Raw genomic sequence first — 56,782 nt, forward strand, 5'->3', positions numbered from 1 at the left:
CAACACAGCACCCCCAACACCACCCCACCGCGCGGCACCACCCCACCACCAGCACAAACACCACCACCGCACCACCCGGCCACAAACCGGCCCCCTCCCGGAGCGGGAGCCCCGCACAGGCCCCGGCACGGCGGAGCGGGCACGCGGTGGCCGGTCGGCCGCGAGGTGGAGACCGCGGTGGCAGGTCGGCCGCGGAAGCGTGCGGGGGGGGCATGGACGTCCGGCCCACCGCCGGGGCCCCTTCCGAAGGGGCCCCGGCGGTCCCGGTTCCCGGGGACGGCGGGGCAGCGGGAACGGCGGGGACGGCACCCGCCCCCGGGGACGTCCGGCCGCGCCACCGGGGACACGGGCGAGAGCCCCCCGGCCGCGATGGCGTCCCCTGGGGGCGAACCCTGACGAACTGCGCGTTCGGTGCGGGTCCGGCACCCTGGACGGATGGGCGTGTGGGACCTCATGCTGTCCGGCCTGGTGATCCTGCTCGGGCTGTGCGGTGTGCTGCTGCCCGGCGTCCCCGGGTCGTGGCTGGTGTGGGCGGGAGTGCTGTGGTGGGCCCTCAAGGAGCCGCGCACCCTGTCGTGGCTGGTCCTGGTGGGCGCCACGGTCGTCCTGCTGCTGGCCCGCGCGGTGCGCTGGGCGCTGCCGCCGCGCAGACGGCGTGTGGACGCGGCCGGCCGGCGGCTCGCGGCGTACGGGGGCGGCGGCGCGCTGGCCGGATTCGTCCTGCTGCCGGTGCTGGGCGCGATCCCCGGCTACCTCGGCGGCGTCTACCTGGCCGAACGGCTGCGTCTCGGCCGCCACGGCGAGGCCGTGGCGGCCGTGCGGACGGCGATGCGCTCGGGCGGTTCCAGCGTGCTGACGGAGCTGTTCGCCTGCCTGCTGGTCGCCGGGGCGTGGCTGGGCGCCGTCCTCGCCGGCTAGGGCCTCTCGTTGGGATCATGCCGGGCTCGCGGGCCCTGGCACCGCACCGCGCCGCGCCGTCGTCGGTCGCCGGGGCCCCGCCCCTACTCCCTCCCCCGCCTCGCGACGCACGGCGCCGGACCCCGCTCCCCGATCCGGCCCGATCCGAACGAAAGACCCCAGGACGGGCACGCCGACGAGGGGGTACCCCGAGGCACCCCCTCGTCGGCGTGCCCCGTGTCGGCGTGCCCGTGCGGCGGAACCGGGACCCCGGCACCCTGCGCCGGAAGGGACCCGCACCCTGCCCCCGGAAGGAACCCGCACCGTGCCACCCGGAACGGGGTCCGGGCCGTACCCGACCGGTACGGCCCGGACCCCGGCCATGAGCCGGCGCCCGCGGGTCAGCCGACGCGCGGGGCGTCGGGTCCGGCGCCCTCCAGGGCGAGCAGCCGCGTCTTGCGCTCCAGACCGCCCGCGTACCCCGTCATGGAGCCGTCGGCGCCGATCACTCGGTGGCAGGGCCGGAGGATGAGCAGCGGGTTGGCGCCGACCGCGCCGCCGACGGCCCGGACCGCGGCCCGGGAGGCCCCGATGCGCGCGGCGATGGCGCCGTACGTCGTGGTCGACCCGTAGGGGACCGCGTCCAGGGCCTCCCACACGCGCTCCCGGAAGGCGGTGCCCCGGGCGCGCAGCGGAAGCCGGAACTCCGTCAGCTCCCCCGCGAAGTACGCGGCGAGCTGCGCCTCGGCCTCCCGGAAGGGTCCGGGGTCGCGCCGCCACCCGTCCTCGACATCGCGCCCGCCCTTCTGCCCGGGCACGGACAGCGAGGTGATCGACCCGTCGGGGTCCGCGGTGAGGAGGAGCCGGCCGACGGGGCTGTCGGTCCCGGTCCAGTAGGTGGGGGCCCCGCCGCCGGTGATGCCGTCGGTGGTGGTCCCGCCGGTGGCGGCCGTGCCGGTGGCGGCGGCCTCGGTGCCGGTCTCGGTCGTGTTCATGAGTACTGCTCCCGCTCTCCTGCTGCGCGCAGGTGGTTCATGGCGTACGTGCGCCAGGGGCGCCAGTCGTCGGACAGGGTCTCGTCGGGGGGTGCCACGTCGGGGTCGCCGAGGGCGCGGGCGCGCACGGCGGCGGCGGTGCGCGCGTCCACGCCGGGCACGGCGCGCAGCGCACGTTCGGCCTCGTCGCGGTCGGCGCCCGGGTCGAGGCGCACGGTGCCGTCCGCGAGGGCGGCGGCCAGCGCGCCCACGGGGGTGCCGGGCTCTGCCCCGGCGAGGACGGCGGGCTCGGGGAAGAGGTGGGTCAGGCTGCCGCAGGGGGCGTCCAGGGGCGTGCCGTACCGCTGGACGAGCCGCGCGGCCTCCGCGGGCCCGGCGAGCAGCCGCAGGGCCAGTTCGCCGGGGTCGGCGGCGCCGGGCGAGCGCAGCCCGGGGCGGGCGGCGACCAGCGGGGCGAGCCGGGGGTCGGCGCCGAGGCGCTCGTCGACGGCGTACGGGTCGGCGTCCAGGTCGAACAGGCGCCGCAGCCGCTGGACGGCGGTGGTGAGGTCGCGCGGGTCGCCGAGGCGGAGCAGGGCGTCGAGCCAGCCGCCCCGGGCCGGTCCGCCGCGCGGGGCGCCGGGGCGCTCGTCGACGGCGACGACGGCGGTGCCGTACGGCAGCCGCAGGGTCCGGCGGTAGCGGCGGCGGCCGGGGGTGCCGCGCACCTCCTCGACGCCGGGGACGGCCTCGCGCCGGAGCAGGTCGAAGACGGGTCCGGCGCGGTACGGGCCCCGGTGGGCGAGCCGCAGGGGGATGCCGGTGGCGGGGGTGGCCGGGTCGCGGGCGGGCCGGGCGGCGGCGCGCAGCTCGCTCGGGGTGGCCGCGTAGACGGCCCGGACGGTGTCGTTGAACTGCCGCACGCTGGCGAACCCGGCGGCGAAGGCGATCTCGGTGACGGGCAGCCCGGTGGTCTGGAGCAGCACCCGGGCGGTGTGGGCGCGCTGGGCGCGGGCGAGGGCGACGGGGCCCGCGCCGAGTTCGGCGGTGAGCTGGCGCTGGACCTGGCGGGCGCTGTAGCCGAGCCGTCCGGCGAGTCCGGCGACGCCCTCGCGGTCGACGACCCCGTCGCCGATCAGCCGCACGGCCCGGCCGACGACGTCGGCGCGGACGTTCCACTCGGCGGAGCCGGGCACCGCGTCGGGACGGCAGCGGCGGCAGGCGCGGAAGCCCGAGCGCTGCGCGGCGGCGGCGGTCGGGAAGAACCGCACGTTGCGGCGGTGCGGGGTGACCGCGGGGCAGCTCGGGCGGCAGTAGATGCCGGTGGTCTCGACGGCGAAGAAGAACACGCCGTCGAAGCGTCCGTCGCGACTGCGCACGGCTTCGTAGCGGATGTCCTCGGGGTCCTTCGGCGTTCGTTCTCCCACAGGCCCAGTCTGCGGCACGGGGGGTGCGGGGGCTGGCGGATTTCGGACACCGCGTCCCGGGGCCCGGGGACGGTGTCCGGTGGTGGCGAGCGCCCGCCGCCCGGTCGGTGACCGGGCGGCGGGCGGCGGGCCGGGCGGGCGACGGGCCGGGTGCGCGCGGGGACGCGGGACGCGCCGGGGCCCGGGGCGTCAGCGGGGGCGCGCGCCCCGCTTGATCTCCATCGCGGCCCTCCCCTCCGCGCCCCGGCGCTTCCACTCCCTGCGCAGTTCGGCACGGACCCGGGCGTCGGTCCTGGCGACGATCCGCTGGTTCTCGCGGACCAGCTTGCGGTAGCTCTCCAGCCGCCGGTGCGGCAGCTCGCCCGCGTCGAGGGCGGCGAGCACCGCGCAGCCGGGCTCGCTCTCGTGGGCGCAGTCGTGGAACCGGCAGTCCCGTGCCAGCTCCTCGATCTCGGAGAAGACCTGCCCGACCCCCTCGCCCGCGTCCCACAGTCCGACGCCGCGCAGCCCCGGGGTGTCGATCAGGGTGCCCCCGCCGGGCAGGGTGAGCAGGTTGCGGGTGGTCGTGGTGTGCCGTCCCTTGCCGTCGACGTCGCGGATGGCCCGGACCTCCATCACGTCCCGGCCGGCGAGCGCGTTGGCGAGGGTGGACTTGCCCGCGCCGGACGGGCCGAGCAGCACGGCTGTCGCGCCGCCGATGACCGCGGTGAGGGTGTCGATCCCCTCCCCCCGCTCCGCGCTGACGGCCAGCACGGGCACGCCGGGCGCACTCGTCTCCACGTCCTGGACGGCATGGGCGAGGGTGGCGGGGTCGGGCACGAGGTCGGCCTTGGTGAGGACGACGACGGGCCGCGCCCCGGACTCCCAGGCGAGCGCGAGGAACCGTTCGACCCGGGCGAGGTCGAGATCGGCGGAGAGCGGTACGGCGACGACGGCGTGGTCGACGTTGGCCGCGAGGATCTGCGCCTCGGACCGCTTGGACGAGGTGGACCGCACGAAGGCGGTGCGGCGGGGCAGCAGCGCCCGCACGTACAGGGGGTCGGCGCCGCCGGGGTCGACGGCGGCCCAGTCCCCGGTGCACACGACCTTCATGGGGTCGCGGGGGACGACGAACTCGGTGTCGGCGCGGACGGCGCCGGAGGGGGTGACGACGTCGCACAGCCCCCGGTCGACCCGGACGACCCGGCCCGGGACCAGGCCCTGGGCGGCGTACGGGGCGAAGGCGGCCTCCCAGCCCGCGTCCCAGCCGTACGGGGTGAGCGGGTGCGAGGAGGACGGAAGAGAGGAGTGGTTCAAGGGAAACCCTTCGAAGGGCGGCCCCGGCAAGGCGCGTTCATCGACGCGCGGGGAAGGAGTGAGGTCAGCCGGAGGCCACGGAGGTGAACGGTACGGACAGCTGGAAGCGGGCAGGACCCGTCACGGAGACAGCCATCGGTCACACCTCCCAAAATCCTCGACTCGAACGGACGGCGCTCACCGAGCGCCCTCACCAACGCGGCACAGCCTAGGGTCCCCCGCGGCCCCGCGCCACCGCATTTTCCACGGGCCGCCTGCTGTCCGCATCGGCGCGGTGGGCGCCCCGTCCCCGCACGGCCACGGCCACGGCCCGCGATCGGCCGTCGTCCGGCACCGGGCCGCCCACGGCATCGGCGCCGCTCGCCCCCGCCCGGCCCGAGGCGACGCCTGAGGCCGACGGTGCCGCCCTCGCACCGGGCCGCACCCGGGTTCCGCCCCGGGTGAACACGCCCCGTGTCCCCGCGACGGTGCGCGGTACCGGCGGGCGGGTCAACTCCACTCGGAGAAGCCGCTGTTGGGCAGCAGTGGCGACCCGAGCGCCCCGGCCGACGGGATCCCGTTCCGGACTCCCCACCGGAGACGTGACCATAAGATGCCGTGATCATGGACGGTATCGCGGGGAACGAGATGGTCGCCATCCCGTCGGGACGTGTGACGCTCACGGACCGGCGGACGAGCCGGAGTTGGTCGATCGGGCTCGCGCCCTACCGGCTCGCGGCCTTCCCCGTCACCCAGGAACTGTACGCGCGGGTCACGGGACAGCGGCCGAGTGCCGCCCGGGGGGAGCGCCTCCCCGTCGAGTCCGTCTCCTGGTGGGACGCGGTGCGGTTCTGCAACGCCCTGTCCCGGCAGGAGGGGTTCACCCCGGCCTATCACTTCCGCTCCGACGGCGAGGGGGTCGAGTGGGACGGCTCCGCCGACGGGTACCGGCTGCCGACGGAGGCCGAGTGGGAGCACGCCTGCCGCGCGGGCACGACCGGGCCGCACTACGCGCCGCTCGACGAGATCGCCTGGTACCGCGACAACTCGCGGGAGAGCATCCACCCCGTGGGCGGCAAGCGGCCCAACCCCTGGGGCCTCCACGACATGCTCGGCAACGCCTGGGACTGGTGCTGGGACGTCTACGACGCCGAGGTCTACGGCTCCTACCGGGTGCTCCGGGGCGGCGGCTGGTTCGACGAGCACTGGAGCTGCCGGGCCTCGGCGCGACGCCGCAGCCATCCGACGTTCCAGGTCGACGACGTGGGCTTCCGCCTCGCCCGCTCCTACGGGTGACGGGCGGTCCCCATGGGATTCCCGCGCGAGGCGCCCCGGTGAACACGCCTCGTCCGCACCCCGGTTGGCCGTCGCCCGCCCGCCACGCCGTACTCCGTCACCGGGCCGACGGGCCCCAGGGCCGGGATGCCCGCCACGCGCGAAAGGCCGGGCTCAAGGGAAGCGGACGAAATCCGCCCTCCACCGGATCAAAACCCCGGCCCCCGCCCTGTGGTCCCCGCGCACGCGGGGGTGGTCCCGTGTCCGCGATGTCGTCGGCCCGGGGGCCGAGGTGGTCCCCGCGCAGGCGGGGGTGGTCCTTACGAGGAAGTCGAGACCGCGGGCACGGACCTGTAGTCCCCGCACGTGGGGGTGGCCCCGGAGAGGACCCGGCGGGCCTGTCCCTCCGGACGTAGCACCCGCGCAGGCGGGACCGATCCCCGTAGGCCACCACGGAGATCCTCCGGGCCGAGTGACCCCCACGCGCAGGACCGGCCCCCCTGTTCGAATAGCGATGCGTGCGGGAATCACGTACCCCCGCACGCGGGGGCCAGGCTTCCCGAGCGCCCCGTCGGCCCCGGGTGCCCCCGGCGGGAACCCCCGACCTGGCCGCATCCCCCGAATCCCCCGAATCCCCCGCGAGACGGGGCTCCGGACCCCAGCACCCGCATTCGCACTGACGTTCCAAAACGGGGTGGTGAACGGGCCCGCGCGCGCCCCCGGGCGGCTCCGTCGTGCGCGTGGCGCACCACCATCCGCCGTCGTCCATGACTTGCCGCCTCACCGGTGTGGCCGCAGCATGGACTTCATTCCGGCGAGAGACGGCCGGTGGCGAGCGTCCCACCCACTCGGCGGCCTTCGACCACGGAGGACCCGGACATGGCCCGGTATTTCGAGAACAGCAGTGACGCACTGGTGTCCGACGCCCTTGAGGGCTTCGCTCTCGTCCATGACGACCTGATCACGTTCGATCCGCGGCACGGTTACCTCCTCGCCCGTGACACCGCACCCACTCGGCGGGTCGCGCTCGTCTCCGGCGGTGGCGCCGGGCACGAGCCCATGCACACCGGCTACGTGGGGCGCGGCATGCTCGACGCCGCCTGTCCCGGCCGGGTCTTCGCCTCACCGCACAACCGGCAGGTCTACGAGGGCTCCCGGGCGGCGGCCCGGCCCGGCGGCGTGCTGCACATCGTGAAGAACTACACCGGCGACCGCATCAACTTCGGCATCGCCGCCGAACGCCTGGCCCGCGACGGCATCCCCTGCGCCCGCGTCCTGGTCAACGACGACCTGGCCTCGGACGCGGACGGCATCGCGGCCGGCCGGCGCGGCACGGGCGGCACCGTCCTGATCGAGAAACTGCTCGGCGCCGCCGCCGACTCCGGACTCGGCCTGGACGAGCTGCGGGAACTGGGCGAACGCCTCTCCGCCCGCTGCCGCACCCTCGCCGTCGCCTCCGCCGCCCACACCGCTCCCACCCTGGGCGAACCCGCCTTCCGGCTCGGCGCCGACGAGATCGAGTACGGCGTCGGCATCCACGGCGAACGCGCCCGCGCGACCGCCCGGCAGGGCCCTCTCGACGCACTGGTCGACCGCATGTCGACCGAACTGGTCGCCGCGCTCGAACCGGAGCCCGGCAGCACCCTCCTCACCCTCGTCAACGGACTCGGCGCCGTGACGCCGCTGGAGCTGTACGCCATCCACCGCGAGCTCCACCGGGCGCTCGGCCGGCACGGCCTCTCCCCCGCCCGCACCCTCGTCGGCGACTACGTGACCGCCCTCGACATGCGCGGCTTCTCCCTCACCCTGCTCGTCGCCGACCCGTCGGACCTCCCCTACTACGACGCGCCCGTGCACACCGCCGCGCTGCGCTGGTGAGCCGCCCCCCGACAGCGGGGCGGCCCCGGCCACCGACCTCCGGGAGCCCTGATGACCAGCACCCTCCCCGACGCCTTCTCCGGCGAACTGTGGATACGCCGCTTCGCCGACTCGGCCCGCGCCACCGAGCCGCAGCTCACCTCACTGGACCAGCAGGTCGGTGACGGCGACTTCGGCACCAACCTGGTCCTCGGCACCTCGGCGGCCCTCGCCCGCCTGGGCGCCCTCACCGAACCGGACGACTCCGCCGCCCTGGACGCCGCCGCCACCGCCTTCCTCGACGAGGTCGGCGGCACCAGCGGCCCCCTGTTCGGGCTGCTTCTCCAGTCACTGGCCACCGCGGTGGCACCCTCCGGCGCGACCGCGACGGCGCTCGCCGTCGGCGTCAGCGACGGACTGGCCGCCATACGGCGGGTCGGGGACGCCTCCCCGGGTGACAAGACCCTGGTCGACGCCCTCACCCCGGCCGCCGAAGCGCTCCGCACCGCCTCCGGCACCTCCGGGACCGGCCCGGCCCTCGCCGACGCGGCCCGCGCGGCCTGGCGGGGCGTGCGCGAGACGGCACGGCTGCGGGCGAGCATGGGCCGCTCCAGCTACCTGGGGGAACGCGCCGAGGGCATCCCCGACCCCGGCGCGGTCGGTGTCGCGCTGCTCTTCGCCTCCGCCTCGGACGTGGTCCGGGACATAGGGCCCCACCTGGACGGCGACCGCCCCGGGGAGAGCCCCGTCCACGCCGCGCGGTGAGCGTACGGCGCCGTCCCCGGGCGGCTACGGAGCAGGGGGCGGCACCCGGTCCCTGACCCACGTCAGGAGCTGCTCGGCGTGCAGCGCGGTCACCCACAGATCGGCCCGCCCGGCGTCGTTCTCGTCGGCGAGCGGGCCGACACCGAGCACCTTCAGCCCCGCCCGCCGCGCCGACTCCACTCCGGTGAGGGAGTCCTCGACGGCGAGCGCCGCCTCGGGGCGCACCCCGCAGAGCCGGGCCGCCGTCGCGTAGACGTCCGGCCACGGTTTGGGCCGGACGGTGCCCGCGCCGTCCTCCTCCCCGGGGCTTCCGCCCGCGCCGCCACCGGGCGCCCCGTCGGCGCCGTCGGCACCCTCGGGCCTCCCGTCGGCACCCTCTGCGGCCCCGGGGACCTCCGCCGCGTCCGGGCTCCCGGCGGCGTCCCCGGGGACCTCGGAGGGCACCACGACGTGCTCGAAATGGCCGCGCAGCCCGGCCCTGCCGAGGCTCTCCTCGACCACCACCAGCGGACAGTTGCTGGCCACCGCGAGCGGCAGCCGGCCGGAGAGGGCGCGGACGAACTCCACCGCGCCCGGCATGGTCAGCGGCTCCTCGGCGACGAGCGCCAGGAAGTGGCGCAGCAGCGCCTCCGCCAGGTCGGGGGCCAGATCGGGCTTGTTCGTCTCCTGCGCCATCATGCGCCCGCAGTCGAGGTAGTGGACGCCCTTGGCCCGGTCGGCGAAACCCCGGGGCGGCCGGAGGCCGAACTCACGGAACGCCCGGTTGCGCGCGTCCTGCCAGTGCCGCTCGCTGTCCATCAGGGTGCCGTCGCAGTCGAAGACGACGGCCTCGGGCGACCAGTCGAGAAGTGGGTGTGCCGTTGCGGACACGGTGACCTCCTGGGGGAACGGGCGGTCGCGCCCATGGCGGGACCGCGGTTCGAGGGGCTGCGGCTACTCGTGCCGGACACGCCGGGACCGTCACCGTCCCCGCCGGCGCCCGATAGGCACAACTGCCTGCATTTCGGGCTTTAGCCGCAAATGGAATGCGCTGTGCCAGCCACGGTATTTCCGTTGCGCAGCGTGAGGCAATCACTACTTAGAGCGCTCGACCGCGAGAAGGGGCGGGTGTATGGGCGCGCGGTGGCGGCGTGGACACGTGTCAACTGACACACAGTCAGAGAGGCACCCATACCGACAAGTTGGGGCATATTCACCAGGCACACCACACGGTCCTGTGCGTGAGTCGCATCCGGCGGCCGGACGGGAGGACGCCCCCGAATGGAGCCCACGGCCACCCGGACGCGCCCACACTCGAAAGGAATGCGCAATTGCGACACGCCGGGGCGGGGGCGGCGGCAGGGCACCGGGGGGCGGCCGATCACCGACGTCGGGTGGCGGAAGGGGTGGCGGAGCACGATGGACGAGCGGCGGACGGCGGACAGTCGGCGGCGGAGCGCGATGGCGGGTGACCATCGGCGGAAGGCGGGTGGCGATCGGCGGGCGAGGCGCGGGGTCCGCGTCGCGCCCCTCCGACCGGCCCGACGGTCCCCTCCGCACCCCGGCGACGGGCGGGCAGGACGTCACACCCGCCCCGTTCCCTCTCCCGCCCCCTTTCCCGCCCCCGGCCGGACCGCCCTCCTCCTCCCTCCCCTCCCCGCCCGGCGCCATGGCGACCCGGTGCCGCGAGCCCCCGTCACCCGGCCACCCGGGCACCCGTCCGCCCCGCGGCCCTCCACCCAGCCGCCCGGCCCTTCGGGCGGCCCGCGCGTCACCCGCGCGGGATCACGACGCCCTACCCGCCGGCCCGGGTCGCCCGCCCGGCCACCGCACCACGGTCGACGGGGACGAAGCACCGCGTCCGACCGGCGTCCGTCCCCTCCGTCCGCCTCCCCGACGACGACCGCGGGGCCCCGGAGCCGGCCCGGGGAGCGGCGGAACCGGGGGCCGGGCATGACCCCCACCGCCCCCGGGGAAGGCTCGGCACGACCGGGGACCGCCCGGCCCGGGCGGTGAACCGGTCGCGTTCCGTCCGGGAACCGGGCGTACTCCGGTCGCGTCCCGTCCCCGGGGTGCCGACTCGGGTCAACCGCCCCTGTCCCGTGGCGGAAAGGGGCATCATGACGGCGGGGCATTCGGGAGGGGATGCGGATGACGGACACCTCGCGGAACACGCCGCCGGATCGGGCCCGTGCGGTTCTCGACCGGATCGCGGACTGCACCGTTCCGCCCGGCTCGGCGCAGTACACGGGTCCGCGCGGCGCCGAGTTGGACGAGCTGGTCGAGGAACTCCGTTCCCTGGCGGACGGGTTCGCCGGTGACGACGCGCAGGCGCCCCTCCGGGAGCTGCTGGGGGCCCGGCTCGGGGTGCTGCTGGGCATCCGGTACGTCCTCAATCCGGACGGCAAGGAGCCCTACGGCGGCGGTGAGCACGAGGACCCCGATCTCGGCCGGGCGCGCGAACTCCTCGACCGCGCACGGCAGTCGGTGCTGCTCGGCCCCGAGGACCGGGCCACCGCGCGCCGCAACCTCCTCAACCTGCTGGCCTCACGGCTGGTGTGGCTCCAGGAGCGGATGCGGACGCTGGGCATGGCGGACGCGCAAGGGGTGCGGCTGCGCGACGTCGAGTGGGCCGGGGAGGTCGGCAGGCCCAGGGACCAGGGCGGCACGGGCCTGATGGAGGACACCGGCTTCCTCGTGCGACTGCTCCAGGAGGATCCCAAGGACGAACTGACCACCGCCAACCGGGAGATGCTGGACCTCCTCGCCGCCACCATGCACGCGGCCGAACGCAACGACATGCGGACCCTGCTGACCCTGGCGCGGCAGATCCTGCGGAACAACCCCGGCGCCCCCTCCCTGCTGGGTCATCTGGTCGGCTCCGTCGCCCCCGCGCTGGCCTCCTCGCTTCCCGGTGGCGTCCTCCCCTCCGGCCCGGAGGCCGGGAACGCGGCCACCGACGGCACCGGCCCGAACGGCACGGCCACCGGAGCCGGAGTCGGCACCGCCACCGGCGCCGGTCTGGACGCCCTCTGGGAACTCCTGGCCTTCACCGAGGCGATGACCCCCGGCACCCTCGAACCCGGCGAGGTCCCCCGTCTCATCAGCACCCTGACCGGCCGCCCCGATCCGGCCTCGCCGGACCCGGTCCCCGGACCGCCCCCGCTGTCCGGCCGCATGGTCGCCGCCCTGACCCATCTGAACCAGGCCACCCGCACCGGCGACCTGACGGGGATGAACAGCGCCCTGACGCTCCTCCACGAGGCCTTCGGCGCCGGGGAGTTCGACCAGCGGCAGTCGGCCGAGTGGCTGCTGCCCGTGGTGGCGGGCACCCTCATCGCCGCGTCCATGACCGGAGGCAGCCTCCAGGACGTGGAACTCGCCGAGTCCGTCCTGGGCGACCTCGACCGGGCCCTCCTCTCCGACGGCTCCCCGAACAGGGTCTCGCTCCAGGTCAACACCCATGTCGTGCGGCTGCTGATCGCCCTCCAGCGGGCCATGGACGACCGGGACCCGGACGGCATCGAGTCCGTCCTGCTGGACCTCCACGACCTGGACGACGCGGTCCCCGACGGCGAGCCCTGGCTGCGGGTGCTGATCTCGTACGCGCTGGGCACCGCCTCGCTGGCGCTGGCCCTGCACACCGAGGCGCTGCTGGACCTGCGCACCGCCATGCACCACTTCGAGCAGGTCCTCGACACCGAAGTGGAGATCCCCGCCCTGCAGACCATGATGGACGCGTCCTGGGCACCGCTGCTGTCGATGATCGCCCTGGTGGAGCAGGACCCGGCCCGCATCACGGCCGGCATCGCGCGCAGCCGGACCGCCCTCGGACGGCCGGGCGCCACCTTCGACTTCGAGGCGCGGGTACGCCTGGGCATCGCCCACGCCCTGGACACGCTGCACGGACTGACCGGAGACCCCGGCGCGCTGGACCAGGCCGTGGAGGAACTGGTGCGGGCGCGGTCCGCCCTGCCCGCCGACTCCCCCGGCGAGGCGTCCGTTCACGCCACCCTGGCCCGGCGGCTGGCCGCGCGCGCCGGGACCGCGCCGGGCACCCCGGCGGGCGCGGCCGACCTGCGGGACGCGGTGGCCGCCGCCCGGGACGCGCTGCGGGCCACGACGGACGACGTGCTGCTCCAGTCGGGCGTCCGGCACGGGCTGCGGATGGCCCGGCAGGAGGCGGACCTGGGCTGTACGGCCGCCCTGTGGGCGCTGGAGGCCGGTGACGCCGGGGAGGCGGTCGGCTGCGTGGAGGCCGGGCGCTCCCTGGTGCTGCGGGCGGCGGCGGTGTCCCTCGGGGTGGCGGAGCGGCTGGAGGCGCTGGACGCGCACGACCTGGCGGAGCGGTGGCGCGCCGCCGCCCGCTCCACCGCCGGACGCTCCACCGCCGGACGCGCCGACGCCGAGTACCACTCCCCCGGCGGGCAGGCGGCCCCCGGGGGGCCCGACGGGGCGGGCGGACCGCGCACCTCCGCACTGGCAGAGCTGCTCTCCGACGCCTCCGGGGGCGGACCCGCCCTGCCGGGCGACGTACGGCGGCGGTCGCTGGCGCTGCTGCGCGGCCGGGACCGCCCGGCCGACGAACCGGCGGACCGCACCGTGTCGGCGCTGCGCGCCGGGCTGGTGCGGTCCCGGGCGGACGCGCTGATCCATCTGGTGCCGGGGTCCGGCACCCGGGACGGCGCGCTGCTGGTCGTCACCCCCGAGGGGCCGGTGCGGGCCCTGGTCTCGCCGCTGCTCTCCGAGGCGGGCCGGGGTCCGGTCGCGGAGTACCTGGCGGCGGGCGCGGCCTGGCAGCGGCTGGAGGCCGCGGGCGCCGGGGCGTCCGACCGGGAACGGCACGGCGCCGAGCGGGCCTGGTCCGACGCGCTCGACGCGCTGTGCGACTGGGCGGGCGGTGTCCTCGCCCCCGCGCTCGGCGAACTGGGCCTGTGGGACAGGGCGTTGTGCGAGTCCGGGCTCCGCCCCTGCCCGGACGGTCCCGGCCGTCCCGCCGACGGGGAACCGGACGCGGGCACCGCCGCCGCGCCCCTGCCCCCCGGTGCGCGGCCCTCCCCGGACCTCCGTCCCGCCCCGCGCCCCGGCGCCGGACCCGCCGCCCCTCACGGGGCCGCCACTCCCCCCGCTCACGGCGGGCCCGGCTGCGCCCCCGTACGGCTCGTCCTCGTGCCCTGCGGCGAGCTGGGCGTCGTCCCCTGGCAGGCCGCCGAGGTCGGGCCGCTGGTGCCGTCCGACGGGGGCGAGCCCGTGCGGCTCTGCGAGGTGGCCGTCGTCACCCACGCGGCGTCGGGGCGGGAGTTCCTCCGGGCGGCGGCGCGGCGGCGGATGCCCCCGGCCGGGCGGCCGGTCCTCGTCTTCCACGGGTACGACCTCACCTGGGCGGAGGAGGAGGTCGAGATCCTGCGGGACACGCACTACCCGGACGCCGAGGTGCTCACCGAGGACGAGGGGACGCCGCCCACTCCGGAGGCGGTGCTGGCCCTGCTCGACGGCGGGGACGGGCCCGCGGCCTCCCTGGTGCACCTGGCCTGCCACGGACTGGCCGGACCCGACCCGGCCGCCTCCGCGCTGCGGCTGGCCGACCCCGGGCCGGACGGGGCCGACGGGGCCGATCTGACGCTCAGCGCGCTGCTGGACCGTCCGTCGGCCGGGGCGGACCGCGTCGCCGGGCCGCTGGTGGTGTGCAGCGCGTGCGAGACCGACCTCACCACCCGCGACCACGACGAGGCGCTCACCGTCACCTCGGTCCTGGTCCACCGGCTGGCCGCCGACGCCATCGGCTCCCGCTGGCGGGTGCCGGACCGGGGCTCGGAGATCCTGATGGTGGTGCTGCACGACCGGCTCGCCGCCGGGCTCGCCCCGCCGGACGCGCTGCGGGCCGCGCAGCGCTGGATGCTCGCGCCGCCGGAGCGGCGGGGACCGGTGGCCGGACTGCGGGCCCTGTCCGGCCGCCCGCCCGCCCAGCACTTCCGGGACCGGCCCGAGGCATGGGCCGCCTTCGTCCACCAGGGCAACCCGGCCCCGGCCGGACCGCTTCCCACCGCATTGGAGGCAACCCCGTGAACCCCGACGACCTGATCACCTCCCTGAGGGAGAACGCCGAGCTGCTGCGCGGCGAACTCGACGACGGCACCCGGGAGGAGGTCGTCTCGGTCCTGCGCCTGCTGCACGGCGAGGCCGCCGCCGGCCGGGCCCAGGGCGTCGCCCGGGCCCTGCGCCGGCTGACCCGTACGCTGTCCGTCCTGCCCCCCGGGCACCCCGTATGCGCCCACCTGGGCACCCGGCGGTACGCGATCGGGGGGCCGACGCTGCCGTCGGCCGAGGAGATGGCCGGGGCGGCGCGGGTCACGGAGCTGATCGACATTCTCCGCGAACCCCCGCCGGAACCGGGCGAGTTGCGACGGCGGGCGCGGGAACGGCTGCTCGCCGTGCCGTCGCTGTCCGGGGAGGAGCACGACCGTCTCCTCGCCCGGGACCCCGACGGCGGCACACCGGCGGACGGGCCACCGGCCGACGGCACACCGGCCGACGGGACGGCACCCGGCGACGGCGCCCCCGACGCGCCCTCCGCCGACGGTGCCGCGCCCCCCGCCGGCACAGCCCCCGCCGACGGTCCCGCCTCCGCGCCCGGCGCCCCGCCGCCCGGCGTGCTGCGCCTCGACGACCCCGGCGGCGGCCCCCGTTACCCCCGCTTCCAGTTCCGTCCCGGCACCGCCGAGCCGCTCCCCGTCGTCCGGCGCATCAACGAACTGCTCCGCGCCGACCGCGACCCGTGGGGCGCCGCCGACTGGTGGCTGGGCGGCAACGCCTGGCTGGCCGGGGTCCCCGCCGACCTCCTCGGGAGGCTGCCGGACGACGAACTGGTGCGCGCCGCGGCGGAACTGGTGGAGGCGGGCTGATGGGCGGCTACGTTCCTCCCCGGGGCGCTCCCATGGAGCCGCTGTTCACCGGCCTGCCCGCCGGGTCGCTGCTCTGGCGGTGCCATGTCGACCAGTACGCCGTGGGCGAGTTCAACCCGGTCCCGGCGCACGAGTTCTTCAAGGGCAGCCGCTTCGACTCCACCGAGAAGGACCCGTACCCGTACCTGTACGCGGCCCTGGACCCGGTGACCGCCCTCGCCGAGGTGCTGCTGCGGTCGGTCGAGTACGGCGCGCGGCCGGGCGGTGGCGGCGAACCGGTGATCGTGCGCCAGATCCCGTGGGCTCAGGCGTCCCGCTACGTCCTCTCGGCGGTGCGCACGGTCGAGGAGGTGCGTCTGGTGGACCTCACCACCGCCGAGGGGCTCGCCGCGGTGTGGCAGGACGACTGGCTGGTCACCAGCATGGACTACGCGCAGACCCGCTACTGGGTCCGGCTGATAAGGGAGCACAGTCCCTCGGCACAGGGACTGTGCTGGGGGTCGAAGCGCTGCCTTCCGCGCAGGGCGCTCCAGTTGTTCGGCGACCGCGCCGGAGGGGTCCTGGACCCCCGGCCGCAGGAGTGCCACCGGCTGGACTCGGCCGCCGGTCTGCGAGAGGTCAACCGGCTGCTGGCGCCGCTGCACGCGGTGGTGTCCGAGCCCGAGGGCTGAACCGCCGCCCCGCCCCGTCCCGCGCCCGTCGGCGGCCGGGGCGGGGCGGTCCACCGGGCGCGGGCCACGCGGCGGCTGGTACTACTGGGTGCATGCAGGAAGAGATCGCACGCTCCGCCGTCGACACGTTCGTCTCGGCGTTCAACGCCTCGGACGACGGCTACGTCCCCTCGCTGCTCGCGCAGGCGCTGACCTCGGACGTGGTCCTCTGGGGGCCGCTGGGCCGCAGTGAGGGGATCGAGGCGGTGGAACGGTTCGTGGTGGACATCCGGCACCATCCGGCGGGCGCCGGGACGATGGTGCGCTGCTCGGCGGTGGACGTGCCGGGTGAATGGGCTCGCTACCAGTGGGTGTTCACCACGCCGGACGGCGGCCCGCGCCTGGCCGGAACGGATGTCGTGCATCTGCGGCGGAACCTCATCGACCAGATCATCGTCTTCGCGGGCGGGATCGGACTGTCGGGCACCTGAGCCGCCGGACCCCGGCCCCTCCGGCCCCGGAGCCCGCGGCCACGCCGTCGGCCGTCCCGTGTCCCCCCGGCACGCGGCCCGGCACGCGGTCTCCGTCCGGAGCCCCGCCGCGTGTCCGCGCGGCGGGGCGCCCGGGCCCGGCACCGCCGACGCGGTGCCGGGCGGCGGGCCTATCCGTTCCGCCCCCGGGCCGGGAGCAGCGGCCACCGGTCGGTCAGCTTCATGGCCGCCTCGGTCATGGCCGGGTCCCGCGACTCCTCGGCCAGGCTGTTCAGATAGGCCGCCGCTGCCTCGTCGTACAGGGCCTGGACGGCGCGCACGCGTTCCTCCGTGGCGTGCCGGCGGTCCTCGCGCCGCGCGTCGGCGGTGCTCTGCACGGCGCGGGCCCGTTCGGTCGCGGCGACGCTCAGGTTCCGCTGCCGGACGAGGCGCTCCCGCCCCTCCACGGCCGTCCGGTAGGAGTCGAGGTAGGGGTGCTCCCGGAACAGGCCGAGCAGGAAGCCGATCCCGCCGGAGAGGATCAGCAGGGCGCAGAACATCGCGGTGACCGTGTGCGCCGTCAGGTCCAGCCGGTCCAGGAGGGTGGTGGCCGGGCCGGAGTCCGCTCCGGCGAAGCCGTCGCCGCCGCCCTCGGAGACCTCCTCGCCCTGGGTGACGAACTTGGTGCGCAGGACGCCGAACAGGACCGTCAGCACCACCCAGACCCCGAGCAGGGTGAGGGCGGGCAGCCAGGCGAGCCGGATGGCGCCGGTCCCGGCCCGCCAGCGCAGCAGCCGTCCGGCGAGGTGGGGCAGGAACACCATGACGACGGCGGCGGCCCCGGCCAGGGTGACGGTCTGGGCGTCGGCGCTCATGGTGCCGACCCCGTGGAAGGGCTGGAACGCGGCCCAGTAGATGGGTGCTTCGACCAGGATGAGCACCGCCAGCATGGCCCAGGACATCCAGGAGGGGATGCCCGGCCGCTTGGTCAGTCCCTCCCAGGCGCCGCTGCCGGAGGGCGGGTCCTGCCCGGCCGCCGTGTGCGGGTCGGTGCCGGGGGTCCGCCCGGGGGCGGCCGGCCCGGCGCCGGGCCCGTCGGCCGAGCGGGGGGCCTCGCCGGTGCGGGGCACCGCCTGGAGGCCGTCGGCCTCCTCCTCGTCGGGGACGGTGCGCGGCACCTGGGCGGGGACGGCGGGCGGCCCGCCGCCGGGTCCGGCGTCGCCGCGCGCCCCGGCCGGTCCCGTGGCCGGCCCCGTGGCCGCGGGGAAGGTCAGCCGCGCCCACTGGGACTCCAGCCGGACGCGGATCACGTCCCGGAAGCGGTTCCAGCGGTTGGTGCGGCGGGCGAGGATGTCCAGTTGCCGCCGGGCGGTGAGGATCTGCTCGTCCGTCTCCCGCAGCCGCTCGCTAAGGACGGCGGTCTCCGCCTCGTGCGTGGTGATCTCCACCCCCGCCCGGTCGTCGGCGAGCCGCTCGCGGGCCTCGATCTGGAGGGCCCGCGCGTTGATGCCGCCGACGACGCTGTCGCGTTCGGCGGCGAGCTGGGCGAGGTAGGGCGGGCGGTCCCCGTTCTGGAGCGTCCAGGGATCGAAGGCGCGCCGTTTGGCGGCCCGCTTCCCCGTCCGGCGCGCGGTCCTGATCAGTTCGGCCCGGTTCCGGTCCGCCGTCGCCGGTGCGGGCGGGGCGGCGGGCGGGACGACGGGGCGCGGTGCCCCCTGGCCCCGGTCGCCGCGCCGGGGGGACGGCAGGTTCAGCCGGTTCCGCCGCTGGCGGCGGGGCTCATTCGTACCGGTTGTCGACATCGGCCTTGGCCCTCCCTTCGAGCGCGTCGGTCCAGAACGCCTTGAAGTCCCGGTAGGCGCTGGGCCGGTCGCCGTACTTCATGCCGAAGCCGACGGTGTAGACGGTCATGCCCTTGATGGCGGGCAGTCCGCGGCCCTCCACCAGGGAGTCGATGGCCTCCTTCCGGGTGGCCTCGCCGGTCAGGTCCGTCCGGCCGAGCCGGAACTCGGGGTCGGACTGGTCGAAGTCGCTGATGACGAGGAGCTTGGCGGCGGGGCCGTCGGAGGGCATGGCGGAGCCGATGCGGTCCAGGGCGCCCCACACGTCGGAGCCGGGGCGTTCCTTGCGGGCGCACCGGAGCTCCTTCATCGCCTCTTCGGAGGCCCGCAGCCGGGCCCTGCGCCGTTGGGCCTCCTGGTCCGTGGTCGCGTCGTGCGAGGGGTCCAGGTCGATCCGGCCCACCTTGCAGGAGGAGATCTGGGATGTGTAGGTGATGGGCGCGAAGTCGACGGTGGAGCACTCCTGTTCCTTGAGGAACGGCAGCAGTTCGCTCTTGAGCTTGGCCTCGGCGTTGAAGCCGTCCTTCGTCGCGTCGCCCGATCCCGAGCCGTCGATGACGACTCCGCACGGGGTGTCGAACGCCTTCGGCTGTTCGGAGCAGGCGGCCAGTCCGGCGAGTACGGCGGCCGTGGATATGAGGGCGAGCAGCCGCCCCGCGCGTGGGCCGCGGGGGCCGGGAAATGCCGAGGTGCGCACAGTGACCTTCCTTGGGTGCACGGAATGGGGGGAGTTCATCCCCGGCCGCCCGTCGTCCGTCCCGCGCCGCCGCGGGTGTGCTGGCTGTCGAGGATGGCGAGGGCCTGGGCGACGGCCGCCGGGTCCGGTGCGCCGGCCGGGCCGCGGCCCGCGTACCAGCGGTCGGAGAGCAGGCCGTCGTCGACGCGGTGCCAGGTGGTGTCGAGCCGGGTGCGGCCCGGCAGCCAGCCCGTGGGGCGCCGTTCGGGCAGCTCGTGGGAGCGCCGGGCCTCGGTCCAGACGGCGTCCCAGTAGCAGGTGAGCAGGTGGTTGGCGGCGTCGACGACGCCCTGGGCGCGCGAGCGGCAGACGGCGGCGGCGTTGCGCCAGTCGGCGACCGTCCCGGCGTAGCGGGCGAGCGCGGCCGGGGCCGGCTCCCCGCGCACGGTGTACTGGGTGACGACCCGTACGGATTCGGCGTGGATGCGGACGGTCAGCGCGCGGTTGCCGTGCAGCATCCGGGCGCGCAGCCGGGTGGTGTCGTGCTCGGCGCGGGCCCGTATCCCCAGCACGTACGGGGGCAGCCCGGCCGTGCCGGAGGGGTCCCCCGCGTCCAGGGCCTCGCCCAGTACGTCGAGGAGTCCCGCGGCGTCCCTTCTGCCGTGGGCGCGGGCCAGTCGCGTGGAGACGAAGCCGGTCCGTAATCGGCGGACGGAACCGCCCGTACGGCTTGAGGTGATCATCGGAGTCAACCCCCATTCCACCGCGCTGCTCCGCGTGTATCACGGCGCGGTGACGGAGAGAGTAGCGGAAAGGGAAGGGCGCGGAGTGGGTGAATCGTGAGGGGATTTACTCCTTCCGAAGGGTCTCCGGAAGACAACCGGATTCCGCCCGGTATCCGCCCGGGAATTGCGTCCGAAGCGATTGCGGACGGCATCCGCGGGCCGACATACTCCCCGTCAGCGCCGAAAGGGGGGAGCCGTCATGGAGGTCCGGATCAGCGGGACGCACTACCCGCTGGAGACGCTCGGGCCGGGCCCGCGCCTCGGTGTCTGGTTCCAGGGCTGCACGCTGGCCTGCCCGGGGTGCATGTCCCGTCACACCTGGGACGGGCGGGGCGGCGGAGCCCGGTCCGTCGCCGATGTGCTGGAGTCGTGGAACGACGCGCTGGCGGCGGGCGCGCGGGGGCTGACGGTCAGCGGCGGTGAGCCGCTCCAGCAGCCCGAGGCGCTCGCGGCCCTGCTCTCCGGCGCGGCCGGGCTGCGCGACGCGTGGGCCCGCGGGACGGGCGGCACGGGGCGGGGTGCCGGACCGCAAGCCGTTCTGCGGGAAGGGGAGTTGGCGGCGGACCGGGCGGCGGAGCCGGACGGCGCGGGCGATCCCGTCACGGCCCGGGGGCCGGGGCCGGGGTCCACGACGGCACCGACACCACCGGCGTCACCGACCCGGTCATCGGCGTCCGCGTCCGCCCCGGACCCCTCACCGGAGGCGGCCGGGACCCCGGAAGAAGCCGGGAGCGCGGAGGAGCGCGGGACACCGGAAGAGGGCGGGACACCGGCGGGGAACGGGCGGTCGCGGGCGGTGTCCGGGCCGGGCGGTACCGGCTCCCGGGCGGATCTGCTGGTGTACACGGGGTACGAGCCGGAGGAGCTGACCGCCCCCCAGTTGGCGGCCCTGGAGCACGCCGACGCCGTGGTGACCGGGCGGTTCCGGGTGGCGGAGCCGACACCGCTGGTCTGGCGGGGCTCCGCCAACCAGCGGCTCCGGCCGCTGACCCCGCTGGGCGCCGTCCGCTACGCCCCCCATCTGCGCCGGGCGGCGACGGGCCGCCGGTTGCAGCCGGTGACGGTGCCGGGGCCCGGCGGGAGGACCGCGCTGCGGCTGTACGGGGTGCCGCTGCGCGGGGAACTGGCGGCTGCGGAGCGGGCGTTGCGCGGGGCGGGGGTGTCGCTCAGGGATGCGAGTTGGCGGCCCTGACGGCGTCGGTGTGCTGCGGCCGGGTCGTCACGATGATCACCGACCAGGTGGTGTCCTCGCGCAGTTCCCGCCGGACGGCCCACAGCAGCCAGCGGGCCGCGGTCACGACGGGCAGCCCGCCCCGGCCGGCGCCCAGCAGGGGGAAGCAGAGGGTGGTCATGGGCAGGGACAGCGCGGCCCGTTCGGAGCGGGCCAGGGCGAAGGACGCCTGGACGGCCTCGGCCAGTACGGCGGGTGCGACGTGGTAGCGGTCGCCGTCTCCCACGGGGGTGGAGACGGCGGCGTGGTGGATGCGCCGCACGCCGTGCGCGCCGAGGGCGCCCGGGGAGGTGGGGACGACCGTCCCGGGGCGCACCGGCAGCCCGGGGCGGCCGTGGGCGCGCAGCCAGGTGCGCAGTTCGCGGGGCAGGACGTCGTCGACGATCTCCCCGGCGGCGTTGCGCACGGCCGCCGAGCGGCGCAGCGCGGCCGAGACGGTGGGCCGGAAGATCTTGGACATCTCCAGGTAGACGTTCTCCGGGGAGACCAGGATGTCCGCGTCCCGGACGAGTTCGATGGGGCAGGTGCGCACGCTGATGCGGGCGGCGACGTGCGGGGGGACCGGGGGCCCGGACGGCGGGTCGGGCGGCGGGGCGGCGGCATCCGTCACGGGCGGGCGCCGTCCCGCGGGCGCCGGTTCGCCGGTGCCGTCCGGGACGGCCGCCTCCCGGGCCACGGCGAGGGCGGCGGAGGCCAGTTCGGCGAAGATCTCGCTCTCGTGGCTGCGGCGGAACCGCTCGGTGCTCACCCCGTAGACGGCGGCGGCGGCCTTCCTGCGGTCGGCGGCGGGCACCCCCCGGCGGTCCGTGAAGAGGCCGAAGGTGTGGGCGGCGGCGCGGGCCAGCGGATCGCCGTCCCGCTCGTCGCGGAGCGGTCCGCCGCCCGCGAGGCGGCGCGCGGCGGTGGCCAGCAGCCTTTCGACGCCCTCCAGTTCGTCGTCGTCACCGGCGCACAGTCCGGCCGCCTCGGCGGTCCGGCGCAGCGCGTCCCGGGCGCAGTGGCGCAGCCGGGGCAGGCCCGGCCGCCGGAGTCCGCGCAGTTCCTCGACGAGTTCGGTGTGCGGGGGCAGGGAACGCATGTCCAGCATCGTAATGCGCGGGACCTGCGGGGAGAGCGGTCCGGGAATCGTCCCGCCGGGTCGTCGCCGGGTCCGTGCGGGGTTTCCCGGAACTCCTCATGTCCCGCGAATGCCTTGGGTATTCTCGGGTCCCTTCCTTCCCTCAGGACGTTCCCGTCCCGGAAGTCGGCTCCATGGAAGGCCGGACGATGACGGATTTCATCTCCCCCTCGGACGGCGGCTTCACCGACGCGCGGACGGTCGAGACCCGCCCGGTGCTCGGCGACGTACCGCCCGCGCTGGCGGACCGGTTCGTGCTGGTGAGGGTGGTCCGGGCGGCCGAGCGGCCGGGCCGGGCCGCGGTGCTGCGGGTGCGGCGGGCGGGGCCGGGGGCGTCGGAGGTGCCGCTGGTGCTGAAGTACTACCACCGGCTGCACGCACCGGACCCGGCGGTGGCGCCGGTGCTGGAGGAGGCCGGGGCCGGGAGCGGGCACCTGGAGCGGCTGCTGGAGTCGGGGCTCGCCGACGGCCACCCCTACCAGGTGTTCCGTTCGCACGGCGAGACGGATCTGCGGGCCCATCTGGACGCGAACCCGGGCCGGATGCCTGCGGCGGCGGTGCGCGAGGTGGCACGGCAGCTGCACGAGGCGGTGTCGGTGCTGCACCGGCACGAGCTGGTGCACCGGGACATCACCCCGGACAACGTGATGGTCGAGAGCCTGCGCGGGGACGAACTGCGGCTGGTCCTGGTCGACTTCGGCGCCGCCCAGTACCGGCCGGACGAGGACGACGGCCCGGTGCGGCCCTGGCGGGGCAAGCCCCGCTACCTGGCGCCCGAGGCCGGGCCGCTGCTCCAGACCGTCTCCCCGGAGGCCGACTGGTGGTCGGTGGGCATGATCCTGGCCGAACTGGCCCTGGGCGAGCACCCGGTGGACTTCTTCAGCGACGCCGCCGTGCTCGCGGAGATCGCCACCCACGACCCGGACGTGAGCGGCGTCCGGGACAGCCGGTTGCGGCGGCTCTGCGAGGGGCTGCTGACCCGCCGCCCGGAGGAGCGCTGGGGTGCCGGGGAGGTCGGCGCGTGGCTGGAGGGGCGGTCCCCGGAGGTCGGCCGCCGGCTGATGGGCGGGCGGGCACCGGAGGAGCCTTCGGGGATCGCGCCGTTCAGCTTCCTCGACGAGCGGTTCACCGAGCCGGAGCACCTGGCCCAGGCCCTGGACCACTACCCGGTGAAGGCGGCCCGGCTGCTGGCGGACGCCGGGGGCAGGGCCGGACTGGCCCAGTGGCTGGGCCAGTTCGGGTCGGCGGGCCGGCACAGCGCCGGGGAGCTGGAGGAACTCGCGGAGCTGCGGGCGGGGCTGGCGGAGGTGCCGGACCCGGCGGCCGTGGTGCGGCTGATCACCTGGCTCGGCCCCTACCGGGACGCGTCGCTGTGGCGGATACCGCTGAGCCCGGAGGGCGTCCGGGAGCTGGGCGCGGCGGTGCGGCGCGGCGATGTGGAGGCGTCCCGTCTCGTGGAGCACCTGTGGCGGACGCCCGCGATCCTGACCGAGCTGGCCCGGCGTCCGCGCGGCGAGGGGCTGGAGGAGGTGCGCGAGCGGTGGACGGCGCTCTGCTCGCGCTGGACGCATCTGGTCGACGAGGTGCGCCGGTCCCCGGGCATCGCCCGCCTCGACCGGGTGCGGGGGGCGCTGCGGACGACCACGGCCGTGCGGGCGCGGCTGCTGGTGCTGGCCCGCGAACCGGAGCGGGCGGCGCGGGCGCTGGCCGCGGAGACCGGGCGGACGGCAGCGGCGCTGGCCGCCCCCGTGCCCTGGTTCGAGCGGCTGCTGCTGGCCGGGCGGGACGATCCGCTGCGGCTGCTGGTGGCGTCGCTGCTGGTCGAACAGGCGGTCGCGGAGGCCGACGCGCGGCACCGCAGGGCGACGGAGGAGGAGATCGAGCGGCTGATGGACGAGGACACCGACGGGGTGATCGCGGTGCTGCGGCGGATGGACCTGCCGCCCACCCTCTCCTGGGCCCTGGTCGGGGCCACCGTCGTCATCGCGCCCTGGTGCTTCGTCATCGCCCTGGCCGATGTGCTGGACCGGGCCTCGCAGGAGGCCGTGGTCACCGCCTGGATGCAGATCACCCCGGCCGCGGCGGCGGTGTTCGCGGCGGAGCTGCTGACCGCCGTGTACATCGGGCCCCCGGCCTACCATCCGCGCCGGTCGCTGGCCGGGCTGCTGATCCGCTCCTCCGAGCGGCCCGCCCGGCTGACGCTGTCGCGGCGGCTCACCCTGCTGCTGGGCGCGGCCGTGCTGGTGGGGCTGGTGCTGCTGGGGTTCGTGGCGCTGACGTACGCCCCGTGGGTGTGGCCGCTGGCCGGGGTGGCTGCGGTGACCGGCTGGAGCGGGCGCCGCTGCTACGTCTGGCGACGGGAGCGACGGGCGAGGGCGGCCCGTCTGGCGGGGGTGAGAGCACGACGGATCGCTCCCCGGCAGGTCTGAACGGCCGTGACCGACGACCTGGCGGAGACGGAGGCGGCCCGGAGGGGCCCGGCGGAACGGGCCCGGCGGCGGCCCGGCGGACCCCGGTGGACCGCCGAGGCGGGGATGGCCGCCGAATCCCGCCGGACCGCAGGACCGGCGACCGGCGAACCGGTCCACCGACGGACCACCTCGTCGGAATCCGGACCCACCGCCGGACCGGCGGACGCGGCGGCGGCCCGGCAGCCGGACAGTCCGGCAGATCCCGCCGGACCGCGAAGCGGGCGACCCGACGAGCCGGTCCACCGGAATCCGGGCCCACCACCGGACCGGCCGACCGGGTGTCCGGCCCACCACCGACCCCGCCGACCGGATGTCCGGCCCACCACCGACCCGGCGGGCAGAAGCCCGACCCGCCGGACCCCGGCGGGGAACGGCCGGGGCGCACCACCGGCCCGGCCTGGCGGAAACCCGGTCCGCCACCGGTCGGACGGACCAGCGGCGAACCGGGGGCCCGGCCGACCGGCGGAGAACCGGCCAGGACCACCGGGACCCTGCGGAGAACCGGGCAGGACCACCGCGCCCCGACGGGGGACCGGCCCGACCACCACCGGTGGGTCGGACCGGCGGGAGGCCGGGCCCGCCCCACCGGGCCCCGGCGGGGGAACGACCGGGCGCACCACCGGCCCGGCACATCGGTCACCGACCGCCGACCCGGCACATCGGTCACCGACCGCCGACCACCGGCCCGGCGGACCGGTCACCGACCACCGGCCCGGCACACCGGCGCCCCCCCGGGAGGCACCCGCACGGCAACGCCGGCGACGGCACCGCGCCGGAGCCACCCGCGGGGGGCCCGGCGCAAGAGCGCCCCGCGAGGGACGCCCGGCAGGAGAACGCCCGGCAGGGAAGGCCCCCGGCGGAGGCGGAGAGCACGAGGAGTACGGAACATGAGCGCAGGAATGGCCTTGCCGACCTTCGATCTGGTGATGCCCGCCGTGGGCTACCCGGCACCGCTGTCGGCGGCCGACGTGTACCAGGCGCCCCACGCCGGGAGCGCCCAGCTCGGTGACGCCCTGGGCCAGGCGTCCTCGCACGTGTCCGACGCCGCGGGCCAGGCGTCCGCCCATCTGTCCGACGCCGTGGGACACGCCCTGCACCAGGCGGGCGACGCCGCGCTCGGCGCCCTCGGGACGCTCAGCGGAGCCCTGTTCGTGGGCCGGGCCGCGATGCTCACCACCCGGGTGCTGGCCACCGCCGCGGTCCGGGCCGCCGAGGAGCAGCGCTGCCTGGAGCGGCGGGAGGAGGTCTCCGCCGCCGCGGCCGAGCAGTGGCAGGCGGCGGCCTACGCGGTGGCGCGGGCCAACGCCCGGCGCGGGGCGCTGCTCGCCCGGTGCGCCCGGTCCGGCGGGACCCTGCCCGGCGGCGGAGGGCCGCCGCGCCCCGACCTGCCCCCGCCGCTGGACCCGGTCGGCCTGGAGCTGGGCGGGGTGCGGGCCCGGCTGGCCCGGCTGGAGGCGGCCCTCGCGCGGGCCGAGGAACGGCAGACCGCCTGGGAGGTGGAGCGGCTGACCTCGGTGCTGGAGGAGTCGGGTGACGACGACGCGGCGTGGCGGCGCCTGCTGGGCGGCCACCGGGAGACCATGCTGCGCCGCCACCTGGCGACCCGTACCGCCGAGGCGGAGCGGGACGGCGCCGGGCCGGAGGAGGTGCCCAGGGCGGCGCCGGGGACGGACGCCGACGCGGAGGCCGTACGGCGGCTGGGGGCCGGCATCCTGGCCGGGCTCGACCCGGGGGCGGCCCACGCCACCGCGGAACTGGCGGCGGCCTCGGTGAGCCGGGCCGCGCAGCACGCCGGGAGCAACCCCCACCGCAGCCGGCGGCACCTCAACGAGGCGCGCAAGCTGGTGCAGGACGCCAACCGCACGGCACGCGGGCGGCGCGCCGACGAGGAGTGGGCCGCGGCCCAGCTGGAGTTCCTGTCGCTGCGGGCGCCCGGGGGCGCGGAGCCGCTGCCCGGGGCGCCGGACGCGGTGGAACCGCTGGTCCGGGTGCTGGAGCGGGGCGGACGGCTGGAGGCCGGGGAACGGCGTCTGGTCGAGCGGCGGGTCGCCGAGCGGCTGTCCCTGCTGGAGGCGCTGTACCTCCGGACGCAGTGCGCCCGGGTGATCGCGGAGCTGTCCGAGCGGTACGGCGGCCCGGCCGACGCCACCCGGCCGGAGGGCCAGGAGCTGCGGGTGGACTGGACGCCGGACGGCTGGGGCCCCGGGCACTGGCTGCGGATGAGCGTGACCGGCGGGGCCCTGCGGGTGGCCACCATGTACCGGGGCGGTCCGGGCGAACGCGGCCCCGGGCAGCGGGAGCTGGACGACCTGCGGTGCGCCGAGACCCGGGAGCGGCTCGGTGAGATCACGGCCCTGGCAGCGGAGCTGGGGATCGGCATGGACTTCCGGATCGAACAGGCCGAGGGGGCCCGGCCGGGCCTGCCCGGCGAGGACGGCGCGGTGGTGCTGGACGGGCCGGACCTGGCGGCGGAGCGCGGGACGGACGGCACGCTCGCCGACGAGGAGCGGCGCTCCTCCCGGCGCGAGCCCGCACCTGCCCCCAGGCACCGCACCGTGGGCGACGACCGCCGCTGAGAACGCCGCGGGGACCACCGCGCGGGGAGGGACACATGGAGCTGGACAAGCAGCGCACGGCACGTCCGGAGGCGGACCGCCGTCCGGAGCACGGAGCGGGCGCGGAACGGGCGCGGGAGGAGGAGCGCGGCGGGGAGCACGGCCCCGAACCGGCGGCGCGCTTCCCGCTGTTCATGGAGGAGCTGGCGGGCACGCTGAGCGTGCACGCGCAGTACGTCCTGCACGGCAACTTCCGGGACCTGCACCTGGTCCGCATCCGCGACCGCGACCATCCGCTGGAGCTGCTGGAGGTGCTGTGGAACCGGCTGCTGCCGCTCGGGTACCAGGCGCTGCTCCTGTGCGACCAGGTGCGGGGCGTGCAGGTGATGCAGGCCGACGAGTCGGTGCGGGAAGCGGTGCTGACCCTGCTGGAGACGATGACCTTCCCGGGCGCCAACGCCTCTCAACTGGCACACACCATGCGGCAGTTGCGGGACATCACGTCCGGCTGGGAGGAGCGGCGCGGCGCGGTCCGCTCGGACCGGACGCTGCCGCCGCTGCGGGTGGCCCTGGTGATCGACCACGCCTCGCGGCTGGTCGGGGACGTGGCCCGGCTGACGCCCGAGGAGCGCGACTTCTTCCTCTCCTGCCTCCAGCTCGCCGCCGAGGCGAAGCCGGTGCAGGCGCCGCCGGTCCCCGGCGGGGAGGCACAGCCCGCCCTCTTCAACCCGGTGATCTGGCTCGCCGACGGCGAACGCGACCTGCCCACCTGGCTGTTGACCGGCAGTGAGCGCATCCGCACCGTCGCGGTGCCCGAGCCGGACGCCGACGAGCGGCACCGCATGGCACGGGTGCTGCGGCGCCGCTACGTGCGGGCGGTGCCGTCCGCGCGGCGGACGCCGGAGCGGGAGGCGGCGGAGGCCGTCACCGCCTTCGCCCGCACCGCCACGGGGATGAGCCTGACGGCGATGCGGGAGAGCCTGCGGCTGGCGCTGGCCCGGCGCATCCCGTTCGAGGCCATGCCGGACGCCGTCCGCGTCTACCGGCTCGGGGTGGAGAAGAACCCGTGGAGCCGGGACGAGGTGCGGCAGCGGATCGTCGACGGGGAGGACCCGGCCAACCCGCTGTCCATCCCGCGCCGGGTGCTCGGCCAGGAGGCGGCCGTGGCGATGACGCTGGACATCCTGAAGCGGGCCGCGCTGGGCCTGTCCGGCGCGCAGGCCACCAGCCCCGGCCACCGGCCGCGCGGCGTGCTGTTCTTCGCCGGGCCGACGGGCACCGGCAAGACGGAGCTGGCGAAGGCGGTGGCGTCGGTGCTGTTCGACAGCGACCAGGCGTACCTGCGCTTCGACATGAGCGAGTTCTCGGCGTCGCACTCCGCCGACCGGCTGGTGGGGGCCCCGCCGGGCTACGTGGGGTACGAGGCGGGCGGCGAACTCACCACGGCAGTGCGGGAGAACCCGTTCCGGGTGATCCTCTTCGACGAGATCGAGAAGGCCGACAAGGGCGTGCTGGACAAGTTCCTCCAGGTGCTGGAGGACGGGCGGCTCACCGACGGTCAGGGCGTCACCACGTACTTCAGCGAGTGCGTGCTGATCTTCACCTCCAACCTCGGGGTGCAGCGCACCGATCCGCGGACCCAGGAGTGGCAGCCGCTGGTGTTCCCGGACACGCCGTACCCGGAGTTGCAGGAGAAGGTCCTGCGGAACATCAAGGAGCACTTCGAGCGGGTCGTGGGGCGTCCGGAGCTGATGAACCGGCTCGGCGGGAACGTGGTGGTCTTCGGCTTCATCTCCACCGAGATCGCCGAGCGGATCTTCGACCTCCAGGTGGGCAACATCCAGCGGCAGCTGGCCGAGGGGCACGGGATCTCCCTGGAGCTGACGGAGGAGGCCCGCGAGGTGCTGCTCGCGCACTGCACGAAGGACCCGTGGAAGGGCGGCCGGGGCATCGGGATGGTCCTGGAGACGCACCTCGTCAACCCGCTGGCCCGGGCGCTGTTCGGGGCACCGCACCTGCCGCCGGGCGCGGTGGCGGTGGTCTCCGACGTCACCCAGGACGCGTCCGGCCGGGTGGAGATCGAGGTGGGCTTCGCGCCCGGCACCGCCCCGGGGAGCGGAGCGCCGTGACCCGCTCCGACGACGCCCGCCCCGGCCCGGACGCGGCCCCGCACCGGCCCCCGGACGGGGACGCGGACGGGGACGCGGACCGGGACGCGGACGGTCACCCGGACCGGGACGCGGGCCCCGACGGCCGCATGGACCACGGCGACTCCCCCGCACCCGGGCACGCACACGGCCACGGCCGGAACGCCCCCACGTGGACCCCGGACGCCCGGGGTCCGGCCCCCCACGCCCAGGGCCCGGACGTCCAGGGCCCGGACGTCCACGGCGCGGCCCCGCACGCCGGCGGTCCGAAGACCCACGGTCCGGGCGTCGACGGTCCGGACGCCCACGGACACGGTCCCGACGAGGAACACGAGGAGGAGTACGACGATGACGACGAGGACGACGGTCTCGTCCGCTTCGCCTCGGCCAGCCCCCTGCGTCCCGGCCCCGCGGCCCCCGCCGCACGGCCTCCCGCGCGTCCGGTTTCGCCGCCCCGGCCGGACCCCGCGCCGCTCACGCGCTGCCCCCGGTGCCGCGCCCCGCTCCCCCGGGCGGTCCTCACCTGCCCGGCCTGCCTCTCCCCCGTCACCGCCGCCCCGGAACCCGGCGCGGGCGCCGCCCTCCGCCTGGTGTTCCGGGGCGCCGGCCACCACCTGGACGTGGTGCCCGGCGGGGAGCTGCGCCTCGGGCGGGACGCGGAGTGGGCGCCGGAGGCCGCCGCGCTGCTCGCCGGGGAGACCAGCGTGTCCGGGCGGCACGCCAGCGTCGCCCACGCCGAGGACGGCTCCGCCACGGTCACGGAGGTCCCGCAGGGCGCCACCAACGGCGTGCGCGTCAACGACCGGGTGCTGGTGCCGGGCCGGCCGGAGCCCCTCCACGACGGCGACACCGTCTGGCTGGGCCCCCGGGTGAGCCTCACCGCCCGCGCCCCGGGCGGGCCGGGGCCGGGCGGCGGTCGGACGCTCAGACCTCCGCGGTCTCGTCCGCAGGCAGGCTGTCCATGAAGGAGCTGACGGAGAAGACCGCGCGCCCGGCGCCCGGCTCGCCGTAGCCGGGGGGCGAGGCGAGGCCGAAGTCGTCCATGGTCTGCCGGTACGCCTGGAGCAGCCGGATGTGGTATTCCAGCGGCGCGCCCTGCGGGTTGGCCTTGCCGAGCGGGGTGGTCGGCTCGGGGCACCACGTGGTGAACCGGGGCGTGATGCCGTGCGACATGAAGAAGCGCAGCCCCTCGGTGGTGGACTCGATCGCCTCGTCGACGCTGGTGAAGCCGAACGGCTCGGCCATCTCCACCCCGGCCACGAAGTTCGGGATCACGTTGCGGGCGCCGAAGATCTCGGCGGAGTCGAGGATGCGCCGGTGCCACTCGTCGCGGCCGACGTAGCGCTCCTTGCCGGGGCAGTACAGCTCGAACAGGCGCCGGTCCCACACCTCGAAGTTGGGGTGGTAGATCTGCACCCCGTAGTCCTTGAAGCGCTGCACGTCGTCCTTGGGCAGCGCCTGGGCGACGACCTTGCCGATCCAGCGGCCGGGGAAGTGCTCCTCGATGGCCTTGGCGTAGCGGCCGTAGAAGTCGGCCTCGTCGCGTCCGCCGACGGTCTTGGTGATGGCGCCGCCGGTGAGGGTGTAGGCGGTGGACGCCTTCTGGGTGTCGTACCGGTCGATGATCTCCAGGGCCTCCAGCACCTCGTCGACGTCCTTGACGCCGGTGTAGGGGCGGCCCGCGGCCTTGTGCTGGCGCCAGTTGTGATTGATGTCGCAGTACTGGCACTCCTCCTTGGCGCCGAAGTACTGGCAGACGCGGAAGACCGTCAGGTAGATCAGGTAGCCCCACTGGATGGTGGGGGCGACCTCCATCACCGACTTCCCGTTGGACAGGGTGTGCCGGTAGTACTCGGGCATCGGCGGCACGCCCACGTCGGAGATCCGCCTGCCGTCGAGGTAGAGGCCGAGCATGCCGTGCTCGTCGGCGGCGACCCGGTACGGCGAGGCGGGGTTCACCCGCACGGAGACCACGGTGCGGCGCAGCTCGTAGGGGCCGCCGGTGAGGATGATCTCCTCCGGCGGGCGGCGCAGCGCGGCCTCGCCCAGCTCCGGCAGGGTGCCGTGGTCGAAGGAGAAGATGAAGTAGGACTTCGGCTTGACCTCGCCGCCCTCGTTGTCGCTCAGGGCCGACGGGTCGAAGGCCACCCCGCCGCGGAGCAGGTCCTCCTTGATGACGGCCTCCCGCGGTACGTGCGGAAAGCGCTCCATCAGATCCTCGACCAGCGCGGTGCGGCTGCCCATCCCGTTGTCTCCTCACGGCTGACTCGCTCGGCTTCTCACGGTATGCCCCCGCCGCCGGACCGGTCCGGCCGGGGCCCCTCCGGCGCGCCCGGCGGGTCGCGCGGGGGGGGGCCGGGCGTGGGCGGCGGGCCCGTGGTCCCCGTCCGCCCCGCCGCAGCCTCCCGTACCCCTCCCGGGGCTCCCCCACGCTCACCCGTCGCCCCGCGTCCCGCCCCGCGCCCCGCGTGCCCGGCGCGGACCGGCCGCGGGTCGCGCGGACCACGCGGGCCGTCCGGCCCTCCCGCCGCTCAGCGGTGGTACGGCGGGACGGGTCCGCGCGGGCGCAGGAACCAGCGCTTGGCGGTGCCCTGGTTCAGCAGGACGAGCAGGGCGATGGAGCCGAACAGCGCCAGGTTCACCCCGGCCAGGCGGCCGGTCAGCCCGGCCACCGACATCACGATCTGCACACTGGCCAGCACGATGGAGGCGATCCGCACGCCGTTGCCGTGGGACGGGTAGAAGAAGGCGAGCACGCACAGCGCCCAGCCCATCAGGTTGGTGCCGAACAGCGCGCCCGCCAGCCGGGGCCCGGCGTCGTAGCCCCCGGCCAGCATGAGCATCAGCACCAGGCCGCTCATCGACCAGATGACGATCTGCGCGGCCCGCACGGTCCCGGGCATGGTGTACGGCCCGTACGGGGGATACGGCGCCGGCGGGTACATGCCGCCGTACGGCGGCTGGTGACCGGTGGCCGGCCCACTCCCGTAAGGGGACCCGTAGGGGGCGGTGTGCGGTCCCGGGGCCCCGTGGGGGGCCGGTCCGGGGGGTCCCGGCGGGGGCCCGTAGGGCGGGGGCCGGCCTTCCGGCGGCGGCTGGGGGTTCGACTGCTCGTTCGACATGATCATGACTCTAGGCGTCCCGGCGCGTCCCGTACCCCGCCGCGCACCCACCGCTCCGCTCCACCGCCCCGGTCCCGCCCGGTCCCCCACCCCGCCGGGCGCCCCCGGTCCCGCCCCCACCGCCCCGCGCCCCCGTCCTGCCCGTCCGGCCACCCCGCTCTGCCCTCAGGGTCCTGGTTCCGGGATCGGCCACCGCGTATCCAGGAGGGGTCGCCCCCTACTACGCGAGGATGGCCCCCTGTGCACGCCCAGGAGAACCGCAGGACCGCACGGGCGGAGGACGCCCGCACCACCACATCCCGCGCCCCCGGGACCGCGGCCGGGACGTCACCGCTCGGGCTCGCGGCGCTCCAGCGCGCCGTCGGCAACGCGGCCGTCGTCCGGATGCTGCGGCGCTCCGGCCACGCCGTGGACGGGCCCGGGCCGCGGGAAGCGGAGCCCGGGCCCGGGGAAGCGGACCGGGACCGCGGCCGGGCCGACGGCGGCGGCGGGGCGGAGAGCGTGCAGCGCTCCGCCGTGCACGCCGTCCTGCGCACCCCCGGCCGCCCGCTGGACGACACCACCCGCGCCGACATGGAGGCCCGGCTCGGCGCCGACTTCTCCGATGTGCGCGTCCACGACGACGGCGCGGCCCGGGCGTCCGCCGCCGAGGTCGGCGCCCGCGCCTACACCAGCGGCAACCACGTGGTCCTCGGCGACGGGGGCGGGGACCGGCACACCCTGGCCCATGAACTCACCCACGTCGTCCAGCAGCGCTCGGGCCCCGTCGCCGGGACCGTCGACGCGTCCGGCCTCAAGGTCTCCGACCCCTCCGACCGCTTCGAGCACGAGGCCGAGGCGACCGCGGCCCGGGTGATGCGGGCCGCCCCCGCGGCGGCCGGAGCGCCACGGCGGGCGGCGGACCGGGGCGCGGCCCGGACCGTGCCGGGGAGCGTCCCGGACGTGCAGCGGGCCCCGGTCCTGGAGGGTCTGGCCGGGGAGGCGACCGCGGGTGCCTTCGGCCAGCCCGCGGAGGGCGCGGAACCCGCGTCCGTGGGCACCGTCGCCATCGTCCCCGCCAAGCTCGGCCCGACGCTGGACCTCGTGGCCGTCGCGGAGAAGTACGCGACCGGCTTCACCGGCGGAACCGTCCTCGCGGACCGCTTCGCCCTGGTCATCGGCGTGAACGTCCGGGTGTGGAACCAGGGGGAGACCCAGGCCGCGCAGGCGTTGCTGAACCAGAAGGTCACCGACTTCCGCCAGGCGTGGGGCGACGACCGGTTCCGGGTGGCGGTCATCGGGTTCACCTGGGCCGACGACGCCGCCGAGGCCCGGGAGACGAACCAGCGGACCATCCCCTACGGCCAGATCAGGACCCGCATCCTGCGCGCGCCCCAGACCAACGACATGATCGCGGGGCTGCGGGAGGCCGGGAACGAACACGTCTACCTGCACACCGGCGACTCCGACACCGACTCCTTCGCGACCGAGGCGGGCCCGTTGTTCACCGCCGCCACCGAGCACCTGGGTGCCCTCGATGAGAAGCCGGACGTGTTCAGCGGCGGCTACACCTCCCCCGCGAACCGCAGGACCGCCCCCGACGACATCCTGGTCTGGCACGCGAGCCGGGTCGACCTGGCCGTCCGGGACGCCATGGCCCGGGTGAACCCGGCCTCGGTCTACTATCCCGAGCCCAGCACCTTCGTGAAGGTGCAGGACTGGGAGGACAACCTGGAGCAGGGCGTCGGCTTCGGGCGGGGGAACCAGGAGGGGCAGCAGTTGGTGGAGTCGCTGACCGCGAGGCGGAGCGGCGTCACGGCGGCCTTCGACTCCCGGTTCGCGATCTCCACCGACATGGGCCGGGTCGGGGAGAACGTCGGGTCCCACCCCGCCGGGTCCCGCGTCACCAAGGACACGGTCAAGCAGCTGTTCACCCTCACCCAGACCCACGCCAGGCCCCAGGAGTGGCGGGACCGGGTCTCGGCGGCGAACGGGCTCACGAGCACGAGCGCCGCCGCCATGGAGGCGCTCACGCAGGAGGTCTTCGGCCACCTCACCCCCGAGGACCTGTCCATGCTGCCCGATCCGCTTCCCGGCACCCCCCTGGGCGCCAAGGGGATCGCCCGCCTGGCGAAGCAGGAACCGGTCAGGAGCGCGGGGCTCGGCCCGGAGGTCATCGAGATCGCCAAGGCGAGCCGGGACGCCCTGATCCGCGCCGTCGCCAGGGCCGTCCGCGAACTGGGGTGACGCGACGCCCGGCCGTACTCGGGGCCCGGCCCGCACACGCCCGGCACCGGGGTACGGGCGCGTGCGGGCGGCGCGAGCGGCACGGGAACCGGGGCGGGGGCCCCGCGAGGGACCGGACCAGGGCGGCAGGAGGAGCGAGGCCGGAGCGGCGCGAGGACCGGGACCGGACCACCCGGGAGACCCGGACCATGACGGCGCGAGGACCAGGGCCGGCACCGCCCGCGAGACCCGTACCGGAGCGGCGTGGGAGACCCGGCCCGGGGCCACGCGGGAGACCGGGGCCGGGGCCACGCGGGAGACCGGGGCCGGGGCCACGCGGGAGACCGGGGCCGGGGCCACGCGGGAGACCGGGGCCGGGGCCGCCGGAGTCCGGTTCGGTTAGCGTCGGGGGCATGTCCCGTGACACCCCGCACCGGCCCTCCTTCGCCGGGGCCCTGGCCGCCGGGCCGCTCGTGCTCGACGGCGGCCTCTCCAACCAGCTGGAGTCGGCCGGGCACGACCTGAGCGACGGACTCTGGTCCGCGCGACTGCTCGCGGAGGACCCGGAGGCGGTCGTCGCCGCGCACCTCGCCTACTTCCGGGCGGGCGCCGACGTGGCGATCACCGCCACCTACCAGGCCACCTTCGAGGGCTTCGCCCGCCGGGGCACGGGCCGCGAGGAGGCCGCCCGGCTGCTCGCGCTCGGCCTGGACCTCGCCCGCGAGGCGGCCCGGCGGGCCGGGGCCGACCGCCCGCTGTGGGTCGCCGCGTCCGCGGGTCCCTACGGCGCGATGCTCGCGGACGGCTCCGAGTACCGGGGCCGCTACGGGCTCACCCCGGCGGAGCTGGAACGCTTTCACCGCCCCCGGCTGGAGGCGCTGGCCGCCGCAGGCCCCGACGTGCTGGCCCTGGAGACCGTCCCGGACACCGACGAGGCCGTCGCCCTGCTGCGCGCGGTGTGCGGGCTCGGCGTCCCCGCCTGGCTCTCGTACACCGTCGCGGGTGACCGCACCCGCGCCGGGCAGCCGCTCGACGAGGCGTACGCCCTGGCCGCCGACGCCGACGAGATCATCGCCGTCGGCGTCAACTGCTGCGCCCCCGAGGACGCGGAGGGCGCCGTGGCCACCGCCTCCCGGGTCACCGGCAAGCCCGTCGTCGCCTACCCCAACAGCGGGGAGACCTGGGACGCGGCGGCCGGCGCCTGGACCGGGCGGTCCTCCTTCACCCCGGAGCGGGTGCGCGCCTGGCGGGCGGCCGGCGCCCGGCTCCTGGGCGGCTGCTGCCGGGTGGGCCCGGAAACCGTCCGCCGGATCGCGGACGAGAACGCCCGTCGGGCCTTGCCCCATGCCTGACTTGACGGCTCGTCACATGTCAGCGGGTCCACGACGGGGGCTCCGCGTGGACCGCGCGGCAGACGGAGGGAGCGTGACCGCCGGTGCCGGGCGCGCGGCGCGGGGAGGCGGACGGGAACCGTCCGCCTCCGGACCCCGCGCATGACTGGTCCAGACCTTGACAGGTCCAGACCAATAAGGATTGAGTGACGGCACGTCATGTGGGCCCGCCGAGGTGCTCGGCGCGCCGCGCCGAAGGAGTGAGCAGCGCTGAAACGCATCAAGAGGTTCCTGACCGTACTGGGCGCCGTCGTCGCCACGGCCGCCTTCCTCCCCGCCGGGGTCTCCACCGCCGCCCCCGCCGCGGCGGCCGGGGACCCGCCCGCCTGCGCGGCGCCGTGGAGCGCCACCACCGCCTACCCGTCCGGAGGCACCGTCTCCCACCACGGGCGCAACTGGAGCGCCAAGTGGTGGACGCAGAACGAGAATCCGGGCGCCACCGGCGTCTGGGCCGACCGGGGCGCCTGCGCCGGAGGGATGTCGGACTTCGTCATCAGCGAGGCGCAGTTCGACGCCATCTTCCCGGAGCGCAACCCCTTCTACACGTACCAGGGGCTGATCGACGCGCTCCACGCCTACCCGCGCTTCGCCAACACGGGCACGCCCCAGACCCGGGCGCGGGAGGCCGCCGCCTTCCTGACGCACGCGGACTTCGAGTCGGTCGGGCTGCGGTACGTCAAGGAGATCAACGAGGACAACTACTGGCGCAAGTGCGACTACAGCCAGCCCTACGGCTGCCCGGCGGGACAGAAGGCGTACTACGGCCGCGGCCCGATCATGTTCAGCTGGAACTTCAACTACAAGGCCGCCGGTGACGCGCTCGGCCTGGATCTGCTGAACGACCCCTGGATGGTGGAGCGCGACCCGTCGGTGGCCTGGCAGACCGCCCTCTGGTACTGGAACACCCAGAACGGCCCCGGCACGATGACCTCGCACGAGGCGATGGTCGGCGGCGCGGGCTTCGGCCAGACCATCCGCTCCCTCAACGGAGCACTGGAGTGCGACGGCGGCAACCCGGAGTCGGTGGCGTCGAGGGTCGCCCGGTACGAGCGGATCACCGCGATCGTCGGCACGGCGCCGGGGTCCGGGCTCACCTGCTGACGCGGGTCGCGCCCGAATCCCGGCCCGGTCCCGGTTCCTTGGAGCCGGGACCGGGCCGACCCCCGGCCCCGGCCCCGGCCCCGGTCCCGGTCCCGGCAGCAGGAGCGCCGTCGGCTCCCGCACCACCTCCGCCGGCCCTCGACGACCCGTCACGGGATCAACGATCGGACCCCGTCCGCACCACCTCGCAGGCGCCGTCCGCGGCGGACGGGGCCGCGAGCGGGGGCACGGTCGCGGGAGCGGCGAGCGTGGGCACGGCGTCGGGGGCCGCCCGCGCCTCCACCAGCGCGAACTCGCACCACACGATCTTTCCGGGGCGCCGCTCCGCCACCCCCCAGGCGTCCGACACCAGCGACACCAGGAACAGGCCCCGGCCGCCCTCCACCGGCTCCCGCAGGTTGATCACCGGCATCGCCGGTACGCCGTCGCCGCTGTCGTGCACCTCCACGCGGAGCACGCCGTCGCCCAGCAGCAGCCGCAGCAGCAGGCCCCGGCCGGGCGGCACTCCGTGCAGCAGGGCGTTGGTGACGAGTTCGCTGACGCAGAGCAGCGCCTCGTCGACACGTTCGCGCACGTCCCAGTCCGTCAGCGCCGCACGGGCGAACCTCCGGGCGGCGGGCACGGACCGCCGACTGCGGAGGTAGAAGTGTTCACGGAGGGACGGGGGTTGATTCTCGCAGTTCACGAGACCAGAGTCACGCTCTGTGCCCATCATGGAACAGAGCGCACGTCCGTACAGGGGCGCTGTACGGCTGCGGGAAAGTGAACGCAGGCACGTCGACGGGGAGTTCGATCTCATGGCAACCGCGGCGCGGAGGAACGCCTCCGCGATGAAGATGGTGGGCGCGCTGCTCGCCCTGTACCGGCAGAACGCCGGACTCACCCAGAAGGCGCTCGGGGAGCGCTTCGTCGTCGGCGAGCAGCAGATCGCCTCCATCGAACAGGGCCGCCGCCCCCTCAAGTCCGACCTGGCGGAGCAGTTGGACGAGCTGCTGGACACGAAGGGGGCGCTGTCCACTGCCCTCAGCAGGATGCCGGAGATCGACCTCATCCCGCTCTGGGCGGAGGAGTACCTCGACTGCGAGCGCGAGGCCATCGCCATCTCGTCCTACGAGAACCAAGTGCTGCCGGGACTGCTCCAGACAGCGGAATACGCACGAGCCGTGTTTCACAGCCGCGTGCCCCGGCTCAGTGAGGAAGAGGCAGAACTGCATGTGGCGGCCCGCAGAGAGCGCCAGGCCATCTTCCATCGCCCCGAGCCACCGATCACCTGCTTCATCGTCTGGGAGGCAGTGCTGCACGACCGCCTCGGAGGCAGCACGGTCTACAGGGAGCAGATCAAGCATCTGCTGGAGTACTCGGAGCTGCCCGGCCTCACCATCCAGGTTCTTCCCCTGGGCCGCACCGCTCACGCGGCACTGGACGGTCCCTTCGTCCTTCTGGAGACACCCGACTACCAGCGCTTGGCCTACACGGAGACACAGCGGGGCAGTCAGTTGATCGCCAATCCCGATGAGGTGGCGATCCTCACCCAGAGGTGTGGGATGCTGCGATCACAGGCCCTCAACCCCGAAGATACGAGGAACCTGTTGGGACGTTTGCTAGGAGACCAATGAGCAGCACCGCACTTCGGTGGTTCAAGTCGAGCTACAGCGGCAGCGACGGCGGCAACTGCCTGGAGGTCGCCTACGACTGGCGCAAGTCCACGTACAGCGGCAGCGACGGCGGCGACTGCGTAGAGGTAGCCGCCCACCCCTCCGCCGTGCACATCCGCGACTCCAAGAACCCCGACACCGCCCCCCACATCACCGTCGCCCCCCACGCCTGGACCACCTTCCTCACCCACCACTGAACCACCCGCACAACGGCACCAAGGGGGCTCCGAAGAGCCCCCTTTCGCGTCACCGGCGCCGCCGTCCTCAGTGATGCCGGTGGCGATGACCACGGCCTGCGAGACGATCTGGTGGTTCAAGGGGCTATGCAGAGATCGCTGCTACACCGCTCGACGGGACACCGTCCCGGAAGGCGGCACCACCACGTGGATCGGTGGTGCCGCCTTCTGCCGCCCGTCGGCACTGCGGCCGTTGCGGCACTTGTTGCCCGACCTGCGGTCAACGCCGACGATCCGGCACGCCGCGGTGTTGCTGTATCCCTGCTGCACGAGCCGGGAGCATGCCTCCCGCTCCCGTGACGGCTTCCTGGGACCTTGCGGAGTCCGGTCTCCTCGGATCTCGACGTCCATCGCACCCCTTGAGCTGGGGTGTTGCGACAACCACTAGAACCCAAGTTCAGTGTGGGGGGTCGTCCGGCTTCTGGGACACGGCGGGCGTCCCTTCGGCAGTTCGCGCTTGATTCATGTGGCGGTGATGCCCCGATAGCCGGTCCACGCCTCGCATGCGGCGACCATGGACTTCAGCCAGTCCTCATCCGGCTTCCGCTCGGCAAACGCGCCGTACATCCGCAGGTTGGCGGCGGCGAAGGCGTTGATTTCCCCCGCAGCCGCCCTGTGCCACGCGGGCAACTGGGCCGCCCACTTCTCTGCGCTCGCCGGGGTGTGACCGGCCGCGATGAGCTGGAGAACCAGAAGCGCAGGATCGATGAACCCGGCCCCCTTGGTCGGCCACGCCCAATCCACGGCCCAGGCGCGCCATCCCTGTACGAGCAGGTTGTGCGGGTTGATGTCCGTGTAGAGAAGCGAGTCACCCCGGAACAGCTCGGCTTCCGAACCGTCCGCGGCGAACCGGTCCCACCGGCTCTCCGTCCAGTCTCGGGCGAACGCCGGAAGGGGCACGCGACCAATCTGCGCGAGGGTGTCGACCACCAGGGGAAGATCCGGCGAGTCGGGCGCGAAGTCGGCCGACCGGCCGTCGACCACTTCGTAGCCCAGGACCAACCAGTCTTCGGCGTCCACATCCCACAACAGGGGCGGTGCGATGTGGACAAGGGCGGCATCGATCATCCGCTCCCTGACGAGGGAGTCCCGCCGACCGCCGGGCCGATTGCGGACAGCCTTGATGAAGAAAGGGCCGTTCTCGCACTCGACGATGGCGGTCAGATCTGAGCTGTTGCCGTGTTCGGTCCGACGGATCGCGATCACCGGGCCCGTGTGCTCCCGGATGAGAGGTCGGATTGCGGATTCGGGGCGGTTGGTGTCCATGTGCCTTTCAGTTCCTCGGGGAGCACGAACTACCGGGGAAGCCCGGCGAGCACTCGCTTTCGTCGCCGCCACCGCTGTCGTTGTCCGGGCCGCAGGGACTGTCGGGGCCGCAACTGTACGAGATGCTGAGATCCCGCCCCTGTCGGATGGTCGCGTTGGCCTGTGCCATCTCCGGGCCGCCGAGGATAGCGCCGAGCGGCGCATCCTGAACGTTCCCCACGCCCATCCAGGTCGAGAACACGCACGGCGACACCTTGCCATCCGGAGCGACGGACGCCCGCCCGTCCCCGCACCGCCCGCAGAGACCGTCCGTGCACTGCTCCTGTCCGTTCGCCGCGCGTCCGAAGGGCCTGACGTGGTCGACGTGAATGGTACGGACACCCAGGGCCCGAAGCTCCCGCCGGGTCTCGTCGCCGGTGTCAGAGGGGCCGGAGACGATCACGGAGACGCGGATCGGGATCTTGTTCGTCACCGCCTTCACGATGTTCGCGCGGGTGCGGGCGTGACTGTTCCGCCCGGTGACTGCGTTGTGCGCGTCCTCCGAGCCGTAGTACGACGTGGCCAGGCTGACGCCCTTCCGCCGAAGCAGCTTCCACCAGTCCTCGCTCAGGTGAACCATGTTGCTGTACACCTCGACGTCCAGGCCGAGCTTCAGCGCGTGCTCGATCAGGGACGGCGCGTCGGGGTGCATGGTGACCTCGCCCCCGGTGAACTGGACCTGGGGAATGCCGGCCGCTGCGGTCTCGTTGAGGACCCGCGTCCAGTCCTCGGCGGTCATGGTGCCGTGCGTCCCGTCCGACCCGGAATGGTTGTGGCAGTGGCGGCACTTGAGCTGACACATCCGGGTGAGGTCCAGCCAGACCAGGCCGCACGTGCCCGTGTTCTTGGTGACTGGCGCCTCTGCAATGGCGGTCATTCGCTTACCTCTCGTTCGTCTTTTCCGATTTCGAGGTGATGCGTGTTGCAGGGCTCGCCCTGGTGGCGCTCGGGCCGTCCTGGACCTTGTCCTCCAGGGCGAGCACGTATCGAAGGACGGCTCTCACTGTGGGCCAGTCCCGTTCTTCGCCGCATAGACCCTCAGCAGTGCATCAGCGTGAGTCGCCGTCTTCCGCATGAAGGTGAAGGCGTCGTAGGCGGACGTCTCCGGGGTGGGCCGCTTGGACAGCATCAGATGCCTGTACGCCTTGCCGAACAGCTTGCTCGTCTCCTCGTCGCCCTCCCACATGTCCTCGGCCAGCAGCTCACACAGGTGGCTGACGAGTTCGTTGGTCCTGGCGTCGATGTCTGATCGGGTCGACGTGCTCAGCTCCATGAGCTGAACCAGAGTGACGGTGTCCCCGAACGTGTCGACGTCGAGCGCCAAGCTGTCGATCCCAGCTGCTTCACGTGCCTCGGTCATGCTGGCCACCACGACTCTCCCCTCGGTGCCGCCTCAGCGGGTTGGGTCCGAAGGTGAACGTAGAGGGGCTGGCGCCCAAGTCCCAAGAAGATTGCACCAGTTTGCGGTGGGAAGATTGACGGCATAGAACCTCTACTCGACGCTTGGAGGGCCGCGCAATCCAGCGCAAGGCAGCGGACAGGAGAGCAGCCATGAAGCTACGGTTCCTTGGTAAGAACTCCCAAGGGGGAGAGTGCCCGACTCTCTACGCCACGGATCGGGACACGTACCTCGTCCAGGGCTGGAAGATCCTCGCGAATGACCTGCTGATGCAGCTCACCATCCGCGAGGGCGAGACGGCCGTGGAGGTGCCCACCGAGCTGTTCGAACACCTGACGAAAGACGGGCTTCCCTCCAAAGAGTTCAAGCGCCTTGAGGACCCCCTTATGGTCCTCACTCCTGGAGGTACGTACGTTGTGCAGGGCCAGGAGGTGACCGACACCGAGGCACTGGCACAGATGGAAATCCCGGACTACGAGACCGTGGTCGAGGTCCCCAGGGCCGCGATCACCGCGCTACTGGAGGAACCGCGTGGAGCTGATCTCCAGCGCCGAGCGCAACCAGCTGTTTGACAGCTGTGAGCACGGCGCCTTCCATCTGGAGCTGAGGGACGACTACTCAGTCCCGGTAGAGGACGGCCCCTACGCGAGCTGGCTTCGAGGCGAGCCCCTGGACCACTCGTACATGGAGCCGTGGACGCAGCTCGTAAGGCGCGTCACCGGCGCAGGCAAGTCCATGCGTCGGGTGCGAGTCGTCACCGAACCGCACACTCCGTACATCCAGTGGGAGTACGTCACAGCACACGTCAACGAGGAGGCCGGCGAGTCCGTCAGGTGGTATCCACGGCACCGGTTGCCCGAGGGGTTGGCCTTCCCCGTAGGCGGAAATGACTGGTGGCTGTTCGATGACTCGATCATCGCCGTGGGGCACTTCAACGACTCAGGACGGTTCATCGGGAACGAGCTGATCGACACCCCTGCCGTCGTCGCCGAATGCGTCCGTGTGCGGGATCTGCTCTGGGCCTCCGCCGTTCCCCACTCCGAGTACAAGCCTTGATCCTTCCGTGAACAACCAAGCACAAGAGACGCGAGAGGCGTTGGGAGCCCGGCTGCGTGGATTCCGCAAGGACGCGGGATTCAGCAGCGGCCGGGCCTTCGCCGCTGCGACCGGTTGGCAGGAATCCAAGGTCTCTCGCATCGAGAACGGCAAGCAGAACGCTTCCGAGGCCGACATCCGTGTCTGGTGCCAGAAGACTGGGCACGAAGCCGAAGTCCACGACCTCATCGCGACGGTCCGCCACATTGACGAGCTGTGGTTGGAGTGGCGGCGACTGCTCCAGACCGGGGCCGAAGGACGCCAGAAGCAGTCCCTACCGCTCTACAGGAAGACCAAGGTCTTCCGCATCTGGGAACCGAACGTCGTCTGGGGCACGCTCCAGACCGCCGAGTACGCCAAGGCCATCTTCGATGAGGTGTCACGCCTGTACGACACCCCAGGGGACATGGAAGCCGCCGTGGCGAAGCGGCTCGAACGACAGCAGTACCTGTACCAGGGCGATCGGATCTTCAACGTCCTCCTTGGCGAGCAGGCCCTCTACTCGAACCACGGTGGCTCCGGGGTGATGAGAGCCCAGCTCGACCGGCTATTGGCCGTTCTGGCGCTCCCGCGGCTCAGCCTGGGCATCGTCCCGCGTTCTGCGCTGCTCAACACGTGGATCGGGCACGGCTTCGTGGTGTTTGACGACAAGCGCGTCATGGTGGAGACGTTCTCCGCAGAAATGGTCGTGACTCAGCCGCGGGAGATCGACATCTACATGAGGGTGTTCGAGTCTCACAGGCGGGCTGCGGTGTACGGGCAGACCGCCAGGGACCTGATACTGGCCGCAATCCAGCACTTTGCCCGCATGGCGACCGGCTAGGGGACGATCAACTTGACAATCGAACCCAACTGGCGCACCAGCACCTACACCAAGTCCGACAGTTGCGTCGAGGTGGCCGACAACGATTCACAGAGGGTGATGGTGAGGGACACCAAACGCCATGAAGGGGCTCGCCTGAGTCTCAATCCGGCCGCCTGGAGCCGGTTCATCGAGGCGACGAGGCAGGCGTCTCAGTAGCACTACGTCATCACTTGTGGGATCCGGCCCCCAGGGCCGGGAGGGGCCGAGCCACCTCAGCTACCGCTTGCCGATGCCCAGAAGCATGCGCTGTCGTGGACACAGGCCCTCAACGCCGAGGATTCGAGGGACCTGCTGGACCATCTCCTGGGAGGCATGAGCGGCACCAACCTCCAGTGGTTCAAGTCCAGCCACAGCGGCAGCGAAGGCGGCGCGTGCGTAGAGGTAGCCGCCCATCCCTCCGCCGTGCACATCCGCGACTCCAAGAACCCCGACACCGCCCCCCACATCACCGTCGCCCCCCACGCCTGGACCGCCTTCCTCACCCACCACTGAACCACCCGCACAACGGCACCAAGGGGGCTCCGAAGAGCCCCCTTTCGCGATCCCGCCGCGAGGCGGTCCCGGACCGTGCCCGTTACCCGGGGTTCCTCAGGAACACCGAGGCACCCGGCGCGGTGTGGGAGGTGTCCACTCCCGCGTCACCGCTGGAGTAGTCCTCCGTCTCGTTGCCGTTCCAGTCGTCGAGCGGGGCGCCGTTGCGCGTGAGGTGCCGGAAGCGGCCCGGATCCTGCGCGGCGGAGCCGAACTGGTGGACCGGCTGGGTGCCGCTCCCCGACCTGCTGTACGGCAGGTACTCCACGTAGGGCCCGCCGGGGACGAGCTGCTTGGTGAGGACGTTGTCGTGGAAGACGTTCTGCGGCCCGGAGGAACCGGCCCACTTCGACGCCTTCTCCCCGGCAGCCCACCAGATCGGGTACCAGGTGCCGGCCTCGATCTCGCCGCCCTCACCGCCGCAACGGGCCGTGCAGTTGCCCGAGTAGTGCTCGTACGGCACCCGCACGGTGTTCTTCTCGAACAGGTTGCGGCGTTCCCAGCCTCCGTGCAGGTTCAGGTCCGAGTCGAAGTCGTTGGCGTAGACGACGTTGCCCGAGGAGGACCACTGGAGGGTGAAGTGGCGCAGGTTGCGGGTGGTGTTGTAGGCGTAGAGGGAGTCCCAGACGCGGCTGCCGCGGAAGTAGCCGTTGCCGCCCTTGCCCTTGTTCCAGGCGCCGTCCAGGTGGTTCTGCTCGAACTGGAGGTTCTTGGCGACCTCGGTGACGATGGGGTGCGAGCCCGTCATCTCGGCGCGCACACCGCGGGCCCAGGAGTCCGCGGCCCACTTGAAGACGAGGCCGTTCATCGCGGACTCGGGTGCCATGTTCCCGTAGTTGTTCTTCGCCTGCGCGCGGTCCAGGCCCGGCATCTCCTGGGTGAAGGCGAAGTTCTCGAAGCCGACGCCCACCACCATCCGCAGCGGGGTCACCTTGCTGGTGTAGACGCTGCCGCCGATCGGCGCGGAGCCGTCGGAGGTGGAGTCGACGGGGAGGTCGAACTCCAGGGGCTTGTCGATGGTGACCGTGCGGTTGCCGGCGTCCACCGCGCTGATGCGGAAGACCTGCTGGCGCATGTGCAGGTTCTCGTAGCGCGTCTCGTCCGTGGCCTCCTGGAGCGCGTAGAAGGCGCGGCTGTTCGCGGCGCCCACCCAGAGGTGGCCGCCGACCGGGAACCGTGCCATGTCGGCCTTGGCGTCCAGGTGGATGACCCGGCCGCCCTCCCTGGCGGCGTGGGCCGGGTCACCGGCCGCTCCGCGCACCTTCACGCCCGACGCCCAGTGCTGGTTGACCGAACCCTCGTAGAGGTCCTTGCGGTTGGCCGGGGCGGCGGCCCACTCGTCGGCGTAGCGCGGGGCGACCTCGCGGGTCTGGACGCGGAACAGCCCGCGGCCCGGCCAGATCCATCCCCCCTTGGCGGTGTCGGCGCCGGACTCGTACGTCATCGCGTCCGGGTCCCAGCGGCTTCCGTCCCTGGTCAGCGTGTCGTAGCGGGTGTCGGCGCCGGGACGGAACACGATGCGGGTGACCTGGCCGCGGGCCGGGTCGCTGCCCTGTCCGCGGATCACCAGGTAGTCGGCGTCCACGGCGATCTGCCGGGTGACGTCGAGCCGCCCGGCGGGCAGGGTGATCAGTGACAGGCGGTCGAAGTTGGCCCCGCCGCACCGGCCGCGGATGTCGTCGATCGCGCGTTGCAGTCCGCCGGAGTCGTCCACGCCGTCGTCGGGCTCCACCCCGTACGTCGCGGCGAGTTCCTCCGGGCCGATCCGGCAGGCCTGGTCCGCCGTGTACTCCTGGTGTCCGGGCAGCGCCCGGCCGCCCCGGTAGCCGGCCCCGGTCCAGTCCGGCAGGCCGGACCGGGCGCCGAGACGGTTACCGGAGGCGAGGGAGGTGACGCAGTCGGAGGCCCCGCTGCCCGAGCACATCTGGGCGGGCCCGCTCCCCTCGGGTCGGTGGAGGATGTTGATGTTGGCCCTCAGCACGCTGAGGTACTGGGTGACGGGCCGGCCGTCGATGTCCACGGTGTAGGAGAAGCCATCACGGATGACCCTCGACATGGGGGACCAGTTGGTGATGTACGGCTCGTAGTCGGCCGCGTACCAGCCCACGCCCTCCACCAGCGCCGTGTGGAACGCGCCCCTGATGTTGTTGAACCGCGATCCCTCCGCCAACGGCATGATCAGGTTGACGAGGTGGGTGCCCAGGGCGTTCATGCTCGCGGCGGTGGGCGTGGCGTAGGCGAGCTGCTGGACGGCGGTGTGCAGGTCGTGCCCGGCGATGGTCCGCTGCCAGACGTTCTGGCCGCCCATCGCGGCGTACCGGCTCTCGTAGTGCAGATTGTGCGCCTGGACCTGGTCGTGGACCGCGCCGAAGAACCCCGCGGGCAGGACGGCCGGGTCGAACTCGTCGAAGTGGAAGAACCGGTAGGTACCGAGCCCGAACTGGTAGAAGCCCATCACGTACATGCTGCCGAGGTCGATGACCAGGCTGACCGACGGCATGTTGGCGCTGCTGCGCAGCCGGTCGAGGCTGACCAGGGCGTAGCCGTCACGGGTGAACGGGGCCGGGCGGGCGAGGTCGTAGGGCATGGCCCGCGCCGGGGCCGACCGGGAGGTCGTCGCGTTCGCCGCCCACTGCCCGTTCGGGGCCGGGTGCTCCGCGCCCCGGGCCGCCTCCTCGATCTCCCGCACGAGATGCAGGTAGACGTCGGCCACGTCGTCCTCCTCGTCCTGCGCCCCGGCGGGCGTGCCGAGGACCGTGACGGTGGCCAGGAGGGCGAGGAGGATCGCGAGGAGGCGGCGGGCTGCGGCGCCGCGCGGGCGCCGGCCGCGCGCCCCGGCCCGCGGGGTCACCACGGCACCACGTAGTCGATCGTCGCGGCCGGGGCCCCGCTCGACTCGTTGGCACCGTCGGCCCAGTAGGCGACGGTGTAGGTCCTGCCGGACTGGAGCCCGTCGTCCCCGGCGGGGATCGCGGCTGCGCCGTACGCCATGCAGCGCGCGTGCTCGTTCGGGCAGACCCAGTCCCAGTCCCTGCGGTGCTGGGTGTCGAGCTGCCCCTGCTCGTAGATGCCGACCCAGTCGCCCCGCTGGCCCGGATTCCGGCCGGCGGGTGCCAGGTAGGTCACCACCAGGCCGGTGTCCTTGGCGTGCAGGATGCCCTTCTCGATGATGTGCGCCGTGGTCCAGGTCGCGTCGATGATGTCGAAGCCGTCGCTCGGGTGGGAACCCGCCGCGAGGCCGCGCCGGACCGACGCGGTGCCCGCGCCCTCCGCCGCCTGCGGCAGCAGGAGCTGGGTGCCGGTGACGGCCAGCGCGGAGCAGAGGACGGTGGCCGCGGCGTGCAGCAATCCGCGTCGTCGTCTCTCGCGACGCGTGGGGGAACTCATGGGGGAGGAACCTCTTCCGGAGGAATCGGACGGGGCTGGGGGACGGCGCTCAAAGCCGCCCGGGGCGCGGGTCACCAGGGCACGACGTAGTCGACGGTGACGGCTGGGGTCCCGCTCGACTCGCTCGCGTCGTCGAGCCAGTAGGCGACGGTGTACTTCTTGCCCGACTCCAGGCCGTCGTTGCCCGCGGGCACGATGGCGGAGCCGAACGACATGCAGCGGGCGTGCTCGTTCGGGCAGACCCAGTCCCAGTCCTTGCGGTGGGCCTTGTCGATCCGCCCGTGTTCGTAGATGCCGATCCAGTCGCCCTGCTTGCCGGGGTTGCGTGCGGCCGGGCCGACGTAGGAGACGACCAGGCCCGTGTCCGCCTCCGGGATGTTCAGGCCCTTCTGGTAGATGTGCGCGGTGGTCCAGACGGGCTCGTAGAGCATGAACGCCCCTTCCCACTCCCCCACACCGGCCGGACCGGCCTCCTCCACCCGCGGTGTCTCCCGCCCCTGGGCGGCGGACACCAGGAGCTGGGCCCCCAGCACCGCCCCGGCCGAGCAGACGACCGCCAGTGCCATCGAGGCGACCCGCCTCCGACGGCCCCCCTCACGCCTGGAGAAGCGCATGACGCGACCCCCCGTCCATGACGTACCTGCCTTCCGCTGTCCTCGGTGAACGAACGGACCGCGATCGGCCGGCCGGGAAGGGTTCCGACGGCACGCGGCCGTCCGCTTCCCGGCCCGCGGTCCGGGCGGTCCTCCGGCAAGTCCACCAACACGGCGCGGCCCGAACCAGGCGGAATCACCGGCAGGTTCGGGCTTCCGGGATACTTCTGCCGGTGGTGCCGGCCGCGGCACAGCAGAGAAGGGGCCGGTCCGTGAGCAGCGAAGCACCTGTGTCACACGCGTTCGGCGAACTCCTGCGGGGGCTGCGGCTGCGCGCCGGGTTCAGTCAGGAACGGCTCGCCCACACCGCGGAGGTGAGCGTGCGCGCGCTGGCCGACATGGAACGGGGCCGTACCCGGGGACCGCACCGGCGCACCGTCGAACTGCTCGCCCGGGGGCTGGCGTTGGGTGCCGAGGAGGCCCGGGCGCTGGAGGCCGCCGCCGCCCGGGGCCGGGCCCGCGACCGCCCGGCCGCCGCCCCCGGGAACCCCACCTCCCCGCCCGTGCCGCTCCCGCTGCAACTGCCGCGCGACACGCGAGACTTCACCGCACGGGAACGGGCGCTGGCCGCCGTGCTCGGCCTGGCCGGGGAAGCGGACACCGCGCACCCGCACGTGGTCGTCGTCTCCGGCCAACCCGGCCTCGGCAAGACGGCGTTCGGCATCCACGCCGCCCACGCCCTCGCCCCGCTCTTCCCCGGCGGACAGCTCTTCCTCGACCTGCGGGGCATGGACGCGGCACCGGCCGGGCCGCGGGAGGCGCTGGCCACCCTCCTGCGGGCGCTGGGCGTCGACGCCCATGCCGTCCCCCACGGCACGCAGGAGCGCTCCGGCCTGCTCCGCTCCGTCCTCGCGGACCGCCGTCTGCTGTTGGTGCTGGACAACGCCGCCGACGAGGACCAACTGCGCCCCCTGCTGCCCGGGACCGGCGCCGCGCTCACCCTCGTCACCAGCCGGAGCGCCCTCACCGGCCTGGAGGCGGTGCACCGGATCGACCTCCCCCTGCTGCGCCGCGAGGAGTCCGTGGAACTGCTGACCCGGATCATCGGCCCCGAGCGGGTCGGCCGGGAGGCCCAGGCGGCGCGCGATCTGGCCGACCTGTGCGGGCACCTTCCGCTGGCCGTCCGGATCGCCGGGCAGCGGCTGGCCGGCCGGCCCCGGGAGCGCCTGGACCGGCTCGTCGGCCAACTGGCCCGCGAGGAACGCCGACTGGACCTGCTCCGGGCCGGGGACCTCCAGGTGAGGGCCACCTTCGCCCTGTCCTACCGGCAGCTCGACCCCGTCTCCCGGACCCTGCTGCGCCGCTCCGCGCTGGCCGCCAGGCCGGACTTCGGCCCCCGGACCGCCGCCCTGCTGGCCGGGACGACGGTGCGCGAGGCGGAACTGCGGCTGGAGGAGCTGGCCGACCGCGGACTCCTCCAGACCGACACCTCGGCCGAGCGCTACCGGTTCCACGACCTCCTGGGGCTGTTCGCCGCCGAACTGGTGGCCGAGGAGGACGGGCCCGGGGCCGCCGGGGCCGCCCTGGACCGGGCCGCGCGCTGGACGCTGGCCCGCGCGACGGCGGCCGGGCTCCGCTTCGACGCCCTGCGGCACGGGAACGCGGACGGCGCCCCCGACCCCGACCCGGCCACCGCCCCCGTCGGCCTGGACGAGGCGCGGGCCTGGCTGGAGGAGGAGCGGGCGCAGTGGCTCGCCTCCCTCGGCCACGCCCAGGACGCCGGATGGCACCGGACGGTGATCGACACGGCCGAGGCGATGCACTGGTTCTCCGACCGCACACAGCACTGGGAGCAATGGGTGGAGGTGTTCCGGCGGGCCGCCGACGCGGCCCGTTCCCTGGGCGACCGCCGGGAGGAGGCCACCCACCTCAACTACCTCGCCTGGGCCCACAACCTGTGCGTCCACGACCACCGCGCCGCGCTGGAGGCCGCGCGCGCCGCCCACCGGGCCGCCCGCGAGAGCGGCGACGCGCTCCAGACGGGCTGGGCGCTGGGATACGAGGCCAGCGCGCTGCGCCACCTCGGCCGGACGGAGGAGGCCGTGGCGGGGTTCCGGCGGTCCATCGCCTGTCACAGCGGGAACACCACGCCCCAGGGCAGGCTCGCCGAACTGTCCGCCCTCAACGCCCTCGGCGGGACCCTGCGTCACCAGGGCCGGGCCGAGGAGGCCCTGGTCATCCACCGCCGCAGCACCGGGATCTGCCGCGAGGGTGTTCCCGGCCTCTCCCCCGACGTGCTCACCCTCTACCGGGCGTCCACCCTCCAGCACCTCGGCAACGACCTGGCCGCGCTCGGCCGGTGGCAGGAGGCCGAGGAGCCGCTGCGGGAGGCCCTCGCCGCGTTCGAGGCGGCCGACATGCCGGCCTGGAGCGGCCCCGTCCACCTCGAACTGGGAACGGTGCTCCGCCGCCTCGGCCGCCTCCCGGAGGCCCGTGCGGCCCTGGACGCCGCGCTCCGCCGGCTCACCGAGCACCGCAGCCCCCGGCAGGCCGACGCCGTGGCGGAACTCCGGCTGCTCGACGCACCGCTCCCCGCGGAATGAGCCCGGCGGGCACGGTGGAACGCGTCGCCGCGGCGGCGGGCAGCACGGTCATCGCTCGGCGCCTCCCGGCCGCCCCGTCCCGCCCCGTCCCGCCCCGGCCGGGGACCGGCACGGGACGGGGGCGCCGGAACACCACCGGTGCACCACTGAAAGAACACGACCTTAGGTGTGCAAATAAGACAAATGCATGAAACGCCGATTTGCGGTTATTTCTGAATATTGTCCGTGCGTGTGCATAAAGTCGGCGTGCGGCTCCGAGAACGGAAGCCGAATTCTCTCTCGGAGGACGCGATGAGACGGAAATACGGTGCCCTTCTGCGGCGCGCCGCCATGCCCGTACTGGCGGCGACGCTGCTGACGGCACCCGCCGCGATGGGGCAGACACCGGGCGGTGACGACGGCTACGGCGGGGAGTCCGGCAATTGCCCGCACACCTGTCCCGGACAGCCCGGCCCCCCGGGACCCCCCGGACCGGCCGGACCCCCCGGACCGGTGGGACCCGAGGGTCCTGCCGGCCCTGCCGGTCCTGCCGGCCCTGCCGGACCCGCGGGGGCAACGGGACCCGAAGGCCCGGCAGGACCGGCGGGGCCGGCCGGCGCGGTCCTGCCGACCGTGATCGTCCAGGAGGACTACACGATCACGGGGCAAGGCGGCTCCGGAACAGCGACCTGCCCGGCGGGATCCGTCATCACGGGTGGCGGGTGGAGGATGACCTCGACATCGGGAACCGTCACCACCGACCGGTACCAGTCCTACCCGGTCAACGGGACCGCGTGGCGGGTGACCTACAGCAAGGGCCCCTTCAACGCCTCCTTCACGGTCTACGCCGTGTGCCTCCCCCTGGCTCCGTAACCGCGCCGGAAGGAATGCGGGAGGCCGTCGCGACACCGCCGATCACACGGCCGCCCCGAGAAACCCGACGAAACGCCGGGCCGGGCTCTCCCGGTCCGGCGTTTCGCGTGCACGGCCGCCGGCTTCGGCGGCGGCGAGGCGCTCGCGGCCGCGACACGGCCACGGTGACGCAGGCCGCGCCCCGGGGCGGGACGGGACCCGGGTCCGCGCCGCCGCTCCCGCCCTCTCCCGTGCCGCCGTCCCGCCCCGGTCCGGCAAGTGGCGCCGCATTCGGGCCCGTTGGGCCGGATTGCACCCGTGGGCATATGACGGCACGCCACAATGTGTGCATGTCCCATGACTGGCAGCAACGCATCCGAACGCTCCACGCCGAGTTGGTGCGCCGCGACGACCCCACCGACTGGGTGCGCGAGGCCGACGCGGTGGAGGCCTCCGTGCGCTACCCCGGATTCTCCCTGCGCGGGCCCGTGTTCGGGGTCGCGGCGCAGGACCCGGCGGCCGGTCCCGAGTGGCGGCTGCTCAAACCGGTGGTCGACGGGACCCCGCAGATGGCCCGGGACGGGCTCCACTCCCACCTCTGGTTCATGGCGAAGGACGACACCGACGACCGGGCGGTGCGGCGCGAACTGCTCTCCGTCGTCTCGGTGATGGAGCGCGAACCGGTCGACGAGGTGGAGGCCCTGGGCATCCGCTACCGGGTGGTGCGCGGCGACGAGTTCGCGCGCAGCGGCGAGCGGGGGCTGGAGCCGCCCCGGCCCACCGACCCGGAGCCCCTGGACCCGTCCTGGGAACCGCGCACCCCGTCCAGCCCCTCCCCCGACCCCGGCTTCGTGCTCGACCCCGACCGGGCGGCCGGCGTCGTGGCCTACGCGACCCAGGCGGGGCTGCGGGAGTTCACGTACAGGGGGAACCGGTTCCCGTCGGCCATGCGCGCCGACTCCGAGCGGGCCGCCGCCACCCACCCGGAGATCGTGCTGCTGCCGACGACCTTCGGCTCGGTCGAGCGCGGGCCGGGCGGCGTCTGGCGGCCCGCCGGGGGCCTGCACACCTCCCCGCACGACGCCCGGCGCGCCCTGTACGCCGGCATGTCCGAGATCTGGGCCATGCTCTACGAGTACGGCGAGGCCAGGAAGGCGGTGTACGGCCGGGCCGCAGAGGAGTACCGGGCGCGGGGCCGGGCCGACGAGGCGCGGGTGCAGGACCGGGTGTTCCGCGTCTGCCGGGTCGAGCGGCTGATGCGGGTCGGGCCGGACGGCCCGGAGCCGCCGCGTCCCTCGGACATCGACGACTACGGGCCGATGAAGATGCACCCGACGATGGACGAGGACGGCGTCGTCCACCACGAGGCCGAGCCGGATCCGAGAGCCGGGAGCGGCGCCGCGGGCGAGGGCCGCTGAGGCGCCCCGGGGGCCTCGTCAGCCGCCCGCGTCCACGTGGTTGTCGGGGGCGCCGTCGCCCACGGGCGGCAGGTCGCCCCGCTCCACGGGCACGGTGGCCTCCGGCCGGGGCGGCGGCAGCCGGTCCGCCGCCTCGGCTGCGTCCGGGCGGTGCGCGCCGCGGGCGGCGGCCCGCAGGACCTCCCGGGGAACGGCGCTCCGCTCGGCGGTGACGCGGATGCGGTGGTCGCCCTCGGTCCGCACGTACTCGTGGCGCTCACCGGCGGTGCGGTAGTGCAGGCCGGCGCCCTCGCGCTCGCAGGAGGCCGCGGTGCCGGGGGCGCCGGAGAAGTCACCCGGGAGCTGCCCGGCGCAGTCGGCGTCGGTGAACGGGAGCCGTTCGACGGTGAGCAGGATCGTGGCGCCCGACCGGGAATCGGCGTAGGTGGCCGAGAACCCGTCGTCCCCGATCACCCCGACGGACTGCCGGACCAGGGTGAAGCCGGGCACCGCGGTGGTGTACACCAGATCGGGCGCCACCCCCAGGGCCTCGGCGCGCTCGGCCACTCCGGCGGCCGGGGCGCCGTTCCCGTCGGACCGGGCGGCCCCGTGACCGGCGGACGCGTCATGGGCGGCGGTGCCGTCGGCGGACGCGTCACCGGCAGCGGTGCCGTCGGCGGACGTGTCGTTGGCGGACGTGTCACCGGCGGCCGGGCTCACGACCGCCCCCACCGGGACGTCCCCCTTCCCGGTGCCGCAGGCGGCCATCAGCAGGGGTGCGAGCAGAAGCAGCGGCAGTGCCCGCGAGCGGCGGGCCGTACGACCGTGAGTCATATCGCCATCCTGCCGCACGGCCCGGCGGCGGGATGCCCTTCGGGACACGCTTCCCCCGGTCAGCGGACCACATCGAACACCTGCTTCTGCAAGCCGTTGGCGTACACCTCGTGTTCGACCGGGCGCAGCCTCCGCACGTCCCTGTCCGCCGCGCTGAACAGCCGCTTGCCCGCGCCGAGCAGCAGCGGGAAGACGAGCAGGTGGTAGCGGTCGATCAGGCCGGCGTCGGACAGGGCCCGGCCCAGGGCGGCGCTGCCGTGCAGGATGACCGGGCCGCCCGGGGTCTCCTTCAGCGCGGCGACGTCCTCGACGGAGCGCAGGACGGTGATGTCGCCCCAGTCCGTCACCAGATCGGCGTCGGTGAGGGTGGTGGAGACGACGTACTCGGGCATCGACCGGTAGCCGGCGAACTCCTCCATGCCTGGCCAGACCGGGCTGAACGCCTCGTAGCTGGTCCGGCCCATGAGCATCGCCGTGGCCTCCTCCTGCTCCCGGCCCTTGATCTCGAACGCCTCGGGCAGGAACTCGGTGTACCGGAAGGTCCATCCGGAGTTCCGGTAGCCCGGCTCGCCGCCGGGTGCCTCCATGACGCCGTCGACGGAGACGAAGGCGGTGCTGATCAGGGTGCGCATCGGGTTTCCTCACGCTCGCGGTGCGGGGCACGGGCCGGCCGGGCGCCCCCGTCCGCCCGCGCGGCCCGGGGCGCACCCACCGTAGATCGGACCGCCCGTCGGCGCGGAACTCATCGGTCCCGGCGCGGTCCTTCCACCGGACGGGGCGTCGGGGGGCGGAAGAGGGCGCGAACCGGGCCGGTCCGGGCGGCGGTCACCGGGCGGGGCCGGGTGGCGGGGATCCCGTGGGCCGGAACGGACTCGTGGCCGGGCCGGGGCGGACTCATACCTGTCGTCCCGGCGTCGCCGCCGCCCCCACCACTCCGGCCTCCCCTCCTCCTCGGCGTCCCGGCGTGCTCGGCTTCGGTCACCGTGGCGCCCCGGTGCCCCGTGGCCCGGTCGGCTCCGGCCCGCCGCCGCTCCGGCCCTCCCGGGGCGGCCCCACTCCGGTCTCCCCGGGTGTCCCCGGCCCCCGCGCCCCCGTCACCCGTCACCCGTCACCCGGCGCCCTGCTCCCGGCCCTTGGCCCACGCACCCGCTCCGGATCCAGCCCCAGCGGACCCCCTACCTGGGAGCCAGGCCGGAGGTTGGCTCCCAGGCGGGAAGCCGGGGCGGGTGCCCGGTTCGTACGTTTCCGGTGTGAGCGGGTTCCCGCCGCCCCGTACGGGTGCCGGGGCGCCCGCGGCCCGCCGCCCGTCCTGCGGGCGGAATAACCCGCCCCCGCGCCCCCGCGCCACCCGCCACCCGCCACCCGCCACCCGCCACCCGCCACCCGCCACCCGCCACCCGCCACCCGCCAGGAGTGCACCATGACCACCCCGCCCAGAAGCCCCGCCGCGCCCGTCGGCCGGACGGTCCGGATCCTGCGGGCCGTCGCCGCCGCGGTGGCCTCCTTCCTCGCGTTCCCGGTGCTCGCGATCGTCCTCGGCGCCTATGTCCCGGCCATCCCCAAGGCGGGGGTGATCGGACCGGTCCTGGGCGGCCAGTACCCCTTCCACACGGCCCTGCTGGCCCTGCTCGCGGCCGTGTTCGCGGTGCTGGCCCGGCGCGCCGGGCTGGTGCGCTGGGGACGCGTGGTCACCGTCGTCACCACGCTGTGCGCCCTGGGCGCGCTGGTCATCGGCGGCGTCCAGTTCCGGGCCGCCCGGGACGCCGGGGCCGACATCTCGCTGGGCGACGTGTTCACCGAACTCGCCTACCCGGCGGCCCGGCCGGACACGACCGAGACGTACGCGAGCCCCGGCGGCGAGCCGCTCCGGGTCGACGCCTACCTGCCCGCGAAGACGCCGGGCAAGAGGACCCCGGCCGTCGTGCTCGCCCACGCCGGCGGCTTCCACACCTTCGACAGGAGCGACCTGCGCGGCACCGGCCGCTGGCTCGCCGACCACGGCGTAGCGGTCTTCGCCGTCGACTACCGGCTGGCCGGTCCCGGCCGGCCGACCTGGGACAAGGCTCCCCAGGACCTCGTCTCCGCCCTGGGCTGGGTGCGGCGGAACGCCGACGCGTACGGCGTCGACGGCGCGCGGGTCTCGCTCGGCGGCATGTCGGCGGGCGGCACCCTGGCCATGAACGCCGCCTACCGACTGCACAACGGCACCATCAAGCCCTCCGAGGGCGCCGCCCCCGAGCCCCCGGCCTCCGTGGTCGGCTTCTACCCCGGCACCGACGTGACCCGGATGTGGGAGGACGACGTGGCCGGGACCCGGGAGGCGGCGGAGATGTTCACCGGCGGCACGCCGCGGCGGTACCCGGACCGCTACCGCGAGGTGTCACCGGTCTCCGACCTCGGGCCCGGACTGCCCCGCACCCTGCTCGTGGTCGGGGACCGCGACCGCAGCGCCCGCCCCGCGACCGTCATCGGCTTCGGAGACGCGCTCAGGAAGCACGGCGTCCCCGCCGAGGTCAGGGAACTGCCCTTCGCCGAGCACGCCTTCGACGATGCCTACGGCAGCCTCACCTCCCAGACCAGCCGGCAGATCCTGCTCGACTTCCTGGTCTGACCCCTTCCTCCGGAGCGCGCGGCGGGGCGGGACACGCGACAGCGGCTGGGTCTTTCGTTTGGATCGGGCCGGACCCCGCGAGCCCGGCGTGATCCAAACGAGAGGCCCTGGTGACCTGAGTCAGAGATGTTCGGGTAGTTCTCGCGAGCTGCCCGGCGTACCGAAGGCCGAATGTCAGCAGGCCGGGCCGGACCTGCCGACCTCACGGCATCCGGCTGATGGCCGCGATCTGACGAAGAATCTCTGACTCAGGTCACTAGGACGCCTCGGGGTTGCCCGGCTTGCCCGGGTCCCGGGGCGGCTGCTTCGGGTGGCCGCGCAGTCGGG

The 56,782-nt window shown here is 74.6% G+C and carries 47 protein-coding genes and 1 pseudogene (1 of these 48 cut by a window edge); 27 read left to right on the forward strand and 21 right to left on the reverse strand.

What is annotated here, in order from left to right; translation table 11 throughout:
- The first annotated feature begins 435 nt into the window (after positions 1-435).
- Positions 436-918, forward strand: coding sequence for a DUF456 domain-containing protein (locus tag ACZ7LB_RS30820; protein WP_471472812.1), 483 nt, complete (start codon positions 436-438; stop codon positions 916-918).
- A 380-nt stretch (positions 919-1,298) separates the two neighbouring features.
- Here the strand turns inward: ACZ7LB_RS30820 and ACZ7LB_RS30825 are convergent, their stop codons facing one another.
- The 3 genes from ACZ7LB_RS30825 to rsgA all read right to left on the reverse strand — a co-directional run bounded on the left by ACZ7LB_RS30825 (position 1,299) and on the right by rsgA (position 4,594).
- The gene (locus ACZ7LB_RS30825) at positions 1,299-1,892 is read right to left on the reverse strand and encodes a methylated-DNA--[protein]-cysteine S-methyltransferase (RefSeq protein ID WP_471472814.1); all 594 of its coding nucleotides are present in this window, start codon (positions 1,890-1,892) and stop codon (positions 1,299-1,301) included.
- Positions 1,889-3,298, reverse strand: a complete 1,410-nt coding sequence (locus ACZ7LB_RS30830) for an AlkA N-terminal domain-containing protein (protein WP_471472816.1) — start codon at positions 3,296-3,298, stop codon at positions 1,889-1,891. The genes ACZ7LB_RS30825 and ACZ7LB_RS30830 overlap by 4 nt, the downstream gene beginning before the upstream one ends.
- Positions 3,299-3,487: 189 nt before the next feature.
- Positions 3,488-4,594: a ribosome small subunit-dependent GTPase A gene (rsgA, locus tag ACZ7LB_RS30835; RefSeq protein WP_471472818.1), complete on the reverse strand. Its 1,107-nt coding sequence runs from the start codon at positions 4,592-4,594 to the stop codon at positions 3,488-3,490.
- A 603-nt stretch (positions 4,595-5,197) separates the two neighbouring features.
- Between rsgA and ACZ7LB_RS30840 the strand changes: the two genes are divergently transcribed.
- The 3 genes from ACZ7LB_RS30840 to dhaL all read left to right on the forward strand — a co-directional run bounded on the left by ACZ7LB_RS30840 (position 5,198) and on the right by dhaL (position 8,470).
- Entirely contained in the window at positions 5,198-5,869 is a 672-nt protein-coding gene (locus ACZ7LB_RS30840; RefSeq protein ID WP_471472820.1) for a formylglycine-generating enzyme family protein, read from the forward strand.
- An 858-nt stretch (positions 5,870-6,727) separates the two neighbouring features.
- Positions 6,728-7,726, forward strand: coding sequence for a dihydroxyacetone kinase subunit DhaK (locus tag ACZ7LB_RS30845; protein WP_471472822.1), 999 nt, complete (start codon positions 6,728-6,730; stop codon positions 7,724-7,726).
- A 48-nt stretch (positions 7,727-7,774) separates the two neighbouring features.
- Positions 7,775-8,470: a dihydroxyacetone kinase subunit DhaL gene (gene dhaL / locus ACZ7LB_RS30850; protein ID WP_471472901.1), complete on the forward strand. Its 696-nt coding sequence runs from the start codon at positions 7,775-7,777 to the stop codon at positions 8,468-8,470.
- A 24-nt stretch (positions 8,471-8,494) separates the two neighbouring features.
- Here dhaL and ACZ7LB_RS30855 read toward each other — a convergent pair whose 3' ends face one another.
- Positions 8,495-9,340 (reverse strand): HAD family hydrolase, encoded by an 846-nt coding sequence (locus tag ACZ7LB_RS30855; RefSeq protein ID WP_471472824.1) that lies wholly within the window; start codon positions 9,338-9,340, stop codon positions 8,495-8,497.
- Positions 9,341-10,600: 1,260 nt separating this feature from the next.
- On the opposite strand from ACZ7LB_RS30855, the gene ACZ7LB_RS30860 reads away from it, so the two are divergent.
- The 4 genes from ACZ7LB_RS30860 (at position 10,601) to ACZ7LB_RS30875 (ending at position 16,492) form a co-directional block, all read left to right on the forward strand.
- Complete coding sequence (locus ACZ7LB_RS30860) at positions 10,601-14,515, forward strand: CHAT domain-containing protein (protein WP_471472826.1); 3,915 nt, start codon at positions 10,601-10,603, stop codon at positions 14,513-14,515.
- A complete protein-coding gene (locus ACZ7LB_RS30865; protein ID WP_471472828.1) occupies positions 14,512-15,351 on the forward strand; it encodes a hypothetical protein in 840 nt (279 codons plus the stop codon). Before ACZ7LB_RS30860 ends, ACZ7LB_RS30865 begins: the two co-directional genes overlap by 4 nt.
- The gene (locus ACZ7LB_RS30870) at positions 15,351-16,022 is read left to right on the forward strand and encodes an RES family NAD+ phosphorylase (RefSeq protein WP_471472830.1); all 672 of its coding nucleotides are present in this window, start codon (positions 15,351-15,353) and stop codon (positions 16,020-16,022) included. The genes ACZ7LB_RS30865 and ACZ7LB_RS30870 overlap by 1 nt, the downstream gene beginning before the upstream one ends.
- Positions 16,023-16,114: 92 nt before the next feature.
- Positions 16,115-16,492 carry a nuclear transport factor 2 family protein gene (locus ACZ7LB_RS30875; RefSeq protein ID WP_471472832.1) on the forward strand — a complete coding sequence of 126 codons (378 nt, stop codon included), beginning with the start codon at positions 16,115-16,117 and terminating at the stop codon, positions 16,490-16,492.
- 170 nt (positions 16,493-16,662) lie between these two features.
- On the opposite strand, the gene ACZ7LB_RS30880 is transcribed toward ACZ7LB_RS30875, so the two are convergent.
- Genes ACZ7LB_RS30880 through ACZ7LB_RS30890 form a run of 3 tightly spaced genes read right to left on the reverse strand, consistent with a single transcriptional unit; the run spans position 16,663 to position 19,731 of the window.
- Positions 16,663-18,273, reverse strand: coding sequence for a hypothetical protein (locus ACZ7LB_RS30880; RefSeq protein WP_471472834.1), 1,611 nt, complete (start codon positions 18,271-18,273; stop codon positions 16,663-16,665).
- Positions 18,251-19,009 (reverse strand): hypothetical protein, encoded by a 759-nt coding sequence (locus tag ACZ7LB_RS30885; RefSeq protein ID WP_471472836.1) that lies wholly within the window; start codon positions 19,007-19,009, stop codon positions 18,251-18,253. The genes ACZ7LB_RS30880 and ACZ7LB_RS30885 overlap by 23 nt, the downstream gene beginning before the upstream one ends.
- Before the next feature lie 35 nt (positions 19,010-19,044).
- The gene (locus ACZ7LB_RS30890; RefSeq protein ID WP_471472838.1) at positions 19,045-19,731 is read right to left on the reverse strand and encodes a hypothetical protein; all 687 of its coding nucleotides are present in this window, start codon (positions 19,729-19,731) and stop codon (positions 19,045-19,047) included.
- Between the two features lie 241 nt (positions 19,732-19,972).
- Here ACZ7LB_RS30890 and ACZ7LB_RS30895 point away from each other — a divergent pair, with 241 nt between their 5' ends.
- Positions 19,973-20,965 carry a 4Fe-4S cluster-binding domain-containing protein gene (locus ACZ7LB_RS30895; protein ID WP_471472840.1) on the forward strand — a complete coding sequence of 331 codons (993 nt, stop codon included), beginning with the start codon at positions 19,973-19,975 and terminating at the stop codon, positions 20,963-20,965.
- Here the strand turns inward: ACZ7LB_RS30895 and ACZ7LB_RS30900 are convergent.
- On the reverse strand, positions 20,940-22,082 hold the full coding sequence (locus ACZ7LB_RS30900) for a macro domain-containing protein (RefSeq protein WP_471472842.1): 1,143 nt from the start codon (positions 22,080-22,082) through the stop codon (positions 20,940-20,942). The two genes, ACZ7LB_RS30895 and ACZ7LB_RS30900, sit on opposite strands and share 26 nt — an antisense overlap.
- 188 nt (positions 22,083-22,270) lie before the next feature.
- Between ACZ7LB_RS30900 and ACZ7LB_RS30905 the strand changes: the two genes are divergently transcribed.
- The 4 genes from ACZ7LB_RS30905 to ACZ7LB_RS30920 all read left to right on the forward strand — a co-directional run bounded on the left by ACZ7LB_RS30905 (position 22,271) and on the right by ACZ7LB_RS30920 (position 30,259).
- Positions 22,271-24,550 carry a serine/threonine protein kinase gene (locus ACZ7LB_RS30905; RefSeq protein WP_471472844.1) on the forward strand — a complete coding sequence of 760 codons (2,280 nt, stop codon included), beginning with the start codon at positions 22,271-22,273 and terminating at the stop codon, positions 24,548-24,550.
- A gap of 929 nt (positions 24,551-25,479) precedes the next feature.
- On the forward strand, positions 25,480-27,168 hold the full coding sequence (locus tag ACZ7LB_RS30910) for a hypothetical protein (protein WP_471472846.1): 1,689 nt from the start codon (positions 25,480-25,482) through the stop codon (positions 27,166-27,168).
- A gap of 35 nt (positions 27,169-27,203) precedes the next feature.
- Positions 27,204-29,276: an AAA family ATPase gene (locus tag ACZ7LB_RS30915; RefSeq protein WP_471472848.1), complete on the forward strand. Its 2,073-nt coding sequence runs from the start codon at positions 27,204-27,206 to the stop codon at positions 29,274-29,276.
- Positions 29,273-30,259: an FHA domain-containing protein gene (locus ACZ7LB_RS30920; RefSeq protein WP_471472850.1), complete on the forward strand. Its 987-nt coding sequence runs from the start codon at positions 29,273-29,275 to the stop codon at positions 30,257-30,259. Before ACZ7LB_RS30915 ends, ACZ7LB_RS30920 begins: the two co-directional genes overlap by 4 nt.
- Here ACZ7LB_RS30920 and ACZ7LB_RS30925 read toward each other — a convergent pair.
- Together ACZ7LB_RS30925 and ACZ7LB_RS30930 are read right to left on the reverse strand one after the other, a co-directional pair.
- Positions 30,219-31,538 carry a radical SAM protein gene (locus tag ACZ7LB_RS30925; protein ID WP_471472852.1) on the reverse strand — a complete coding sequence of 440 codons (1,320 nt, stop codon included), beginning with the start codon at positions 31,536-31,538 and terminating at the stop codon, positions 30,219-30,221. The genes ACZ7LB_RS30920 and ACZ7LB_RS30925 overlap by 41 nt on opposite strands.
- 287 nt (positions 31,539-31,825) lie before the next feature.
- A complete protein-coding gene (locus ACZ7LB_RS30930; protein ID WP_471472854.1) occupies positions 31,826-32,197 on the reverse strand; it encodes a hypothetical protein in 372 nt (123 codons plus the stop codon).
- Positions 32,198-32,656: 459 nt separating this feature from the next.
- Here ACZ7LB_RS30930 and ACZ7LB_RS30935 point away from each other — a divergent pair, with 459 nt between their 5' ends.
- From ACZ7LB_RS30935 to ACZ7LB_RS30945, 3 genes are all read left to right on the forward strand, one after another.
- Entirely contained in the window at positions 32,657-34,642 is a 1,986-nt protein-coding gene (locus tag ACZ7LB_RS30935) for an eCIS core domain-containing protein (RefSeq protein WP_471472856.1), read from the forward strand.
- Between the two features lie 392 nt (positions 34,643-35,034).
- On the forward strand, positions 35,035-35,973 hold the full coding sequence (gene mmuM, locus ACZ7LB_RS30940; RefSeq protein ID WP_471472858.1) for a homocysteine S-methyltransferase: 939 nt from the start codon (positions 35,035-35,037) through the stop codon (positions 35,971-35,973).
- Positions 35,974-36,243: 270 nt separating this feature from the next.
- The gene (locus ACZ7LB_RS30945) at positions 36,244-37,113 is read left to right on the forward strand and encodes a glycoside hydrolase family 19 protein (protein WP_471472903.1); all 870 of its coding nucleotides are present in this window, start codon (positions 36,244-36,246) and stop codon (positions 37,111-37,113) included.
- 157 nt (positions 37,114-37,270) lie between these two features.
- Here ACZ7LB_RS30945 and ACZ7LB_RS30950 read toward each other — a convergent pair whose 3' ends face one another.
- The gene (locus ACZ7LB_RS30950) at positions 37,271-37,687 is read right to left on the reverse strand and encodes an ATP-binding protein (RefSeq protein WP_471472860.1); all 417 of its coding nucleotides are present in this window, start codon (positions 37,685-37,687) and stop codon (positions 37,271-37,273) included.
- A gap of 223 nt (positions 37,688-37,910) precedes the next feature.
- Here ACZ7LB_RS30950 and ACZ7LB_RS30955 point away from each other — a divergent pair, with 223 nt between their 5' ends.
- Positions 37,911-38,729 carry a helix-turn-helix domain-containing protein gene (locus ACZ7LB_RS30955; RefSeq protein WP_471472905.1) on the forward strand — a complete coding sequence of 273 codons (819 nt, stop codon included), beginning with the start codon at positions 37,911-37,913 and terminating at the stop codon, positions 38,727-38,729.
- Positions 38,726-38,965, forward strand: a complete 240-nt coding sequence (locus tag ACZ7LB_RS30960; RefSeq protein ID WP_471472862.1) for a DUF397 domain-containing protein — start codon at positions 38,726-38,728, stop codon at positions 38,963-38,965. Before ACZ7LB_RS30955 ends, ACZ7LB_RS30960 begins: the two co-directional genes overlap by 4 nt.
- 165 nt (positions 38,966-39,130) lie before the next feature.
- Here the strand turns inward: ACZ7LB_RS30960 and ACZ7LB_RS30965 are convergent.
- From ACZ7LB_RS30965 to ACZ7LB_RS30980, 4 genes and pseudogenes are all read right to left on the reverse strand, one after another.
- Positions 39,131-39,355, reverse strand: a pseudogene (locus tag ACZ7LB_RS30965) (IS30 family transposase); the annotation flags it as partial.
- A 111-nt stretch (positions 39,356-39,466) separates the two neighbouring features.
- Positions 39,467-40,270, reverse strand: a complete 804-nt coding sequence (locus tag ACZ7LB_RS30970) for a hypothetical protein (RefSeq protein WP_471472864.1) — start codon at positions 40,268-40,270, stop codon at positions 39,467-39,469.
- Positions 40,271-40,277: 7 nt separating this feature from the next.
- A complete protein-coding gene (locus ACZ7LB_RS30975) occupies positions 40,278-41,186 on the reverse strand; it encodes a radical SAM/SPASM domain-containing protein (RefSeq protein WP_471472866.1) in 909 nt (302 codons plus the stop codon).
- Positions 41,187-41,309: 123 nt separating this feature from the next.
- Positions 41,310-41,678, reverse strand: coding sequence for a hypothetical protein (locus ACZ7LB_RS30980; RefSeq protein ID WP_471472868.1), 369 nt, complete (start codon positions 41,676-41,678; stop codon positions 41,310-41,312).
- A gap of 182 nt (positions 41,679-41,860) precedes the next feature.
- Between ACZ7LB_RS30980 and ACZ7LB_RS30985 the strand changes: the two genes are divergently transcribed.
- The 5 genes from ACZ7LB_RS30985 to ACZ7LB_RS31005 all read left to right on the forward strand — a co-directional run bounded on the left by ACZ7LB_RS30985 (position 41,861) and on the right by ACZ7LB_RS31005 (position 44,160).
- Positions 41,861-42,280: a hypothetical protein gene (locus tag ACZ7LB_RS30985; protein ID WP_471472870.1), complete on the forward strand. Its 420-nt coding sequence runs from the start codon at positions 41,861-41,863 to the stop codon at positions 42,278-42,280.
- Positions 42,240-42,764 (forward strand): DUF6879 family protein, encoded by a 525-nt coding sequence (locus ACZ7LB_RS30990; RefSeq protein WP_471472872.1) that lies wholly within the window; start codon positions 42,240-42,242, stop codon positions 42,762-42,764. The genes ACZ7LB_RS30985 and ACZ7LB_RS30990 overlap by 41 nt, the downstream gene beginning before the upstream one ends.
- 7 nt (positions 42,765-42,771) lie before the next feature.
- Positions 42,772-43,626 (forward strand): helix-turn-helix domain-containing protein, encoded by an 855-nt coding sequence (locus tag ACZ7LB_RS30995; RefSeq protein ID WP_471472874.1) that lies wholly within the window; start codon positions 42,772-42,774, stop codon positions 43,624-43,626.
- A 12-nt stretch (positions 43,627-43,638) separates the two neighbouring features.
- On the forward strand, positions 43,639-43,824 hold the full coding sequence (locus ACZ7LB_RS31000) for a DUF397 domain-containing protein (RefSeq protein WP_471472875.1): 186 nt from the start codon (positions 43,639-43,641) through the stop codon (positions 43,822-43,824).
- Between the two features lie 156 nt (positions 43,825-43,980).
- Positions 43,981-44,160, forward strand: a complete 180-nt coding sequence (locus tag ACZ7LB_RS31005) for a DUF397 domain-containing protein (protein ID WP_471472877.1) — start codon at positions 43,981-43,983, stop codon at positions 44,158-44,160.
- An 82-nt stretch (positions 44,161-44,242) separates the two neighbouring features.
- Here the strand turns inward: ACZ7LB_RS31005 and ACZ7LB_RS31010 are convergent, their stop codons facing one another.
- The 3 genes from ACZ7LB_RS31010 to ACZ7LB_RS31020 all read right to left on the reverse strand — a co-directional run bounded on the left by ACZ7LB_RS31010 (position 44,243) and on the right by ACZ7LB_RS31020 (position 48,152).
- Complete coding sequence (locus ACZ7LB_RS31010; protein ID WP_471472879.1) at positions 44,243-47,053, reverse strand: ribosome-inactivating family protein; 2,811 nt, start codon at positions 47,051-47,053, stop codon at positions 44,243-44,245.
- Complete coding sequence (locus tag ACZ7LB_RS31015; RefSeq protein WP_471472881.1) at positions 47,047-47,586, reverse strand: hypothetical protein; 540 nt, start codon at positions 47,584-47,586, stop codon at positions 47,047-47,049. Before ACZ7LB_RS31015 ends, ACZ7LB_RS31010 begins: the two co-directional genes overlap by 7 nt.
- A gap of 71 nt (positions 47,587-47,657) precedes the next feature.
- Positions 47,658-48,152 (reverse strand): hypothetical protein, encoded by a 495-nt coding sequence (locus ACZ7LB_RS31020; protein WP_471472883.1) that lies wholly within the window; start codon positions 48,150-48,152, stop codon positions 47,658-47,660.
- A gap of 299 nt (positions 48,153-48,451) precedes the next feature.
- Between ACZ7LB_RS31020 and ACZ7LB_RS31025 the strand changes: the two genes are divergently transcribed.
- The 3 genes from ACZ7LB_RS31025 (at position 48,452) to ACZ7LB_RS31035 (ending at position 53,031) form a co-directional block, all read left to right on the forward strand.
- Positions 48,452-50,782 carry an ATP-binding protein gene (locus ACZ7LB_RS31025; protein WP_471472885.1) on the forward strand — a complete coding sequence of 777 codons (2,331 nt, stop codon included), beginning with the start codon at positions 48,452-48,454 and terminating at the stop codon, positions 50,780-50,782.
- Between the two features lie 708 nt (positions 50,783-51,490).
- Positions 51,491-51,634, forward strand: a complete 144-nt coding sequence (locus ACZ7LB_RS31030; RefSeq protein ID WP_471472887.1) for a hypothetical protein — start codon at positions 51,491-51,493, stop codon at positions 51,632-51,634.
- Positions 51,635-51,963: 329 nt separating this feature from the next.
- Positions 51,964-53,031 (forward strand): DUF5954 family protein, encoded by a 1,068-nt coding sequence (locus tag ACZ7LB_RS31035; RefSeq protein ID WP_471472889.1) that lies wholly within the window; start codon positions 51,964-51,966, stop codon positions 53,029-53,031.
- A gap of 18 nt (positions 53,032-53,049) precedes the next feature.
- On the opposite strand, the gene ACZ7LB_RS31040 is transcribed toward ACZ7LB_RS31035, so the two are convergent.
- Both ACZ7LB_RS31040 and ACZ7LB_RS31045 read right to left on the reverse strand, forming a co-directional pair.
- Positions 53,050-53,844, reverse strand: a complete 795-nt coding sequence (locus tag ACZ7LB_RS31040; protein ID WP_471472891.1) for a hypothetical protein — start codon at positions 53,842-53,844, stop codon at positions 53,050-53,052.
- Between the two features lie 59 nt (positions 53,845-53,903).
- Positions 53,904-54,476: a dihydrofolate reductase family protein gene (locus tag ACZ7LB_RS31045; RefSeq protein WP_471472893.1), complete on the reverse strand. Its 573-nt coding sequence runs from the start codon at positions 54,474-54,476 to the stop codon at positions 53,904-53,906.
- 788 nt (positions 54,477-55,264) lie between these two features.
- On the opposite strand from ACZ7LB_RS31045, the gene ACZ7LB_RS31050 reads away from it, so the two are divergent.
- Entirely contained in the window at positions 55,265-56,455 is a 1,191-nt protein-coding gene (locus ACZ7LB_RS31050) for an alpha/beta hydrolase (RefSeq protein WP_471472895.1), read from the forward strand.
- 256 nt (positions 56,456-56,711) lie between these two features.
- Here ACZ7LB_RS31050 and ACZ7LB_RS31055 read toward each other — a convergent pair whose 3' ends face one another.
- Positions 56,712-56,782: the 3' portion of a YihY/virulence factor BrkB family protein gene (locus tag ACZ7LB_RS31055; RefSeq protein WP_471472897.1), read on the reverse strand. The gene runs 1,069 nt beyond the window's last position; 71 of the gene's 1,140 nt are visible here — the last part of the coding sequence; its start codon lies off the right edge, out of view; the stop codon is at positions 56,712-56,714.

Source organism: Streptomyces sp. NPDC107521 (genome assembly GCF_055598485.1).

Excerpts from the sequence above, each read along its gene's own strand:
- ACZ7LB_RS31040 (WP_471472891.1), bottom strand. The coding sequence starts at position 53,844 with ATGACTCACGGTCGTACGGCCCGCCGCTCGCGGGCACTGCCGCTGCTT.
- ACZ7LB_RS31030 (WP_471472887.1), top strand. The coding sequence starts at position 51,491 with ATGACCTCGACATCGGGAACCGTCACCACCGACCGGTACCAGTCCTAC.
- ACZ7LB_RS31005 (WP_471472877.1), top strand. The coding sequence starts at position 43,981 with ATGAGCGGCACCAACCTCCAGTGGTTCAAGTCCAGCCACAGCGGCAGC.
- ACZ7LB_RS30870 (WP_471472830.1), top strand. The coding sequence starts at position 15,351 with ATGGGCGGCTACGTTCCTCCCCGGGGCGCTCCCATGGAGCCGCTGTTC.
- ACZ7LB_RS30955 (WP_471472905.1), top strand. The coding sequence starts at position 37,911 with ATGGCAACCGCGGCGCGGAGGAACGCCTCCGCGATGAAGATGGTGGGC.
- ACZ7LB_RS30975 (WP_471472866.1), bottom strand. The coding sequence starts at position 41,186 with ATGACCGCCATTGCAGAGGCGCCAGTCACCAAGAACACGGGCACGTGC.
- ACZ7LB_RS30930 (WP_471472854.1), bottom strand. The coding sequence starts at position 32,197 with ATGCCCGGGACCGTGCGGGCCGCGCAGATCGTCATCTGGTCGATGAGC.
- ACZ7LB_RS30880 (WP_471472834.1), bottom strand. The coding sequence starts at position 18,273 with ATGTCGACAACCGGTACGAATGAGCCCCGCCGCCAGCGGCGGAACCGG.
- ACZ7LB_RS31045 (WP_471472893.1), bottom strand. The coding sequence starts at position 54,476 with ATGCGCACCCTGATCAGCACCGCCTTCGTCTCCGTCGACGGCGTCATG.
- ACZ7LB_RS31015 (WP_471472881.1), bottom strand. The coding sequence starts at position 47,586 with ATGAGTTCCCCCACGCGTCGCGAGAGACGACGACGCGGATTGCTGCAC.
- ACZ7LB_RS30820 (WP_471472812.1), top strand. The coding sequence starts at position 436 with ATGGGCGTGTGGGACCTCATGCTGTCCGGCCTGGTGATCCTGCTCGGG.
- ACZ7LB_RS30915 (WP_471472848.1), top strand. The coding sequence starts at position 27,204 with ATGGAGCTGGACAAGCAGCGCACGGCACGTCCGGAGGCGGACCGCCGT.
- ACZ7LB_RS30860 (WP_471472826.1), top strand. The coding sequence starts at position 10,601 with ATGACGGACACCTCGCGGAACACGCCGCCGGATCGGGCCCGTGCGGTT.
- ACZ7LB_RS30960 (WP_471472862.1), top strand. The coding sequence starts at position 38,726 with ATGAGCAGCACCGCACTTCGGTGGTTCAAGTCGAGCTACAGCGGCAGC.
- ACZ7LB_RS30970 (WP_471472864.1), bottom strand. The coding sequence starts at position 40,270 with ATGGACACCAACCGCCCCGAATCCGCAATCCGACCTCTCATCCGGGAG.
- ACZ7LB_RS30900 (WP_471472842.1), bottom strand. The coding sequence starts at position 22,082 with ATGCGTTCCCTGCCCCCGCACACCGAACTCGTCGAGGAACTGCGCGGA.
- ACZ7LB_RS30840 (WP_471472820.1), top strand. The coding sequence starts at position 5,198 with ATGGACGGTATCGCGGGGAACGAGATGGTCGCCATCCCGTCGGGACGT.
- ACZ7LB_RS30875 (WP_471472832.1), top strand. The coding sequence starts at position 16,115 with ATGCAGGAAGAGATCGCACGCTCCGCCGTCGACACGTTCGTCTCGGCG.
- ACZ7LB_RS30905 (WP_471472844.1), top strand. The coding sequence starts at position 22,271 with ATGACGGATTTCATCTCCCCCTCGGACGGCGGCTTCACCGACGCGCGG.
- ACZ7LB_RS30895 (WP_471472840.1), top strand. The coding sequence starts at position 19,973 with ATGGAGGTCCGGATCAGCGGGACGCACTACCCGCTGGAGACGCTCGGG.
- ACZ7LB_RS30845 (WP_471472822.1), top strand. The coding sequence starts at position 6,728 with ATGGCCCGGTATTTCGAGAACAGCAGTGACGCACTGGTGTCCGACGCC.
- ACZ7LB_RS31035 (WP_471472889.1), top strand. The coding sequence starts at position 51,964 with ATGTCCCATGACTGGCAGCAACGCATCCGAACGCTCCACGCCGAGTTG.
- ACZ7LB_RS31020 (WP_471472883.1), bottom strand. The coding sequence starts at position 48,152 with ATGGCACTGGCGGTCGTCTGCTCGGCCGGGGCGGTGCTGGGGGCCCAG.
- ACZ7LB_RS30825 (WP_471472814.1), bottom strand. The coding sequence starts at position 1,892 with ATGAACACGACCGAGACCGGCACCGAGGCCGCCGCCACCGGCACGGCC.
- mmuM (WP_471472858.1), top strand. The coding sequence starts at position 35,035 with ATGTCCCGTGACACCCCGCACCGGCCCTCCTTCGCCGGGGCCCTGGCC.
- ACZ7LB_RS30910 (WP_471472846.1), top strand. The coding sequence starts at position 25,480 with ATGAGCGCAGGAATGGCCTTGCCGACCTTCGATCTGGTGATGCCCGCC.
- ACZ7LB_RS30925 (WP_471472852.1), bottom strand. The coding sequence starts at position 31,538 with ATGGGCAGCCGCACCGCGCTGGTCGAGGATCTGATGGAGCGCTTTCCG.
- ACZ7LB_RS30890 (WP_471472838.1), bottom strand. The coding sequence starts at position 19,731 with ATGATCACCTCAAGCCGTACGGGCGGTTCCGTCCGCCGATTACGGACC.
- ACZ7LB_RS31050 (WP_471472895.1), top strand. The coding sequence starts at position 55,265 with ATGACCACCCCGCCCAGAAGCCCCGCCGCGCCCGTCGGCCGGACGGTC.
- ACZ7LB_RS30985 (WP_471472870.1), top strand. The coding sequence starts at position 41,861 with ATGAAGCTACGGTTCCTTGGTAAGAACTCCCAAGGGGGAGAGTGCCCG.